General features: G+C 64.3%; 46 protein-coding genes (2 of these 46 cut by a window edge). 14 read left to right on the top strand and 32 right to left on the bottom strand.

The features are described from left to right. Positions 1 to 838, bottom strand: partial view of a VRR-NUC domain-containing protein gene (locus BM019_RS21200; RefSeq protein WP_092419974.1) — the 5' portion only. The gene continues 815 nt to the left of window position 1, outside the view; only the first 838 of its 1,653 coding nucleotides appear in the window; the start codon lies at positions 836 to 838; its stop codon lies beyond the left edge, outside the window. 216 nt (positions 839 to 1,054) lie between these two features. On the opposite strand from BM019_RS21200, the gene BM019_RS21205 reads away from it, so the two are divergent. Next, positions 1,055 to 1,279 carry a YgdI/YgdR family lipoprotein gene (locus BM019_RS21205; RefSeq protein ID WP_007922767.1) on the top strand — a complete coding sequence of 75 codons (225 nt, stop codon included), beginning with the start codon at positions 1,055 to 1,057 and terminating at the stop codon, positions 1,277 to 1,279. Between the two features lie 20 nt (positions 1,280 to 1,299). On the opposite strand, the gene BM019_RS21210 is transcribed toward BM019_RS21205, so the two are convergent. From BM019_RS21210 to BM019_RS21265, 12 genes are all read right to left on the bottom strand, one after another. Then, positions 1,300 to 1,692, bottom strand: a complete 393-nt coding sequence (locus BM019_RS21210) for a hypothetical protein (RefSeq protein WP_085530737.1) — start codon at positions 1,690 to 1,692, stop codon at positions 1,300 to 1,302. A gap of 312 nt (positions 1,693 to 2,004) precedes the next feature. Next, complete coding sequence (locus BM019_RS21215) at positions 2,005 to 3,858, bottom strand: polyurethane esterase (protein WP_092419977.1); 1,854 nt, start codon at positions 3,856 to 3,858, stop codon at positions 2,005 to 2,007. A gap of 107 nt (positions 3,859 to 3,965) precedes the next feature. Beyond that, positions 3,966 to 5,666: a polyurethane esterase gene (locus BM019_RS21220; protein WP_092419980.1), complete on the bottom strand. Its 1,701-nt coding sequence runs from the start codon at positions 5,664 to 5,666 to the stop codon at positions 3,966 to 3,968. A gap of 37 nt (positions 5,667 to 5,703) precedes the next feature. Then, positions 5,704 to 8,787, bottom strand: coding sequence for an autotransporter serine protease (locus tag BM019_RS21225; protein WP_092419983.1), 3,084 nt, complete (start codon positions 8,785 to 8,787; stop codon positions 5,704 to 5,706). Positions 8,788 to 8,981: 194 nt separating this feature from the next. Then, positions 8,982 to 11,969 (bottom strand): autotransporter serine peptidase EprS, encoded by a 2,988-nt coding sequence (locus BM019_RS21230; RefSeq protein WP_092419986.1) that lies wholly within the window; start codon positions 11,967 to 11,969, stop codon positions 8,982 to 8,984. A gap of 73 nt (positions 11,970 to 12,042) precedes the next feature. Continuing rightward, a complete protein-coding gene (locus tag BM019_RS21235; protein ID WP_009044070.1) occupies positions 12,043 to 13,398 on the bottom strand; it encodes a TolC family outer membrane protein in 1,356 nt (451 codons plus the stop codon). Positions 13,399 to 13,400: 2 nt separating this feature from the next. After that, on the bottom strand, positions 13,401 to 14,735 hold the full coding sequence (locus BM019_RS21240) for an HlyD family type I secretion periplasmic adaptor subunit (RefSeq protein ID WP_037004756.1): 1,335 nt from the start codon (positions 14,733 to 14,735) through the stop codon (positions 13,401 to 13,403). Beyond that, entirely contained in the window at positions 14,732 to 16,549 is a 1,818-nt protein-coding gene (locus tag BM019_RS21245) for a type I secretion system permease/ATPase (RefSeq protein WP_092419991.1), read from the bottom strand. The genes BM019_RS21240 and BM019_RS21245 overlap by 4 nt, the downstream gene beginning before the upstream one ends. A gap of 240 nt (positions 16,550 to 16,789) precedes the next feature. Continuing rightward, positions 16,790 to 17,173 carry an AprI/Inh family metalloprotease inhibitor gene (locus BM019_RS21250; protein ID WP_009044073.1) on the bottom strand — a complete coding sequence of 128 codons (384 nt, stop codon included), beginning with the start codon at positions 17,171 to 17,173 and terminating at the stop codon, positions 16,790 to 16,792. Between the two features lie 104 nt (positions 17,174 to 17,277). After that, entirely contained in the window at positions 17,278 to 18,726 is a 1,449-nt protein-coding gene (locus BM019_RS21255) for a serralysin family metalloprotease (protein ID WP_092419994.1), read from the bottom strand. Positions 18,727 to 19,025: 299 nt separating this feature from the next. Further along, positions 19,026 to 20,126, bottom strand: coding sequence for a DmpA family aminopeptidase (locus BM019_RS21260; RefSeq protein ID WP_092419997.1), 1,101 nt, complete (start codon positions 20,124 to 20,126; stop codon positions 19,026 to 19,028). Positions 20,127 to 20,135: 9 nt separating this feature from the next. After that, positions 20,136 to 21,500, bottom strand: coding sequence for an APC family permease (locus tag BM019_RS21265; RefSeq protein ID WP_092420001.1), 1,365 nt, complete (start codon positions 21,498 to 21,500; stop codon positions 20,136 to 20,138). Positions 21,501 to 21,730: 230 nt separating this feature from the next. Here BM019_RS21265 and BM019_RS21270 point away from each other — a divergent pair, with 230 nt between their 5' ends. Beyond that, positions 21,731 to 22,534, top strand: coding sequence for a helix-turn-helix transcriptional regulator (locus BM019_RS21270; protein WP_009044077.1), 804 nt, complete (start codon positions 21,731 to 21,733; stop codon positions 22,532 to 22,534). Between the two features lie 7 nt (positions 22,535 to 22,541). On the opposite strand, the gene feaR is transcribed toward BM019_RS21270, so the two are convergent. The 4 genes from feaR to BM019_RS21290 form a co-directional block, all read right to left on the bottom strand. Further along, positions 22,542 to 23,480 (bottom strand): transcriptional regulator FeaR, encoded by a 939-nt coding sequence (gene feaR, locus BM019_RS21275; RefSeq protein ID WP_085530726.1) that lies wholly within the window; start codon positions 23,478 to 23,480, stop codon positions 22,542 to 22,544. A 149-nt stretch (positions 23,481 to 23,629) separates the two neighbouring features. Then, complete coding sequence (locus BM019_RS21280) at positions 23,630 to 24,223, bottom strand: DUF3156 family protein (RefSeq protein ID WP_239691093.1); 594 nt, start codon at positions 24,221 to 24,223, stop codon at positions 23,630 to 23,632. Beyond that, positions 24,189 to 25,718 (bottom strand): APC family permease, encoded by a 1,530-nt coding sequence (locus BM019_RS21285; protein WP_092420007.1) that lies wholly within the window; start codon positions 25,716 to 25,718, stop codon positions 24,189 to 24,191. Before BM019_RS21285 ends, BM019_RS21280 begins: the two co-directional genes overlap by 35 nt. Positions 25,719 to 25,931: 213 nt before the next feature. Continuing rightward, complete coding sequence (locus BM019_RS21290; protein WP_092420010.1) at positions 25,932 to 27,419, bottom strand: aldehyde dehydrogenase family protein; 1,488 nt, start codon at positions 27,417 to 27,419, stop codon at positions 25,932 to 25,934. A gap of 609 nt (positions 27,420 to 28,028) precedes the next feature. On the opposite strand from BM019_RS21290, the gene BM019_RS21295 reads away from it, so the two are divergent. The 6 genes from BM019_RS21295 (at position 28,029) to BM019_RS21320 (ending at position 35,059) form a co-directional block, all read left to right on the top strand. Further along, a complete protein-coding gene (locus BM019_RS21295; protein ID WP_092420013.1) occupies positions 28,029 to 29,360 on the top strand; it encodes an aspartate aminotransferase family protein in 1,332 nt (443 codons plus the stop codon). A gap of 269 nt (positions 29,361 to 29,629) precedes the next feature. Then, positions 29,630 to 30,307 carry a helix-turn-helix transcriptional regulator gene (locus tag BM019_RS21300; RefSeq protein ID WP_092420016.1) on the top strand — a complete coding sequence of 226 codons (678 nt, stop codon included), beginning with the start codon at positions 29,630 to 29,632 and terminating at the stop codon, positions 30,305 to 30,307. A 90-nt stretch (positions 30,308 to 30,397) separates the two neighbouring features. Continuing rightward, positions 30,398 to 31,213: a molybdenum cofactor biosynthesis F family protein gene (locus tag BM019_RS21305; protein ID WP_092420019.1), complete on the top strand. Its 816-nt coding sequence runs from the start codon at positions 30,398 to 30,400 to the stop codon at positions 31,211 to 31,213. 256 nt (positions 31,214 to 31,469) lie between these two features. Beyond that, entirely contained in the window at positions 31,470 to 32,852 is a 1,383-nt protein-coding gene (locus BM019_RS21310) for an aspartate aminotransferase family protein (RefSeq protein WP_092420022.1), read from the top strand. Then, positions 32,849 to 33,613, top strand: a complete 765-nt coding sequence (locus tag BM019_RS21315) for an SDR family oxidoreductase (protein ID WP_085530719.1) — start codon at positions 32,849 to 32,851, stop codon at positions 33,611 to 33,613. Before BM019_RS21310 ends, BM019_RS21315 begins: the two co-directional genes overlap by 4 nt. A gap of 243 nt (positions 33,614 to 33,856) precedes the next feature. Next, positions 33,857 to 35,059: an MFS transporter gene (locus tag BM019_RS21320; protein WP_092420025.1), complete on the top strand. Its 1,203-nt coding sequence runs from the start codon at positions 33,857 to 33,859 to the stop codon at positions 35,057 to 35,059. Between the two features lie 188 nt (positions 35,060 to 35,247). Here the strand turns inward: BM019_RS21320 and BM019_RS21325 are convergent, their stop codons facing one another. The 11 genes from BM019_RS21325 to BM019_RS30580 form a co-directional block, all read right to left on the bottom strand. After that, entirely contained in the window at positions 35,248 to 35,799 is a 552-nt protein-coding gene (locus tag BM019_RS21325) for a flavin reductase family protein (protein WP_092420028.1), read from the bottom strand. A gap of 24 nt (positions 35,800 to 35,823) precedes the next feature. Beyond that, a complete protein-coding gene (locus BM019_RS21330) occupies positions 35,824 to 37,059 on the bottom strand; it encodes a cation:proton antiporter (protein ID WP_092420031.1) in 1,236 nt (411 codons plus the stop codon). Then, positions 37,056 to 37,214: a flavin reductase family protein gene (locus BM019_RS21335; RefSeq protein WP_085530715.1), complete on the bottom strand. Its 159-nt coding sequence runs from the start codon at positions 37,212 to 37,214 to the stop codon at positions 37,056 to 37,058. The genes BM019_RS21330 and BM019_RS21335 overlap by 4 nt, the downstream gene beginning before the upstream one ends. Then, complete coding sequence (locus BM019_RS21340; RefSeq protein ID WP_092420034.1) at positions 37,214 to 38,305, bottom strand: Rieske 2Fe-2S domain-containing protein; 1,092 nt, start codon at positions 38,303 to 38,305, stop codon at positions 37,214 to 37,216. The genes BM019_RS21335 and BM019_RS21340 overlap by 1 nt, the downstream gene beginning before the upstream one ends. A 24-nt stretch (positions 38,306 to 38,329) precedes the next feature. Beyond that, positions 38,330 to 40,033 carry an NAD(P)/FAD-dependent oxidoreductase gene (locus BM019_RS21345; protein ID WP_092420038.1) on the bottom strand — a complete coding sequence of 568 codons (1,704 nt, stop codon included), beginning with the start codon at positions 40,031 to 40,033 and terminating at the stop codon, positions 38,330 to 38,332. Positions 40,034 to 40,075: 42 nt separating this feature from the next. Beyond that, the gene (locus BM019_RS21350; protein ID WP_092420041.1) at positions 40,076 to 41,161 is read right to left on the bottom strand and encodes a monodechloroaminopyrrolnitrin synthase PrnB family protein; all 1,086 of its coding nucleotides are present in this window, start codon (positions 41,159 to 41,161) and stop codon (positions 40,076 to 40,078) included. Beyond that, positions 41,161 to 42,777 (bottom strand): tryptophan halogenase family protein, encoded by a 1,617-nt coding sequence (locus tag BM019_RS21355; protein WP_085530711.1) that lies wholly within the window; start codon positions 42,775 to 42,777, stop codon positions 41,161 to 41,163. The genes BM019_RS21350 and BM019_RS21355 overlap by 1 nt, the downstream gene beginning before the upstream one ends. A gap of 134 nt (positions 42,778 to 42,911) precedes the next feature. Continuing rightward, entirely contained in the window at positions 42,912 to 43,061 is a 150-nt protein-coding gene (locus BM019_RS30850) for a hypothetical protein (RefSeq protein ID WP_175510702.1), read from the bottom strand. Positions 43,062 to 43,103: 42 nt separating this feature from the next. Then, positions 43,104 to 44,510 carry an NAD(P)/FAD-dependent oxidoreductase gene (locus tag BM019_RS21360; RefSeq protein WP_085530710.1) on the bottom strand — a complete coding sequence of 469 codons (1,407 nt, stop codon included), beginning with the start codon at positions 44,508 to 44,510 and terminating at the stop codon, positions 43,104 to 43,106. Positions 44,511 to 44,561: 51 nt separating this feature from the next. Beyond that, positions 44,562 to 45,377 carry a helix-turn-helix domain-containing protein gene (locus BM019_RS21365; protein WP_092420045.1) on the bottom strand — a complete coding sequence of 272 codons (816 nt, stop codon included), beginning with the start codon at positions 45,375 to 45,377 and terminating at the stop codon, positions 44,562 to 44,564. A gap of 62 nt (positions 45,378 to 45,439) precedes the next feature. Beyond that, positions 45,440 to 45,652: a hypothetical protein gene (locus tag BM019_RS30580; protein ID WP_124298106.1), complete on the bottom strand. Its 213-nt coding sequence runs from the start codon at positions 45,650 to 45,652 to the stop codon at positions 45,440 to 45,442. 12 nt (positions 45,653 to 45,664) lie between these two features. Between BM019_RS30580 and BM019_RS21370 the strand changes: the two genes are divergently transcribed. Next, a complete protein-coding gene (locus BM019_RS21370) occupies positions 45,665 to 45,934 on the top strand; it encodes a DUF1652 domain-containing protein (RefSeq protein ID WP_007924808.1) in 270 nt (89 codons plus the stop codon). A gap of 66 nt (positions 45,935 to 46,000) precedes the next feature. Here the strand turns inward: BM019_RS21370 and BM019_RS21375 are convergent, their stop codons facing one another. Continuing rightward, positions 46,001 to 48,460, bottom strand: coding sequence for a UvrD-helicase domain-containing protein (locus BM019_RS21375; protein WP_092420048.1), 2,460 nt, complete (start codon positions 48,458 to 48,460; stop codon positions 46,001 to 46,003). A 277-nt stretch (positions 48,461 to 48,737) separates the two neighbouring features. On the opposite strand from BM019_RS21375, the gene BM019_RS21380 reads away from it, so the two are divergent. Then, positions 48,738 to 49,433: a pirin family protein gene (locus BM019_RS21380; RefSeq protein WP_092420050.1), complete on the top strand. Its 696-nt coding sequence runs from the start codon at positions 48,738 to 48,740 to the stop codon at positions 49,431 to 49,433. 73 nt (positions 49,434 to 49,506) lie between these two features. Here BM019_RS21380 and pgm read toward each other — a convergent pair whose 3' ends face one another. Next, positions 49,507 to 51,150: a phosphoglucomutase (alpha-D-glucose-1,6-bisphosphate-dependent) gene (gene pgm, locus BM019_RS21385; protein WP_092420053.1), complete on the bottom strand. Its 1,644-nt coding sequence runs from the start codon at positions 51,148 to 51,150 to the stop codon at positions 49,507 to 49,509. 230 nt (positions 51,151 to 51,380) lie between these two features. Next, entirely contained in the window at positions 51,381 to 52,403 is a 1,023-nt protein-coding gene (locus tag BM019_RS21390) for a zinc-dependent alcohol dehydrogenase family protein (RefSeq protein WP_092420056.1), read from the bottom strand. Between the two features lie 269 nt (positions 52,404 to 52,672). Here BM019_RS21390 and BM019_RS21395 point away from each other — a divergent pair, with 269 nt between their 5' ends. After that, positions 52,673 to 53,587, top strand: a complete 915-nt coding sequence (locus BM019_RS21395; RefSeq protein ID WP_009044100.1) for a LysR family transcriptional regulator — start codon at positions 52,673 to 52,675, stop codon at positions 53,585 to 53,587. Between the two features lie 377 nt (positions 53,588 to 53,964). Here BM019_RS21395 and BM019_RS21400 read toward each other — a convergent pair whose 3' ends face one another. Then, positions 53,965 to 54,900 carry an AraC-like ligand-binding domain-containing protein gene (locus BM019_RS21400; RefSeq protein ID WP_092420059.1) on the bottom strand — a complete coding sequence of 312 codons (936 nt, stop codon included), beginning with the start codon at positions 54,898 to 54,900 and terminating at the stop codon, positions 53,965 to 53,967. A 575-nt stretch (positions 54,901 to 55,475) separates the two neighbouring features. Between BM019_RS21400 and BM019_RS21405 the strand changes: the two genes are divergently transcribed. The 3 genes from BM019_RS21405 to BM019_RS21415 form a co-directional block, all read left to right on the top strand. Continuing rightward, positions 55,476 to 56,531: an aliphatic aldoxime dehydratase gene (locus BM019_RS21405; protein ID WP_092420062.1), complete on the top strand. Its 1,056-nt coding sequence runs from the start codon at positions 55,476 to 55,478 to the stop codon at positions 56,529 to 56,531. A gap of 87 nt (positions 56,532 to 56,618) precedes the next feature. After that, positions 56,619 to 57,485, top strand: a complete 867-nt coding sequence (locus tag BM019_RS21410) for a transporter (protein WP_092420065.1) — start codon at positions 56,619 to 56,621, stop codon at positions 57,483 to 57,485. Positions 57,486 to 57,645: 160 nt separating this feature from the next. Further along, positions 57,646 to 57,671 carry the beginning of a group I truncated hemoglobin gene (locus tag BM019_RS21415; protein ID WP_009044111.1) on the top strand. Its footprint extends 499 nt past the window's final position, so only the first 26 of its 525 coding nucleotides appear in the window; its start codon is at positions 57,646 to 57,648; its stop codon lies off the right edge, out of view.

The raw sequence follows: 57,671 nt of genomic DNA on the forward strand, positions 1-57,671 counted from the left end.
CCCCGGGATCGGCACAGGCCTGGTAGATGGCGGCCGCCAGCGGCCATTCGGCTAGCCGCTCGCAGTGCTGCCCCAGCAGGAACAGCAGCTTGGCCCGGCGCCGCTGCAACCAGGGATTGTCGCTGGCGAACGCCTGGATGCTCGCCAGCACCTCCTCCAGCGCCGCGCCGCTTTCAAAATGCTGCCGACAGTCCTCCAGGTACAGGAAACCCTCGACGTCGGCGCGGCTGCGCAGCGCCCGGGCGTCGTCGCGAAACTCGACCTTTTCGTAGGTGAAGATGCCCAGGTCGGCCAGCACGAACTCCGACCAGTCCTGGTGCAGGTTGCCGAAGAACATCAGGCGCAGGCGGTCGCACAGCGCCATGACCGTCAGGCTGCATACCCCGTCTTCCAGCCCGGGGCACCACTGGCCCAGGCTCCGCGGCTCGTCGAACAACGGCGCCAAGTCGGCCAGCCAGTCGGACTTGCGAGCCTTCGGCTGTTCGATTTGCGCGCGAAAAACCTGGAGGATCTCCGCCTTCTGCAACAGGTTGAACAGTTCTTCCAGGGTCAGCGGCGCCTGCTCGTCGACCCAGCCCAGGCGCACCAGCGGCGCGACGGCCGCGCGAGTATCGCCGATTTCTTCATAGACCAGCCGGGACGTGCGAAAATGGCAGCCTTTGCGCATGATCATGCGCACCAGCAGGGCCTGGGATGGCTGGGCCAGCGCCGAGAAGTCGTCGATGAAGCTACGCTCTTCGGGTGACAGCACATCGGCGTAGCGCAGCTTGAGCCACGCCAGCACCTGCTGAAAGTTGTGCAGGTAATAAAGAGGGTTTTCCAGAGGGTTGGAAGTCACAGGACAAGCGCGCCGCAAAGAGGTTGATACTGGTTATGCATACAGATAACAGCTGCCGACCTGCCCTGGCAAACACTATTGGATAAGTGGCGTTACAGGTTTTTTTACGGGGCCGCAGAACTTTCTTGCGGTTAATCACACCAAGGGCGGATAGCCATATAGTCGCGAGCCGCCAATCATGGTGGACTCACGGGATTCATGAAGAGAGGTTTGTCTATGAACGTCAAATACCTGGGCCTGCCGTTGGCCGTTGCAGCCTTCCTGGCACTGGGCGGCTGTGCCTCGCCAACCGTGGTGACGCTGCAGAACGGCACGCAATACCTGACCAAGGACATGCCTAACGCCAAGACCGCCGACGGGTTCTACGAATTCGAAGACATCGCCGGCAAGAAAATCCGCATCAAGGCGGCCGATGTCGCCACCGTCCGCCAAGAGGACTGACCGATCGAACCCGGTCGCCCTCAGGGCGACCAGGGTGCCGAATTCTGCCCCGGCACGCTGTTATCGCAGGAAATGTAGTGCTGTTCCCCGCGCTTCTGCAGTTCGCCACGCACCCGCTGACACCGCTCGAACTCCCGGGCCGCCGCATTATCGATGCTGATATTGCCGGTGGTTTCAGGCTTTTTACCCTCCCCCAAGGTCACGCTCGCCCAAGGCCGCTCCGCGTCGATATGAAAGCGGCTGCCCGGTTCGGGCTGCACTGCTTTTTCGGTGGCCTGCGCGGCGGCCGGTAGCTGGTCCGGGGTCACGCCGTAGCGCTTGAGGATCGACTGCTGAGGCAAGTCCTCGGCCATTGCGCTGCCCGCCATCAGGACCAGCGCCAAACCGATGCCATACCTCTGGTTATCACTCACCTTGTGTTTCTCCTGCTGTTCACTGTTGCCATTGAATGAGCCTCGGCAGCGACTGCCTGCCTTGATAACGCGCAAGCCCCCGCGGACTTTAATGGCCCGGAGCGCGCACGCGGCATCCACCCGCCTGGCGACAGGCCGATGTTTTATCGAGCGCTGTGTCACAGGGGGCAGGTATTGGAGTCACTTCCAGGCTGGCGGGTCACCCTTTGGGCAAATACCCTTGGTTCTGGCGAAAGAAGTGCGGTCGAGGGACACACAAAGGCAAACCCGTGACCGCGCGAGGCAAAAATCGCCACCCCGCGCGGTCAGGCTTCAGGCGATGGTAATGCTCGCGCCGTTGAGGCTGTCCAGGCTCACACCAACCAGGGTCACCGAGTCGCCGCCGAAGGTCAGCAGGGTATCGTTGCCCACGGTGCTGGCGTGGGCGCGGAAGTCGTCGTTGGCGACCACGCCTGCAACGCCGAGGAACACCAGTTTGTCGCTGCTCTGGTAACCCAGCACCCGGTCCTGGCCGAAGTTGCCGCTGAACAGCAAGGTATTGCTGCCCCCGCCCGCCTGCAGCAGGTCGTTGCCCGCGCCACCGACCAGCACATCGTTACCCTGGCCGCCGATCAGGTGGTCATCGCCGTCCAGGCCGAACAGCCAGTCGCCGCCGGCGTGGGCGGTCAGGGTATTGGCCGCAGCGTCGCCCTTCACCGAAGCGGCGTACTGGGTCAGGTTGCTCCCCGCCAGCAGGCCCTTGTCGGTGACGCTGTGGGTCACATCGTCCTTGAACAGGCCCCAGAGGAACCCCGGTTCCTTGCTGGTGATCGCGCCGATATCGCGGGTGATGCTGATGCCGCCATTGGCATCGCGCACATACAGGGTGCCGGCGCCGTCGTTGGCGAAGCTGAAGTTCTTCACCGACTGCTGCAGGTCCAGGGTGTTGTGGCCCTGCCCGCCCAGCAGGATGTTGTAGCCGCCGGCGTCGCGGAAGGTGTCGTTGCCGGCGCGGCCTTCCAGGTAGTCGTTACCCTGGCCGCCCTGGATCAGGTCGTTGCTGTCGGTGCCGATGATAAAGGTGCTGCCCTTGTGGGTTTCGGCATTGCGGTTGAGGTCCTGGACCCAGGTGGTGGCTCGCGCCGGGTCCGACAGGTTGGCGACGATGATGGTCGAGTCCTTGCTCGTCAGGTCGTAGAACTTCGACTCGAGGATCCGTGTCATGCCGTCGCCGTAGCCGGTGGGCAGGTGCGACAGCCAGGTCGGGACATTCAGGATGGAGAACGGCAGCAGGTTCCAGGCCGCCGAGGCGTAATGGTCGTTGAAACTGACGATGTTGTTGGTCGCCGACTCCTGCGCCGTGTCATGCACGCCGAGGGATGCCAGGTTGAACGAAGAGCCGTCGAGGGCACGGAACACCGGGTCGTTTTCGTAGCCGATATTCAGCACCTTGTCCCCCGCGCTCTGGGTCGGCGAGGCGTAGGCGACGTAGCTGGCATCCTGGTAGAACCCCGACCAGTGATCGCCGCTCAGGTCCGCCAGGCTGTTGACCGCCAGGCCGCCGAGGCTGTGGCCGCTGACCAGGATGTCCTTGCCCGTCAGGCCGTTGGCCTGGGCGAAGGCCGCGACATCGGCGAGCAGCTTGCCGAAGGCTTCGCCGGCGTAGTTCTTGGCATAGTCCTTGGGACCGAACGCCGCCATCAGGTCGTTGATCACATCGCCGATGGAGTCGCCGATCACCGATTCACGGGGCCCGCTGGTGCCGCGAAAGGCAATGCCGATGGAAGTCAGGTGGCCCTGGTCGTCGTACTTGCCGAGGACTTCGGCCTGGGCCGTGGTGTAGCCGGCCTTTTCCCCGTAGTAGGTGCCCCTGAAGTCGGTCTTGCCGTCGTAGCCCAGCTGGGCAGCGCCGATCGGCGTCCAGCCGGCCTTTTGCACCGCCTCCAGCGCGGCTTTCTCCGAGTCGGGGTTCCACGGCACGCCCGGAATCACCCCTTGCGAGTCGCTGCTGCCGATCAGCCCCATGACCAGGGTCGCCGGCAGGCCGAGGCCGAAACCGTACTGCTGATAGCCGGCGGAAAAACCGTTGTCGAGGTTGTGGTAGGAATACAGCGTGATCGCCAGCGCATCGGAAAACAGCGCCTTTGAATCTTCTGTGCCGAGGTTTTTGTAGTCATACACACCCATGGTATTGCCTCTCTTTGTTGTTGAACTTTATTCGAGATAGCTCACGCGGACGGGACGCCCTCAACAGGCGCCCCGCCCTTAGTGCAATGCCTCCTTGCGTTTTTTATCTAGGCGAAGACGATCCCCCCTGCGGAAAGGCTGTCCGGCGCGACCCCGACCAGCGTGACGGCGTAGTCGCCGACGCTGAGCAAGGTGTCCTGGCCGCTCTGTGACAGGTGCTGCGTGTAGTCGTAGCCCTGCCCCGCGCCCGCCACGCCCATGAACACCAGCTTGTCGCTGCCCTGGTAGCCATGGATCGCGTCGAAGCCGAAGGCGCCGCTGAACAGGAAGGTGTTGGCCCCGCCGCCGCTGGAGTACATGACGTCGTTGCCGGCGCCGCCGACAAAGGTCACGTCGCTCTTGTCGCTGCGCAGCACATCGTCGCCGCCGTGACCGAACAGCCAGTCGCCGTCGACGCTGGCCACCAGCGCATTGCCGTAGGCGTCGCCATTGAGCGAGTGGTTGTAGTGGGTCAGCTGGTTGCCGGCCAGCAGGCCCTGGTCGGTCACGCTGTGGGTCACTTCCTTGCTGAACAGGCCCCAGGCGAAACCCGGCTCCTTGCTCACCAGCGCGCCGATATCGCGGGTCATGCTGATGCCGCCGTAGGCATCGCGCACGTACAGGGTGCCGTCACCATCGTTGACCACGCTGAACTTGCCCAGCGACTGCTGCAGGTCGAAGACGTTATGCCCCTTGCCGCCCAGCAGGATGTTGTAGCCACCGTCGTCGCGGAAGGTGTCGTTGCCGTCGCGGCCCTCGATGAAGTCGTTGCCGCGCCCGCCCTTGAGCAGGTCGCTGCCGTCGGTGCCGAAGATAAAGGTGCTGCCCTTGTGCGGTTCGGCGTTGCGGTTGAGGTCCTCGACCCAGGTCTTGCCCCGACTGGCCTCGGACAAAGTGGAAACGATCAGGGTCGAGTCCTTGCTGGTCAGGTCGTAGAACGCCGAATCCACCACCCGGTTCAAGCCATCGGCGTAACCCGCGGAACCGTGGGCCTTCCACGACAGCGGGTTGAGGATGCTCTGCGGCAGCAGGTTCTCCAGGGTCGACGCGTAGTGCTCGTTGAAGTTGACGATGTTGTTGGTCGCCGACGCCTGGACCTTGTCGTGGCTGCCCAGGGACGAAGCGTTGAAGGTGGTGCCGTCGAGCACCCTGAACACCGGATCGTTTTCGTAGCCGATGTTCAGCACCTTGTCCCCCGGGCCCTGGGTCGGCGAGGCGAACGCCACATAGCGGGCGTCGGCGTAGAAACCGCCCCAGTGCTCGCCGCTCAGCTCGGCCAGGCTGTTGACCCCCAGGCCGCCCAGGCTGTGGCCGCTGACCAGTACATCCTGGCCGCTCAGGCCCTGGGCCTTGGCGAACTCGGCGACACTGGCGAACAGCTTGTCGAAGGCATTCTTGCTGTAGTTCGCCGCGTAACCCACCGGCCCGAGCGCCGCCAGCAGGTTGTTCTTGATGTCGCCCAGGGTATCGCCCAAACCCAGGCCGCCAGTGCCGCGAAAGGCGATGCCGATCGACAGCAGCTTGCCGGCCTCGTCATAACGCCCCAGCACTTCCACTTCGGCGCTGGTGAAGCCTGGCTGCTCGCCGAAGAAGGTGCCCTGGGGCCCGACCTTGCCCTGATACCCCAGCCGCTCGGCACCAATCGCCGTCCAGCCCGACGCCAGCGGCTGCCCGGTGGGCGTGTAGGCGTAGAGCGTCAACGCCAGGGCATCGCTGTACAGCGCCTTGCCCGCCTCGCCCTTGAAATTCCGGTAATCGAATACACCCATGTTGTGTCTCACTCTTATGGTCATTGGCCCGCAGGCCTCAGAACTGCCAGTCCAGGGTCAGGCCGACCCCGTGACTCTTGTCCCGAGAACCCAGCAGGCCGTTGTAGTCCAGGTTTACCCGGGTATCGCGCCCCAGCAACAGGCCGGCGCGCGCCCCGACCACAGCGGCGTTACGGTCCAGCGCAACGCTCTGTATGTTGAACGAACCACCATTGGCAAAAGCCAGGTGCTGGTCCGAATTGGTGTCGCTCAGGTTGTGCTGCCAGCCGAGGGTGCCGGCCAGTTCCAGCTGTCGGGCATCGGACAGGGCGAAGCGTTTGCTGGCCCGCAGGCCGAGGGTCGAGAGCACCGCGTCGCGGTTGTCATCGCCACTACGCAGGGCGGTGGCCCCGCCTTTTTCGCGGAAGCTGTCGCTGCCCACATGCACGTAGGCCAGGTTGACGAAGGGCTCCAGCGCCACACCCGGCAGCGCCACTTGCCATGCTGCTTCAGTGAACAACTGGGCGGTCTGGGCGTCGCGCTTGACCTTCTGCCGGTCGGAGAACTCGCCGTATTGCAGGTCGCGCTTCACATCGATGCGATGCCAGCTGTAGGAACCGCCGACGCTCAGGCGCACGGCATCCAGCTGATGGCCCAGGTAGGCACCCAGGTGATAGCTGTCCACCGAGGCCGAGGAATGGGTGCCGTCGCCCATGCTCAGGGAACTGTCGCTGTAGCCGGTGAACAGGCCGAGACGGGTGTCTTCGGCGATCAAGCCATCGACCCCGGCGAGCAGGCCGCCGATCGAAGTGGTGTAGTTGGCATGGTCATAACCGCCATCGGCCTTGCCCCAGGCCCCCAGCACCTTGAACCATACGTTGTTGTCGCTGGCCGCGGGCGCCGTCGAATCGAGCAGGCCGTCCTGACGCAGACGGTCGCCCACCGCATCGCGCAGCTGGCGGCTGTCGTTGATCAGCAGCGTGCCGATGGCCGGATGGATCTCCCCGGTCAGTTGCTGGAAGGCCTGTTGCGCGCTGGCGGCGTTCTCCGACAGCAGCAGGCTTTCGTACACCGGATTGCCCGCCCCCAGTCGCTCGGCGGCGGCCGCCACGGAACGCTGGTTCGGGGTCAGGCCGACGTCGCTGAAGGACGTGGCGTTACGCGCGACCTGCAACTGCACGCCGGTGGCCGAGTAATCGAGGCTGCCACCTATGAACAGGTAGTTCGGCGCCACCGAACCGAAACGGCCTTCGATGCCACCGGCCGCCTGCAGGATGTTGTATTGCCGGCCGAGCAGGCTTTGCGCCTCGCGGGCACTGAGCAGAGTCGGGCTGTTCTCCAGGGCCAGGGTCACGTTGGCCCCTTCGACGGTGGCCTTGCCGCCAGCGACTATCTGGTCGCTGCTGGTCGGCGACAGCTCCACCGCGTAGGTCGAACCCGGTTGCAGGGTCACGTCGCCCGCCACCTGCAAGGTGCCGATCGAGTTGCCCGGCGCCACGGTACCGCCGCGGTTGGCGGTCAGCGCGGCGATGCGCCCGTTGCCGCCGAGAATGCCGCTGTCATTGACCGTCACCGCCGAGGCCAGCGAACCGTTGATGGCCAGGCGTCCCTGATTGACCAGGGTCGGGCCGCTGTAGCTGTTGTTGCCGGTCAGCACCAGGGTGCCGATGCCCTGCTTGGTCAGGCCACCGTGTCCGGAAATGTCGTTGCGCCAGACATCCAGCCCGCAAGACAGGCCAGTGCACAGGCGCTCGGTGGGTTTGCCGGCATCCACCACGGCGCCGATGCCGGGCAGGTCGACCACGAACTGGCCGGAGCCGTAGGCGCCTTCGACACGGAACTCCTGGGGAATGTCCGCCTCGGTGACGAACATGCCCGGACCGTCAATGCCCTTTTGCAGGTTGATCATGCCCCAGCCGTACAGCGCGTCGATGCCCGGATCGCCCATGTCGGTGGCGGTGGTCCTGAGCACCGTGGCGATCTGCGAAGCGCTCATGTAGGGAAAGCGCTCCATCAGCACCGCCGCCGCGCCCGCCACATGGGGCGCGGCCATCGAGGTGCCGCTCTTGTTGGCGTAGCCGATGGTCATGTCGTCGAGGTTGGTGCCGCCGATCACCGCACTGTAGACCCGTGTACCCGGCGCCGAGACGCAGAAGCTCGCGGTGTAGCCGCAGCGCGAGGAAAAGGTACTGAGGGTGTAGGGATTGGGGCTGGCGGTATCCGGGTTCACCTGCAAGGCCGCTACCGTCATCCAGTTCGGCGCGATTTCCGGCACGAAATAGGCCAGGCCGGCGATGGCGTCCGGGTTGTTCAGGTTGTAGTCGTTACCGGCGGCGAAGATGGTCAGCACGCCGCTGCGAGCGGCGTCGATCGCCCCGCTGTAGGCGCCACCCTGGCGGGTGCCCAGCAGCGGCTGGATCTGGTCGAACTGCAACTGCGCGTCCTGCACGGTGAAATGCGGAAAGGCCGGGTCGCGACCGCCCTGGTCGAAGCGGTCGGTGATGCCGATGCCCCAGCTGTTGTTGATGATCCGCGCGCCGCTGTTCACCAGGGCATCCCAGCCGGCCCGGTAGACTGCGCCGTCGTTGCCGAGAATGATCCCGTCCTCGGGGCCCGGGTCGCCGTTTTCGGCGCTGATGATCTGCGCGTCGAAGGCCACGCCATGCATCGGCCCGCCGTCGCGGCTGCCGGCGGCGATCCCGCCGACGTGGGTGCCGTGGGAGCCGAGCTTGCCGTCGGAGCCCACCGAGGGCGTGCCGTCATAACGGAAGGCATCGCCGGCTTTGACCGGAATGTAAGGGTCGGTGTATTCGCGGATGCCGCTGGTGACCAGGGTGATCACCTTGTTGCTGCCGCTGAATTCCGGGTGCTGGGCATACACCGGCTGGTCGAAGATCCCCAGCTTGACGCCCTTGCCGGTATAGCCGGCGGCATACGCCTGCTCGGCATGGATCGCCCCCAGGCCCCATTCGGCGTTGAACTCGGCACTGCGCCAACTGCCGGGATCGCCCGGCTGGCCGCTTTCGACATAAGGCGCGGCCTGGGCGTTACCCGCCACGGCCAGGCCACAGATCAAAGCGCCGCAGGAGGCGCGCACCAGGCTGTTGGCCGCCGGAGCAGCCCCCGTAAATCTGTATTTCATCGGTACCTTCCTTAGTTGCCTTACTAGAAATAGTTGCCTTACTAGAAAAAGTTGCCTTGCTAGAAACACCGCGCCAGACCCGGCGCGGCTGGTTTTACCGAACAGCCGGCCCGTCAACGGCGAGCCGTGCTGTGCCGATAGCGGCTGTCGTGCCGACGCGACCTCGCGTCAGCACGGCGGTCTCGGGAGCCGGGTCAGAACTGCCAGTTCAGGCTCAGCCCTGCCCCGTGGTTCTTCTCGCGGCTGGCCAGTTGGCCGTTGTAATCCAGGCTCAGGCGCAGGTCGCGGCTCAGCGCCAGGCTGGCATGGGCGCCGACCAGCGCGGCATTGCGCGGCAGCGAGGTGCTTTCAACGCTGAACGGCGTGCCGCCGGACGCAAAGGCCAGGTGTTCCTCGGCCCGGGTGTTGCTCAGGTTGTGCTGCCAGCCCAGGGAGCCGGAAAGGTCCAGGCGGGTTTGCCCGGACAGCTCGAGGCTTTTCAGGGCGCGCAGGCCGAGGGTGCTGAGTGCGGCTTCACGGCTGTCGCTGCCGCCTTTCAACGCCGCGGCGTCGCCCTTCTCGCTGAAGCTGTCGCGGTGCAGGTGCACGTAGGCCAGGTTGGCGAACGGCTCCAGGGCCAGCGCCGGCAGGTCGAGGCGATAAGCCGCCTCGCCGAAGACCTGGCTGGTGCGGGCATCGACCTTGGCTTTCTGCTTGCCGCTGACTTCGCCGAACTGCAGGTCGCGCTTGACGTCGGCGCGATGCCAGCTGTGCGCCGCGCCCGCGCTCAGGCGCCAGGCGCCCAGCTCGTGGCCGAGGTAGGTGCCCAGGTGATAGCTGTCCACTGAGGCCTTGGAATGAGTGCCGCCGCCCATGCTCAGGGAGCTGTCGCTGTAGCCGGCGAAGGCGCCCAGGCGCGTGCTGTCGCTGAGCGCGCCATCGGCCCCCAGCAGCAACCCGCCGATGGACGTGTTGTAGCCCTCGGTGTCGTGGCTGCCGTCGTTCTTGCCCCAGGCGCCCAGCACCTTGAGCCAGAGGTTGCCCTCGCTCTGCACCACCGCGCCCGGGACCTGCAGACGCTCGCCGACCGCATCGCGCAGCTGACGGCTGTCGTTGAGCAGCATCGAGCCCAACGCCGGGTAGATTTCCCCGGACAGCTGCTGGAACGCCTGTTGCGCCACGCCGGCGCTCGGCGAGCGCAGCAGGCTTTCATACACCGGGTTACCGGCCCCCAGTTGCTCGGCGGCGGCGGCCACCGAGCGCTGGTTCGGGGTCAGGCCGACACTGGCGAACGAGGTGGCGTTACGCCCGATGCTCAGCTGTACGCCGCTGGCCGAATAATCGAGGCTGCCGCCGAGGAACAGGTAGTTCGGCTCCACCGAGCCGAAGCGGCCGTCGATGCCGTTCGCCGCCTGGAGGATCTGGTACTGGCTGCCGATCAGGCTTTGCGTCTGTTGCAGGCTGAGCAGCTGCGGGCTGTTTTCCAGGGCCAGGGTGACCCCGGCGCCGTTGAGGGTGGCCTTGCCGCCAGCGACGATGCGGTCGCTGCTGGTGGGCGACAGCTCCACGGCATAGGTCGAGCCCGGCTGGAAGGTCACGTCCCCCGCCACCTGCAAGGTGCCGATGGAGTTGCCCGGCGCCACGGTGGCGCCGCTGTTGGCCAGCAGCGCGCCGATCCGTCCGGAACCGCCGAGGGTGCCGCCGTCATTGACCGTGACACTGGAGGCCAGTGAGCCATTGACTGTCAGCAAGCCGCCATTGACCGTGGTCGCACCGCGATAGCTGTTGTTGCCGCTGAGCACCAGCCAGCCGGCGCCGGACTTGATCAGGCTGCCCTCGTACACCCGCTGCGCGGCGGCCGCGTCGCGGGCCATGCCGATGGCGTAGTCGGTCTTGTCCTGCTGGCTGGCGCCGGCGCCCAGGCCGTTTTCCCAGCCCTTGTCCTTCAGGGTCTGTTGCCAGGCCGCGTGCTCGGCGGCGTCTTCGCCCTGGCGCTGCAGCAGCGCCTTGTCCGAGATGTCGTTACTCCAGACATCGCCCTGCCCGGCCCCCAGGTTGGCATTGAACGCCCCCAGCAACTGCCCGGGGCCGTGCATGGCCCGCTCCAGGTTGGGCACGCCCCAGCCGACCAGGCTGGTGGGCGCCTCGGTGATCGAACCGTCCAGCTGGGTGGCGGTGGTCAGCAGCACCTCCAGGGCCTGCTGGTTATTCAGGTAGGGATAACGCTCCATCACCAGGGCCAGCGCGCCCGTGGCGTGGGGCGCGGCCATCGAGGTGCCGGACTTGGTGGCGTAACCGCCGCCGGGCACGGTGCTGGAGATCAGCCGCCCGGGCGCGGCCACGCACCAGTACTTGGCGATGCCGCACTGGTTGTAGCGCTGCTGGTTGTTCGCATCCAGGCCGGACACCGCCAGCCAGTGGCCTTCCAGCTCCGGCTGGAAGTACGGCAGCGCCGCGCGCACGCTGGCGTTGGCGTAACCGCTGTTGCCGGCGCTGAACACGTTGACCACACCCTGGCGCGAGACCTCGGCGGCCGCGTCCAGCCAGGTGCCCTGGCCATAGTGCTGGGCATAGGCGACGTGCAAATCGCCCAGGGTCTGGTAGCTGACACCCGGCGGCTGGCTGCCCCAACTGTTGTTGATGGCGCGCACCCCGGCATCCGCCAGGGCGCCGTACACCGCCTTGAAATACTGCGGGTCCGGGGTCGGGCCGAACAGGAAACTGTCGTTCTTGTTGGTGTTGCCCACGTAGACCTGGGCATTGAAGGCCACGCCGTGCATGCCAACGCCGTCGCGGGCCGCGCCCATGGTGCCGGTGACATGGGTGCCATGGCTGTCGTTGTTGCCGTTGAGCACCCCGGAGACGCTGAACGGCGTGCCGTCGACGTAGCTGCCGCTGGCGGTGACCCCGTGGAAGCGCTCCGGCGAGGCTTCGCCATGGCTGGCGTCGAAGCCCGAGTCGAGGGCGCCGATCTTCACCCCGCTGCCGGTGATGCCGGCGGCATAGGCGGAACTGGCGCGCATGCGTTCCAGGCCCCAGTCCTGGGTGTACTCGGCCGATTGCCAGCTGGCCGGCACCCCCAACTGGCCGGTTTCCTGGTACTGCGCCTGGACCAAGCCGGGCAGTGCCACCGCCGACAGCGTGGAACAGGCGAGCAACGAGCGGCGACTCAGCGCCTTGAGCTGATAAAAACGTCTATCCATGTGATGACTTCTCGTTTTTTGTTTTTGTCGAAAATGTCAGGTCGGGCCGCCCGCGGCCGCCTTGTTTGTCAGTTCATGAGCCGGGCCTGAAGGCTTCGTCGACCCGGGCCAGGTCGTCTTCACGCAGGGTGCCTGCGTAGTAGTGCAACTTGGTCCAGGCCATCAGATAGTCGTAACGGGCCTGCGCCAGGTCGCGGCGCGTGGTGTACAGCTGTTGCTCGGCGTTCAGCGCGTCGAGGTTGACCCGTTCGCCGCCGAGGATGCTCTGCTTGGTCGAGACCACCAGGGCCTCGGCCGAGGTCAGCGCTTTCTGATAAGCGCGCAGCTTGCTGACCCCGGACAGACAGGCGCTGAACTGGCGCCGCAGCTCGATCAGGGTGGTGCGGGTCTGCGAATCCAGTTCGTACTCGGCCTGCTCCATCGTGCGGCTGGCCTGGCGGGTGGCCGCCGAGACACCGCCACCGGCGTACAGCGGCATGCTGATTTCGATGCCGATGGTGTTGGTGTCGTAGCGCTGGTTGTAGGTGTTGCCGCTTTCCGACTCGACCCGGCGCGAGGTGGCATAGGCGCTGAGCCGCGGCAGATGGCCGGCGCGGTTGCGCTCTATCTCGTAACGCGCCACTTCCACGGCCTGGCGCTGGGAGGCCAGGTTCGGGTTGTTGCTGATCGCCAGTTCATGCCAGGCGTCGTAGTTGGCCGGCGACAGGGTGAAGGACTCGAAGCGCTCGCGCAGCGGGTCGAGTTCGCGGATGTCCACGGTCGGCACGCCGATCAGCGCGCCCAGTTCGCGCAGCGCCGCGTCCTGCTCGTCGCGGGCCTCGATCTCCTCGGCGGTGGCCAATTCATAGCGCGACTCCGCTTCGAGGATGTCGGTGCGGGTGCCCTCACCCTGGCGAAACATGTGCTCGTTCTGCTGGAACTGCTGCTCGAAGGCCTTCTTCTTGGCCTGGGCGATCTCGATCTGGTCCTGGGCAAACAGCGCCTGGGTGTAGTAGGTCAGCACCCGTACCAGCAGCTCCTGGCTCTTGCCACGAAAGTTCTCGTCGGCGAACAGCGCCTGGGCCACACCCTTGCGGTAGGAGGCATAGGCCTCGTAGTCGATCAGTGGCTGTTGCAGGGTGAAGGTGGAGCCGTAGCTGTCGTAGTTGCGGTTATCGTGGCTGGTGCCGCCGCGGCCGTCGGGCACGGTGGCCTGGGAGTCGTTGCGGCCCTTGTTGTAGCTGTAGTTGAGTTTCGGCAACAGCCCGGCGCGGCCGATGATGCGGTTCTCCAGGCCGGCATCGCGCTCCTTGATCGCACCGAGGAATACCGGGTCGTTGCGCAGGGCCTGTTCGTAGACCTGGAACGGCCCCATGGCCTGGGCGTGGGTGCATACCAGTAAAGCAACTGTGGCTCCGAAGATGGAAAACTGACTCATGCGACGGAACATCCTTATTCCTCGGTCAATGCGGAACCCGCCCGGTCGAGCAGGGGTTTGAACAGATAGTTGAGCAGCGAGCGCTCGCCGGTGCGGACGAACATCTCCGCCGGCATGCCCGGCTTGATCACCAGGCCATTGAGTTTTTCCATGGCCTGGTCGCTGACGCTGCTGCGCAGCACGTAGTACGGCACGCCGGTCTTTTCATCGACCATCTGGTCGGCGGAGATCAGGCTGACCTCGCCGGACACCCGCGGCGTGCGGCTTTGATTGAAGGCGGTGAACAGGATGTCCACCGGCAGGTGGCTGCCGACCTTGTCGATCAGGTTCACCGGCAGGTGCCCTTCCACTTCCAGGCGAGTGCCCTGGGGCACGATCTCCAACAGGTTTTCCCCGGGGCGCACCACGGCGCCTTCGGTGTGCACCCCGAGGTTGACCGCGATGCCGTCGGCCGGGGCGAGGATTTCGCTGTGCTGCAGGTCGAAACCGGCCGAGGTCAGTTGCTGTTCCAGGGTCAGGCTTTTCAGCTGGGCTTCGGCCAACTGGCTGCGCACTTCCTTCTGATATTCCTCGCTGTGCTGCTGCAACTTGAGCCGCGACTCGAGAATGCCCTGCTCCACCCGCCCGCTTTCGCCGGTGTTCTGCGCCAGTTCCTGCTGCACCTGGGACAGCTGGCGCTGGTATTCCATCAGGCGATTGCGCGGGATGTAGCCGTTATCCGCCAGGGGTTGCAGGTTGGCCAGCTGCTGGCGCAGGGACTCGGCCTGGTTGTTGAGGTCGGTACGCGCGCGGCGCATCCCGGCCAGTTGCGCGGTGGCGCCTTCGATATTGGCGCGGATCCCGGCCTGCTCGCGGGCGAAGGCTTCGCGGCGGCTGCTGAACAGTTGCCGCTGGCCTTCCAGCACCAGGGCCAGGCGTGGATCGGGATCGGCGCTCAGGGCCTCGGGGAAATTCACCTGCTTGAGGTTGTCGCGCTCGCTCTGCCAGCGCGCCAGGCTGGCCCAGGCCATGCGGTACTGCGCCTGCAGCGACTGCACATCGGCTTCGACCTGGGTCTGGTCCAGGCGGAACAGCGGCTGGCCCTGCTTCACCGCCTCGCCTTCGCGCACCAGGATCCGGCTGACCACCCCGCCGCTCATGGATTGCACGGCCTTGCGCTTGCCCGAGACCACCACCGTGCCTTGCACCGGGATGCCCTGGTCCAGCGGCGCCAGGGCCGCCCAGAGAAAAAAGCTGCCGGCGCCGGCCAGCGCCAGCACCCAGCCCATGCGCGCGAAAAACCGCGCATCGCGCTCGGGACGCTCCGGCGCGTAACCTTGTTCGATCATCATTTCGCTGTCCTTGCTCATGCGCCTGGGTTCCGTGTCGGGGCCTGATACTGGCGGCTCATGCTCAAGCCGACCGGGGCCGTCGGGGCCGAGGTTTTTTCCCGCTGCTGCTGTTCCTGGTTTTGGGCCTGGTTTTGGTTTTGCGCCTGGGCCTGGGCACCACTGGACAGCGCCTTGAGCACTTCCTGGCTCGGGCCGAAGGCCTGCAGGCGCCCTTCGTTGAGCACCAGCAGCTTGTCGGCCTGGGCCAGCGCCGAGGAACGATGGGTGACCAGGATCACGCTGGTGCCCTGGACCTTCATTTGCGCGATGGCCGACGCCAGGGCGCTTTCGCCCACGGTGTCGAGGTTGGAGTTCGGCTCGTCGAGCACCACCAGCCGCGGCTGGCCATACAGTGCCCGGGCCAGGGCCACGCGCTGCTTCTGGCCGCCGGACAGGCCGCTGCCGTCATCGCCCAGCAGGGTGTCGTAGCCCTGGGGCAGGCGCAGGATCAGTTCGTGCACGCCAGCCTGTTGCGCAGCCTGTACCACCTGCTGCGGGTCGGCCTCCTGAAAGCGCGCGATGTTCTCGGCGATGCTCCCGGAAAACAGCTCGATGTCCTGGGGCAGATAACCGATGTGAGGCCCCAGTTCGTTGCGGTTCCAGCGATGGATATCGGCGCCGTCCAGGCGCACGGTGCCGGCCAGGGTCGGCCATACGCCCACCAGCACCCGGGCCAGGGTGGATTTGCCGGAGCCGGAAGCGCCGAGCACCCCCAGCACCTCCCCCGCGCCGAGGTTGAAACTGACTTGCTGCAAGGTCGCCATGCGCTTGCCCGGCGGGCCGGCGCTGACCTGCTCGAAGCTCACCTGGCCCTTGGGCGCCGGCAGCGACATCGCCGTGTCGCTCGGCGGGAAGGCCTGCAGCAGCGAGTCCAGGCGCTGGTAGGCCAGCTTGGCGGAACTCCACTGCTTCCACACGGCGATCAACTGGTCGATCGGGCTCAGCACCCGGCCCATCAGGATCGAGCCGGCGATCATCATCCCGGCGGTCATGTCGCCCTTGATCACCAGCAAGGCGCCCAGGCCCAGCACCAGCGATTGCAGGCACAGGCGCAGGGTCTTGCTCAGCGAGCTGATGACCGCGCCGGTGTCGCTGGCCTGGTTCTGCAGGCCGAGAAAGCGCGAATGCACCTCGAACCAGCGCTTGCGCAGCGCGCCGAGCATGCCCATGGCCTGGATGGTCTCGGCGTTGTGCAGATGGCTGGTGGCCAGTTGCGTGGACTTCTGCGAATAACCGCTGGCCTCGCCCAGAGGCTTCTTGGTCATGGCCTCATTGAGGTACGCCAGGGCGATCAGCAAGACCGCGCCCGCGGTGGCGAACACCCCCAGCCAGGTATTGAACAGGAAGATCACGAACAGGTAGATGGGGAACCAGGGCGCGTCGAAGAACGCGAACAGCGCAGGACCGGTGACGAACTGGCGGATATGGGTCAGGTCGCCCAGGGACTGCCCGGCGTGGCCTTCGCCGCGAAACAGGTTGCGCTCGAACGCCGCCTGGTAGACCCGCAGGTTGAAACGCCGCTCCAGCTGGCTGCCGATGCGGATGACGATGAAGCTGCGCACCACCTCCAGCAGGCCGATGAACGCGAAGAACCCGACCACCATCAGCGACAGCATCGCCAGGGTGGTTTCGTTCTGCGAGGAAAGTACCCGGTCGTAGACCTGGAGCATGTAGATCGAGGGGACCAGCATCAGCACGTTGATCAGGGCGGTGAAACACCCGACGCTGATCAGAATGCCTTTGTAATCGCCCAGTGCCTTGAACAGCGGTGCAGTGGTCTTCGCCATCTTCATTGGTCTTTCCTGAGCTGTAATATCCCGTGCCAGGGGCGCAGGACAAATAAACCGCCCGTACTTGAGTCGGGACATTATTGGATTTATTGCGGCGGACAGGCGAAAGAACTCTACCGTCAGACGAAACGGAGTTCTAGTTATTTAGTTGTCTTTAATCGAACGAAGGACATCGCGTATATGGCGCTGCCTTATACGCTTATCCATACAGATACATTTAAAGATGCATACAGCCGCGATAACTCAGGGTGCGCGCTGCAATATAATCGTGATGCCTGATTTCAAAGTGCCTTGATATAAGCCTTCTTTCTGGCGACTTAGAAAGATGATCTTCGAACCCTCTTTGCCCGTCACGGCAATACCGTCCGGCTCGGGAAACCAGCCAATGGCCGCATCGCCCAGCCAGGCGGAAAAACACTCGGCGCCGGCGCCCAGCGTGCCGTTCTGCTCGAGGTCCAGGACACAGTGGTTGGCAGGTTGCGCCGGCTGCGACAGTTGCCAGTGCCCGGCCAGTTCCGCGGGGTCCGCCAATCTCAGGCTGCTTGCCATGCTTGTCTCTCCATAAAACATCATCAGCGTCGCGATCAGGTACGCGCCGGCCTTAGCGATCAAGGCAGTTCGAATCATAGGGGGTTGCTCCGGGCCACAGCCTCAGGCAGTTCGCCTGTCAATGCAAGGTCAGAGGGCGACGCCTGGGCGCCACCCTCCTTCTTTTACCTTACCGCAATGACTCAGGCGACGATGTCGGTGTAGGCCGCCTGGCCGACGGTGCTGACCAGGAAGTCCGCCACGCCGTGCCCGGAGAAGTCCACCGACAAGGTGCTGTTGCCAGCCGAGGTGCTGAGGATCGCGTCGCCGGCGTTACCGGTGAATGCGTTCACGAAGTGCAGCCCAGCGCCCTTGGTGATGCCGGTCAGATCGATCTTGTCCAGGCCGCTGACAAAATCCAGGATCTGGTCGGCCGCGCCCGGAGCGGAGTCCGAGCTCGCGCCGAAGACGAAGGTATCGGCACCCGCGCCACCCCAGAGCTTGTCCGCACCGCCGGCACCGTAGAGGATGTCGTTGCCGGCACCGCCCTTGAGCTCGTTGGCCACCTTGTTGCCGATCAGCAGGTCGCTGCCCGAACCGCCGATGGCGTTCTCGATGATCGCGCCCTTGGCGATGGACACGTTGCCCACCATGCCGCCAACGTCGGAGAACGAGGCATCATTGAGGTTGATCTTCTGGTTTTGGGTAAAACCGGAGAAGTCCAGGGTGTCCTTGCCGCCCGCGTCCCATACCGAGAACACCAGCTTGTCCGCCGACGAGGTCGCGCTGAGGAAATCGCGACCGGTATTGGAGTTGAAGCCGTAGGTGGTGTCGCCGGTACGGGTGGAGGTATTGGCCCCGTAGAGCTTCTGGATCGCCGCGATATCGTCCATCAGCGGGCCGGACGAATAGGCTTCGACGCCAGCCTTGCTGAAGTTCTGGTCGGTGTTGCTTTCGCTCCAGTAGCTCATGATGCTGTAGCCGCGCGTATCCTCTCCATAGGTCGCGTCGTTGTAGGTCGGGTTGCCGTTCCCGGCGTTGTAGTCGCCAGGGTGGGCCAGGCCCAGGGTGTGGCCGATCTCGTGGGTCAGCGTCTGCCGGCCGTAGTTGTTCAGATCGGGGGTCTTGTTCTGGGTGTAGCTGCTGTTGATCAGGTACCAGGACGTACCGTCGTAGCCAGCACCGGTGCCCGGCAGGTAGGCAAAGGCCGCCGCGCCGTCCTGGCCGCCGCTGTAGTTGCCGAAGGTCATGTGACCGTCACCACCGGAAGCCTTTTCGGTGAAGGTGACATTGGCCACGTCGGCCCAGGATTGCATGGACAGCGCGGCCTGGGCTTTCTGCTGGGCGCTGAACTGGCTGAACCCGGAGATGCCATGCTTGTACATGGTGCTCGAGGAGGCCGAGGTGAGGAAGGTATAGGTCAGTTCGATCTTGCCGCTGCCGTTGAGATCCTGGTACGCGGCACCGTCGCGCAGCAGCTGGGTGGCTGCCTGATCGACCGAGTAGGAGGGTTTGCCATTGACCGTCAGATTGCCACCCCGGTCATACTGATGGCTGAAGCTATTGATCTGGTTGTAAGCCGAACTTGCCGCGGCCAAGGGCACGAGTTCTTGTTCGGCGGTCACAATAGCTTTCGCTTTAACTTTCGACATAAACACACTTCCTTGTAATCAATGGAACAGTTTTTGTCCGATAGCGACAATCCCTGGCGAGATCGTCCTATCACTCGCCCTATCCGGGCGTAAGCAACCTGACACAATTTGAAATCAGGCGTCCACTACTTTTTGACGCCTGATTTTCGCTGTTCCAGCAAACTCCCGAAAACAATGACTGGTGAGTCGAAATATTCTTTAAGCTTCAATACCCGTTGATAATTGTCCGACAATCTCGAATTTAAATATTAAATAACAGTACAGATAGTTTTGCCGACTACGTCGCAGTTTTTAGTTCATTAAAGTTTGTTCCATCCAGTTAGTTTCATGGCTTGCAGCAAGGTTTCCCCGGTCAACGCCGGAACGCTCGCGCCACTGTCCGCGGTCATCGGCTCGCCCGCCAGCAAGGCGTTGACGATGGCCTCCTCCACCGCTTCGGCGGCGGCGCTGAACAGGGCCGAGATGTAGTCGTTGTTGAGCATCGCCAGGGGTGTGCTGAAGGGCACGCCCTGGCGCCCATAGGCGCAAGGCGGCAAGTCGCGGTTGCCGGTGGCGAAGGCCAGGAAGATATCGCCGCTGGAGTCCTCGGTGCCGCCGCCGGTTCGGGCGATACCGATGGACGCGCGCTGCGCCAGACGCTGGCACTGGTGCGGCAACAAAGGCGCGTCAGTGGCCAGGATCACCACGATCGAGCCCATGCCCGGCGTACCGCGCCGGGCGAAGGGCGACGGGATGCCGCTCAGTTGCCGCCCCACCGGGTAGCCATCGACCCGCAGCTCCTCGCGCTTGCCATGGTTGGCCTGCACCAGCGCGCCGACCGTGTAGCCGCCCTGCTCCCCCGGCACCTGGCGCGAAGCCGTGCCGATCCCGCCCTTGAACTCATGGCAGATCATGCCGGTGCCGCCGCCCACCGCGCCCTCGCGCACCGGCCCGGACTCGGCATTGGCCAGCGCCTCGCGCACCTGCTGCGGGCCGACATGCTGGCCCCAGATATCGTTGAGCAGGCCGTCATAGGTCTCCATCACCACCGGCATGCACCAGTATTCCGCGGGGTCCGCCAGGCTTGCGTGCTCCTCGGCGATCAGTGCGTCGCGTACCACGCCGACGCTGTGGGTGTTGGTGATGGCCAGCGGCGTGGTCAGCAGGCCCGCTTCGCGGATCCACTCCAGGCCGGTGGCATCGCCGTTGCCGTTGAGCACATGGCAGCCGGCGAAACAGGGTTGCAGCCGGGCAAACCCCTCGCGGGGCTGGATCAGGGTCACCCCGGTACGCACCTGCTTGCCGTCGACCGTGGTCCTGAGGGTGCTATGGCCCACCCGTACCCCCGGAACGTCGGTGATGGCATTGAAGGGGCCGGGAGTACCCAGGCCCAGGCTGATCCCCAATTGACGTGCGCGCATGACTTCTCCTCAGAGTTTCTGGAACGCCGGGCTGAACCGGCCGTTGGTGCCATACAGGATCACCGACAGCGCCAGCAGGCCGACGATCACCATGATGTCCCTGAGCGAAGCGTCCAGGAACAGGTTGAACAACAGATACCCGGCGCCGATCACCGCCAGCAGCGCTGGCAACGGCCACAGCGGCATGCGGTACGGGTGGGCGCGGTCGCGCAGCAGCACCCGGCTCATCAGCGCGCTGAGGGCGACGATCAGGTACACCAGCATGATCAGCAGCACGCTGAACGAGGTCAGGTCGGCCAGGTTCGAGCTGAAACTGAGCACCGCCGAGGGAATGGCCAGGAACAGCGTGGCCAGCCACGGCGAGTCCCAGCGCGGATGAATCCGCGTGAACAGGCGATTGATGCCTGGCGTCCACAAAGCATCGCGACCGCTGGAGAACACCACCCGGCCGATCTGGATCACGATGGCGACGATGGCGTTGAACACCGAGAGGAAGATCCCGGCGCTGACCACCCGCGACAGGGTTTCGTTGCCGTGGCTGGTGAGCAGGTAGCCGATGGGGTCGGGACTTTCGAGCATGGCGCTGAGGGACGGCGCGCCGATCAATAGCGCGGTCAACGGCACCAGTTCGATGATCACCACCAGCACCAGCGACCAGAGCACCGCCTTGTGCACGCCCTGCCCCTTGCATTTCATGTCTTCGGCCAGCAGCACCGCCGGGCCGTAACCGTTGTAGGAAAACAGGCCGATGCCCACCGCGCCGATCACCAGGGCCCAGGGCGCCATGTGCAATACGCCATTTTCGACGATCTGCGGTTGCAGCAGGATGCTCGCCGGCTGCGAAGCATTGCCAAAACCCAGGAACACGATCACCAGCAATGCGGCAATCTCCAGCAGCAGGCAGGTGCCGGTGATCCAGGCGTTCAGCTTGATGTTGAGGATGCCCAGCGCATAGCTGCAGATAACGATCACCAGGGCCACGGTCTGCGAATCGAAGCGCGTGCCCAGGGCATTGTTCAGGTACGTCGCCGCGCCGGTGGCCAGCACCGGCGGGATGAACAGCAACATCACCAGCACCGTGAGAAAGGTCGCGTAGCCGGCCATGCCGCCGAACACCCGCTTGGCGTACACATACTCGCCACCGGCACTGTTGTGGGCGCGGCCCAGTTCGGCGTAGCAGAAGGCGAACATCAGCGCCAGCAGCCCCGCCATGACAAAGGCCAGGAACACCCCGCTGCCGGCCTGGTGAATGGCGAACGGCGCGATGACGAAGACCGAACTGGCCGGGGTCACGCCCGACACGGTAATGGCCACCACATCGAACACGCTCAGCGTGGGTTTCAGGGCGCCTTGCAGCGCGCAGGGAGAGCTCATGTCGTTATCCTCGTGGTTATTTTTGGCTTGAGGCAGAAACGAAGAACGTCAGGTGGATGCGCTCTGGGGCGCACTTGATGGAGGCCACTTTAGGCAGCCGGGGGTACAGGGCCAATTCCCCTATTGGAGTACTCCCCTTGACGTCGCCGGGCAAATCGCCGAAACCTTGCTGCCACCTGGCGAGCAAGCAACCCGCCAGACCACAGCGGCATCGACGCGGAGCCACCTATTTGATCACTCTGTTCAGGGAAATCGGCATGCATGCCGGACTCGGCCGCACCCTCTCGCAGATCGGCGGCGAGCGCTTCTGGAAACAGCTGGTGCTGTTGCTGCACCAGGCCTTGCCGTTCGATAACGCCCTGGCGATCTTCTACCCGCGCAACGGCCTGCCCATCGCCCTCGAGGAATACGACGCCGAGCCCTCGGACAAGCCGGCGTCGATGCTCACCTACCTCAATGGCCTGTACCTGCTCGACCCGTTTTTCCAGGCCTGCCGCGAGGGTTATCCCAACGGCCTGTACCGCCTGGAGGAAGTGGCGCCGGACCATTTCCGCCAGACCGAGTATTTCTCCAGCTACTTCCACGACAACGTGCTGGAGGACGAACTGCAGTTCATCCTGCAGATCCCGGAGGCCGGCACCCTGTCCCTGTCGCTGGGCATGCAGCGACCGTTCAGCGCCGAGGAGATCGGCCAGCTCACCACCTTCTCGGCCTGGGTCCTGCCGTTGATGCAGCAGCATTGGCAGCAAAGCCACCAACGCCCGCAGCCACCCGCCGGGGAGGAAATGGCCAGCCAGATCCGCGATGCCCTGAGCCATTTCGGCTGCGGCGTGCTGTCGGATCGGGAAGTGGAGATCGCCCGGCTGATCCTCCGCGGCTTTTCCTCCAAGGCCATGGCCGAGCGGCTGAAGATCTCGCCGGACACCATCAAGGTGCACCGGCGCCATCTCTACGCCAAGCTGGATATTTCCTCACAGCCGGAGCTGTTCTCGCTGTTTATCCAGTCCCTGGGGCACGACCTGGAAAACCCTTGAGGGCTGCTCAGGCGTTCAGCGAACGGGCGCGGTAATCCCGCGGCGACTGCTCGAAATGCTTCTTGAAGGTGCGGCTGAAGTGCGCCGAGTCGGTGAACCCCCACTTGAAGGCAATGTCGGTGATCGACGCGTGGCGCAGGCGCGGGTTGCCCAGGTCCGCCGCGCTGCGCTCGAGGCGCGCGCGCTGGATGAAACGGCAGACGCTGTCGCCCTGCTCTTCGAACAGCCGGTACAGCTGGCGCACCGAGATATTCATCTGGCTGGCCAGTGACACCGGGGTCAGGTTGGGCTCAGTGAGGGACTGGTTGATCAACTGCCGGGCCTGGCTGCGCAGGCAACCGCCGTGCTGGCTGTCGTAGCCGTCGAGATGGGCGCTGGGCGTCTGGCGCAGGGTCGGGCCGAGCAAGGCGATCAGCGCTTCCTGCAACGCCTGGCCTTCCTGCGGGTCGGCGCAACCTGGCAACGGCTCGCCGCAGATCTGCTCCACCAGCAGGCGCATCAAGCGGCCACTGGCGCATTGCTGCGAGAGCTTGCCGAACTTGCGCTGCTGCGCCGGCAGATGGCGATACACCTCGTCCCGGGACAAATGCAGCGAGGCATGTTCGATCAGCCCGTGAGGAACGATTTCGCAGGCCCCGGCGGAGTCCAGCAAGGCCATTTCCCCCGGCGCCAGTTCGATGCGCTCGCCGCCCTGGCTGATCTGAGCATGGCCGCTGCGCTGCATGATCAGGAAGCAGTGCCGGTCGTCTTCATGATCGACGCTGGTGCTTTTGCGCGAGATCAGTCCGGCATTGGTGCGGATCTGCGCCACCTCGAGGCCGGCGTAGTCGCGCAAGCCGACTTCACCGATGAACAACGCCGGGTTCAACGCCTGGCGGGCGTCGAAGCGACCGCAAACCCCCTGTAATGCGCCGATCCAGGCATCGAAACTTTGCGAAGCAAGCACTGTGCACCTCCAGAAGCCGGCTGAGACCGCCTTTAGTTGTTATGGCGATATCATTAACATGTTATCTATTTGCCGGGCAAGGAAGCGCGGCGCAATGGATAGTCCGTTATAGCCTAAGCACGGGTTGTGCCAGACGCGGTGGGAACAGTTCAGTGATCGCGCAACAGTGAATGCAGGCGCTTGAGCGTCGCCAGCAAGGCGCCGCGTTGCTCGGCGCTCAGGCGGATATAACGGCGGAAGCCGGGCAGCCGGTTGACCACCTCGCTGGCACCGAAATGCTCCAGGCGCACCCACCAGCCCTGCTCGTCGCGCTGCAATTGCAGGCGCTTGAAGTCCAGCGGCAGCAACGCCGCCAGCAGCTGCGGGTCGCTGTGCAACTGCTGCAACAGCCCCGTCCACTCATCCTGCGCGCCCTGCTTCAGGCCGGCGGCGACGCCCTGGCGGCGGATCGCGCCAGTATGGCGAATGTCGATCCGCGCCTGCGGCCCCGGCGAACCGGGAACACGCAGGCGAAACTCGCAGACCACCAGGTGCATCAGGAACTGCGCCTGTGGCAGCTCCTCGACCTCGAAGTCCAAGCCCTCCTCGGCCCAGGTGAAGCGCGCCAGCCCGGGCGCCTGCAGCGCCCAGTCGAGCCCCAGCAGGTCGCGGCGCAACTGGTTCAGGGTCACCCCCGGGCGATAGCCCGAGGGTGGCCGCCGCCAGAACTCAGAGAGGTTTTGCCGCCAGCTTGTACTGCTCATCGGGCTTGGCTCCAGGCAGGGTCTGCGCTTGGGTTTCAGTGGAGGATTGCAGGTTGAAAGCGTTTTCCAGCACCTCCTCCACCGGCACCGGACGGAACGGGTTGACCTTCTGCACGAAGACCGTCCAGACCAGCGCATAGATCGCCGTCAGGCCGAGCATGCTGCCAAAGGGCACGTAGATGTCCCGCGGGTTCATGCCCGGCGGCGTGATGAACCACATGCCCAGGAGGATGCCGATGGACGAGACGATCTGCGGCAGCGGGAACCAGGGCGACTTGTAGGCCCGTGGCAGGTCCGGGCGGCGGATGCGCAGCACCACCACCGCCAGGGTCACCAGCAGGTAGGCGGTGCTCCAGGCACAGACCGCGGCCAGCACCAGGTGCATGATGTTGTCGGTGCTGCCGCCCAGCCACCAGGCGTGCAGGCACGGAATCAGCACCGCTACGGCGATGCACAGCAGCGGCGTCTTGAAGCGCGGGTGCAGGTAGGTGAAGGCCTTGGGCAGCGCGCCGTCCAGCGCCATGCCGTAGAGAATGCGTGGCAATCCGGCCATCAGCGTGTTGATGGTCGCCGCCCCGGCGAACAGCAGGCCGATGCCCAGCCAGATCCGCCCGTAGGGCCCCATCACCTGCTCGGCGAACTGCGGGATGGCCATGGGCGTGTCCAGCAGATGCACGCTGCCGTCTTCGCTCAGCGCGATGTTCGCCACCTGGCGCTTCATCGCCGCGCCATAGATGAACATGCAGGTGGCTACCCCCACCAGGCCCAGGGCCATGGCCCGGGGAATGGTTTTCGCCGCCTTGCGCACCTCCGGCGTCAGCGGCGTGACGAACTCGCACCCGACGAACATGAACATGGCCATACCCACCAGCGAGAGGATGGTGGTCAGGTCGGTGCCGACCATCGACTCGCCGAACCAGCCGCTCAGCTCCACCGCCGGCGCCTTGAACACCCCGACCACGCCGAAGATGATCAGGGTGGTCCACATGCCGAAGGTCAGGATCACCTCGGCGCGGCTGAACGCGGTGATGCCCACGGCGTTCAGCAGGCCGAAGAAAATCACCAGCCCGACACCCACCAGCCAGGCGCTGCCACTCTGTTCCAGCAGGGTGTTGAGGGATTCGAAGTTCACCAGGGCCATGACGCCGCTGAGGATGGTTTCCGCCGTGCCGGCGAACACATGCACGATCAGGTAGGCGGAGATGGTCCCGGTGATCGCGAAGAAGCGTCCCAGGCCGCAGGCCAGGTAGTCGTACACCGAGCCGGTGGTGGGGATCATGCAGGCCGCTTCGGCGAAGGTCGTCGATTGCGCGAGCATCATCAGCATGGCGATCAGCATGGCCGCGGCGAACGCCCCGCCGCCGATGCCGAAGCCGGTGGTGGCGGTGAGGATCACCGGGCTGGCCATGATCAGGCCGACGGCGCTGGCCAGGGCCGTGGGAAAGCCGACCACGCCCTGGTTCAGGTGGCGGGTGAGTCTGTCGTTGAAAGACATGGTGCTGGACCTCGAAAGCATGGGTGATGTTGTTGTTCTAGGCATTTCAAGGGCACGCCGGGCGTGCGTGTTACGGGCTGTCTGCGCAGCCTGGCCGGTTGTGTCCGACTGTAGCCGCTGCCGCAGGCTGCGATCGGCCGGAACGGCCGTGGCGTACTTAAGGTCGCTGAAGGTCCTGCGGACCTTATCGCAGCCTGCGGCAGCGGCTACAGGTCAATAGGCGATGCACACCGACTTGTTCTCGGTATACGCCTCTATCGCCGCATGGCCCATCTCGCGGCCGATGCCCGATTGCTTGTAGCCGCCAAACGGCATCGACGGGTCGAGCATATTGTGGGTGTTGACCCAGACCGTGCCAGCCTTGATCCGCGGGATCAGGTCCATGACCTTCGCCAGGTCGTTGGACCAGATGCTCGCGCCCAGCCCGTACTGATTGTCGTTGGCCAGCGCCACCACCTCGTCGATCTCGTCGAAAGGCGTGGCCACCACCACCGGGCCGAAGATTTCCTCGCGCACCACCTGCATGCCCGCGTGCACGTCGGCCAATACCGTCGGGCGCACATAGAAACCCTGCTCGCCATAGGCGACCCCGCCGCACAGCACCCGGGCGCCGTCGGCCACGCCCTGGCCGATCATGTCCAGCACGCGCTTCTGCTGCTTGGCGGAAATCAGCGGGTTGATCTGCGCCTGTTCGTCGAGCCCGGGGCCGATGCTCAGGGAGCCGGCGATGGCCGACAAACGCTCCAGCACCTGGTCGAAGATCGCCCGCTGGATATACAGGCGCGAACCGGCGGTGCAGACCTGGCCCTGGTTGAAGAAGATCGCCCCGGCGGCACCGGAGGCCGCGGCCTGGGGGTCGCAGTCATCGAGCACGATCACCGGCGACTTGCCGCCCAGCTCCAGGGAAAACCGGGTCATGTTGTCCACCGCCGCATGGCCGATGACCTTGCCGATCTGGGTCGAGCCGGTGAAGGCCAGCTTGTCGATGCCTTTGTGCGCGGCCAGCGCCGCGCCGGCCTGGGCGCCGCTGCCGGTGACCACGTTGACCACCCCCGGGGCGATCCCGGCGTCCAGGCACAACTGGCCCAGGCGCAAGGCGGTCAGCGGGGTTTCGTCGGCCGGCTTGAGCACCACGGTGCAGCCGCAGGCCAGGGCCGGGACGATTTTCCAGATGGCCATCAGCAAGGGGAAATTCCACGGCACGATGGCGCCGACCACGCCCACCGGCTCCGGCACCGTATAGGCGCGGTAGCGGGCGCCAGGAACGGCGGCGATGGACAGGTCCAGGCTCTTGCCTTCGATCTTGGTCGCCCAGCCCGCCATGTAGCGGGTGAACTCGGCGGCGGCGCCGACTTCCAGGGCCCGGGCCAGGTGGATCGACTGGCCGTTGTTGAGGGTTTCCAGCTGTGCCAGCTCCTCGCCGTGGGCTTCCAAGAGGTCCGCAAGCTTCAGCAGCAGGCGCTCGCGATCCGCCGGGCGTTGCGCCGCCCAGGGGCCCTCGAAGGCCCGTCGCGCGGCGGCCACCGCCAGGTCGATATCGGCGTCGGCACCGGCGGCGACGCGGGTCAGCTCTTCGCCGGTGGCCGGGTTGAACACCGGCATCTGCGCGCCGGACAAGGCCGGCTGGCTGCGCCCGTCGATCAACAGGCCGTGCTGGCTGTCGATAAAGGCGGCGACACGTGGGTCGATGGCAATACTCATGGGCAATCCTCGCTAGTTGGCCTCATGGATCGAACTCTGAGACCAATGCCGGCCACCGTCTTGATCCTGGCTGCCGCGAAACTTGCCACTGGCTGCCAGGGAACACCGCGGCGCTACGCCTCTGTAGCCGCTGGCGAAGCCTGCGCTCGGCTGCGAAGCAGACGCAAAACCGGCCAACACGCAATGCCTGAGAAACCGCGGTGCCTGGAGGACGACCACTTCGTGGCCGATCGCAGCCTGCGGCAGCGGCTACAAAAACACCGCGTGCCCGGTAGCCACTGGCGAAGCCTGCGCTCGGCTGCAAAGCAGACGCAAAACCGGCCAACGCACAATGCCTGAGAAACCGCGGTGCCTGGAGGACGACCACTTCGTGGCCGATCGCAGCCTGCGGCAGCGGCTACAAAAACACCGCGTGTCCGGTAGCCTGCGATCAGCGGCGCAGCCGTCGCCAAGTCTGCGAACGCATTTTTCCGGGCAGATCCGCAATGCGCGGGACGCCGGGTCCATGGCAGTGGCGGTCAAATGCCTGGCACACAGAGGCAAGCAGGCATCCGGCAAAGGGCGCACTACTATGTCCCACGCTGTCCGTGCGTTTTCAGGAGATTCAACGTGAGCGAACCAAGCCGCTTCTGGCATCCCATGCTGCACCCCAATGAAATGCAACAACGCGAGCCGATCCGCATTATCCGTGGCGATGGCTGCTACGTGTACGACGACCAGGGCCACCAACTGGTGGATGGCGTCGCCGGGTTGTGGAACGTCAACGTCGGCCACAACCGCAAGGAAGTGAAGGCGGCGATCACCGCCCAGCTGGACGAACTGGAATACTTCCAGCTGTTCGACGGCGTCAGCCATCCGCGCGCCGAAGAGCTGTCGCGGGTGGTGATGAACCTGCTGGAGCCCGAGGGCATGCGCCGCGTGGCCTTCAGCTCCGGCGGCTCGGACGCCATCGAAACCGCGCTGAAACTGGCCCGCCAGTACTGGAAACTCGAAGGCCAGGCCGACCGCACCAAGTTCATCTCGCTGCGCCAGGGCTACCACGGCACCCACTTCGGTGGCGCTTCGGTCAACGGCAACACGGTATTCCGGCGCAACTACGAGCCCCTGCTGCCCGGCTGCTTCCACGTCGATACCCCGTGGCTGTACCGCAACCCTTACAGCCAGGACCCGGAAGAACTCGGCAAGATCTGCGCCGACCTGCTCGAGCGGGAAATCCAGTTCCAGAGCCCCGACACGGTGGCGGCCTTTATCGCCGAGCCGATCCAGGGCGCTGGCGGCGTGATAGTGCCGCCGGCCAATTACTGGCCGCTGATCCGCGAGGTCTGTGACAAGTACGGCGTGCTGCTGATCGCCGACGAAGTGGTGACCGGCTTCGGCCGCAGCGGCTCGATGTTCGGCAGCCGCCTGTGGGGCGTGAAGCCCGACATCATGTGCCTGGCCAAGGGCATCACCTCCGGCTACATCCCGTTGGGCGCCACGGTGGTCAACGAGCGGATCGAGTCGGCGTTCAGCAAAAACGGCAACTTCACCGGCGCGATCATGCACGGCTACACCTACTCCGGGCACCCGGTGGCCTGCGCGGCGGCCCTGGCCAGCCTCGACATCGTGGTCAAGGAAGACCTGCCAGCCAACGCCGCGAAGATGGGCGACTACATGCTGAACAAGCTGCTGCCGTTCGCCGAGCGCTTCGACAGCGTCGGCGAAGTGCGCGGCAAGGGCCTGATGGTCGCCCTCGACCTGGTGGCCGACAAAACCACCCGCGAGCCGATCGACCCCATGGGCGGCTATGCCAACCAGGTGGCGCAGATCGCCCGCGACAACGGGGTGATGGTGCGTCCGGTGGGGACCAAGATCATCCTGTCGCCGCCGCTGGTGATCCAGCCGCCGCAGATCGACGCCATAGTCGCTGCCCTGGAGCTGGGCTTCACCCAGGCCCGTTGAGCCTGACGCCGCAGCCTTGAAGCCTGGACCGGCGCTGGAGCCGATATCAGCGCGGCCTGCGTGATCGCAGGAAGCCCCTGCGGGGCTTTTCGCAGCCTGCGGCAGCGGCTACAAGGAACGCAGTGTCCGTGTAGCCGCTGCCGAGCCCGCGAGGCTGCGATCGGCAACGCAGTGCTCGCAAAACCTGGGTTCGCGATCTGTCTGAAGTACCGTGGCATCAGAGGGTTACGGCCCTCTTTACCGGCCGTTCATGAAGAGGGAGTCGTCCCATGCATACGCCAACCGCCCTGCCGGATGCCCAACAGCTTGGCCAGCGCTGCATCAGCGCCTTTACCCGGGTGGTGCCGGCGACCCTGTGCGCCTTCTACCGCATCGACGCGCAACTGCAAGCCGAGCATTTCTCGCTGTACCACATGAGCCCGCAGATGCATGAGGCCTACCTGCAACGCTACCGGCACTACGACCCGCTGCGGCCGCGCAACTGCGTGGCGGCGGGCCGCCCGGTATTGTCGCTGCACATGGGCATGGCCCAGCAGGGGCGGCACGAAACCGAGGTCTACCAGGGGTTCCTGCAACGCCATGGGGTGCTGGATGTGGTGGAAATCCTCGCGCGCAATGCCGGTGGCAGCCCGATCGCCGGCCTGTCCCTGCTACGCGATGCCAGCCTGGGGCCGTTCCGGCCAGACGAACTGAGCACCCTGCAGGCGCTGCAAGGCCTGTTGGAAATCGCCGCCCAGGCGCCCTATTCGCGCCACAACGAACGCCTGCAGGCCCTTACGCCCCGGGAACGGCAGATCGCCTTACTGCTGCGCGACGGCGCCTGCAACAAGACCATCGCCCAACAGCTGGCGCTGGGCCTGCCGACGGTCAAGACCCACCTGATCAACCTGTTCCGCAAGGTCGGGGTGAACAACCGCACCGAGCTGGTGAGCGCGCTGTTCCTGTAAAAAGTCGCGCGCCTCAACCATTCGGTTGATGGGCAACAACGGCTTGCGCGATGAACATGAGATTCTCCTTCATCGACAAGGTCCGCCCTCATGAACCTGCAACCCGAATGGATTACCGTTGGCGCCCTGGCCGAAGGCTTTGCCGCCGATAACCATATCCTGCCCAGCCTGGATGACCTCAACGGCCGCAGCCTGACCCTGTACTTCGCTAACGGCTGGCGCATCGAACACCTTTTCGGCTCACGCTCGCTGCACTGGCAGGACACTGAAAACCAAGCCAGCGGCGAGACCACTTATCGAGCCACTTCAATACGTTCCGGCATTTACCTGGTGGACTTTCTCAAGTCAGAGAACCACCAGGTCCACTCGGTAAGCCTGATCCTCGACCTGGGCCGGAACATCTTCACCGCGGTGATCGGGCAGATGCCGAGCCAGGCCGAGACCCGGATCGATCTGTTCAGCCGCGCCCTATCCGGCCGCGAGCTGACCAGCGTCCAGGCCCAGTTCATCCACGGCAGCATCGACACGCCACTGACCGCCAGCAGCCCGCAACACGCGCTGACCGAAGAGCTGGTCGGCCTGCGCAACCAGTACATCTACAGCGCCACTGAGGCCTACGAGCACGTCTACCTGAACCGCAATTTCTACAGCTGGCAGTGCCTCAAGGGCGTCGAGCAGGGCCTGGCGGACACCGACCGCTGCCATTACTACAAGCTCGCCGAACAGCTGTACCTGTTCGTCTGGCGCGAAAAGATCGTGCCGACCCTGGGCCTGGTACTGATCGACCTGCAAGCGGGCAGGACCGACGGCAAGATCTTCGGCTACCAGGGCAGCGACTTCGCCGCGCCCAGCAACTTCCCGGTGGGCGCCCTCGCCCATGTGCTGAACCGCACCGCTTACATCTGATGCTACCTGTCGCGATCCGCACAGCGCGCTCGACCTGACACACCGCGCGCTCGGGTTTCGCGGCAACTGCGTTGCCGATCGCAGCCTAGCGTTGCTCGGCAGCGGCTACCCAGACACTGGTTCCTGTAGCCGCTGGCGCAGCCTGCGATCGGCTGCGTAGCAGACGCTGCCTTTACGGCTCTTCGGGCCGATCGCAGCCTTCGCCAGCGGCTACAAAAACCTGTCAGCGACAACCCTTTACCCCAGGACTTCGACCATGACCCTCGGCCTCAACCTCGATCGCGTCGCCAGCTGTTACCAATCCGAGCTGCAACTGTTCACCGAACGCCATCCGCGTTCCGCCGGCTTCTACCGGGAAAACCTCAAGCACTGGCTGTACGGCGCGCCGCTGCACTGGATGCAGCAATGGCCGGGGCTATACCCGATCCTGGTGGCCGACGCCCAGGGCGCGACGCTGACCGACTGCGACGGCAACCGCTACGTCGACTTCGCCCTGGGCGACACCGGCGCCATGTTCGGCCATGGCCAGCCCGCCGTGGCCGAGGCCATCGCGCATCAGGCCCGGCACGGCTCGACCCTGATGCTGCCGACCACCGACAGCCTGTGGGTCGGCCAGGAACTGGTACGGCGCTTCGGCCTGCCGTTCTGGCAAGTCACCACCTCGGCCACCGACGCCAACCGCTTTGTGCTGCGCCTGTGCCGGATGATCACCGGCCGGGAGAAAGTGCTGGTGTTCAACTGCAACTACCACGGCAGCGTCGACGAGTCCCAGGTCGAGTTCGACGCCAGCGGCCAGATGATTCCCCGCGAAGGCGTGCACGCCAACGGCCTGCGCCACGACGCCACCACCCGGCTGGTGGAGTTCAACGACCTGCCGGCGCTGGAGGCGGCACTGGCCCACGGCGACGTGGCCGCGGTGCTGACCGAACCCTTCATGACCAATGTCGGCATGGTCCCGCCCGCCCCCGGCTTCCACGAGGGCTTGCGCGAGCTGACCCGGCGTTTCGATGTGCCGCTGATCATCGACGAAACCCACACCATCTCCTGCGGCCCGGCCGGCTACAGCGGCGAGCATGGCCTGCAACCGGACTTCTTCGTGCTCGGCAAGTGCATCGCCGGCGGCATACCCACCGCGGTGTGGGGCGCCAGCCAGGCCATGGCCGAGCGTATCTGGCAGGTGCTGCCGCATTTCCAGCCCGGCCAGGCGATCAACCACTTCGGCTTCGGCGGCACCCTGGCCGGCAACGCCCTGCAGATGGCCGCCATGCGCGCCACCTTCAGCGAGGTCATGAGCGCGGCCAACTACGCGCACATGATTGCCCTGGCCGAACGCCTGCGGACCGGGGTCCAGGCGCTGATCGCCAAGCACCGCCTGCCCTGGCACGTGACGCGGATCGGTGCCCGGGTCGAATACCTGTTCATGGACCACGCGCCGCGCAACGGCGGCGAAGCCCACCATGCCCGTCATGGCCTGATCGAGGCCTACCTGCATCTCTACCTGCTCAATCGCGGGGTGTTGCTGACCCCGTTCCACAACATGGCGCTGATCTGCCCGTCGGCTACCAGCGACGACGTCGACCTGCACAACCGCCTGCTGGACGAATGCCTGGGCACCGTCACTCAAGGAGAACATCCATGATCCTCGACCTCAGCGGCCGTATCGCCCTGGTCACCGGCTCCGGCCAGGGCATTGGCCGCGCCATCGCGCAAGTCTTCGCCGCCCAGGGCGCCAAGGTGCTGCTCGCCACTCGCAGCGAAGCCTCGGGCGCCGAAACCCTGCGCCTGATCCGTGAAGCCGGCGGCAGCGCCGAGCTGCTGGTCGTGGACCTGAGCACCCGGGCCGCGGCCAACCAGGCGGTGGCCACCACGCTCAGGGCCTTTGGCGGGCTGGACCTGCTGATCCACAACGCCGCGGTGTTCCCGATGGAAAACCTGCGCGACCTGAGGGATGAAATCCTCGAGTCGACCCTGGCGGTGAACCTCAAGAGCTGTTTCTGGCTGACCCAGGCGGCGCTGCCGGCGTTGTGCCGGGCCGAGCATCCGCGCATCGTCATCACCTCCTCGGTGACCGGGCCGCGCACGGCGATTCCCGGCCTGTCCCACTACGCCGCGTCCAAGGCCGGGGTCAACGGCTTCATTCGCGCGGCGGCCCTGGAACTGGCCGAACACCGGGTCACCGTCAACGGCGTCGAACCCGGGCTGATCGCCACCCAGGCCATGGCCAACCTCGGCGACTCCCCGGCCCTGGCCGCCAGCATCCCGCTCAAGCGCCTGGGCAGCCCGCAGGACATCGCCCACGCCATGCTGTTCCTGGCGTCCGAGCAGGCCGGCTATATCACCGGGCAGACCCTGATCGTCGATGGCGGCGCCCTGCTGCCGGAGAATACGCAGCTCATCTGACGGCAGGCGCCCGCTCTCACCCACGGCGCCCGACCGGGCGCCGCCACGCCGACCCCGGCAGCACCATTCGCCCGGCCCCTTCGCCCAGCGAGATCAACGGCTCAATGGTGCTATGGGTAGAACGCTGCATCCCGTTTTTACCGATTGACTTGAAGTTAACTTTAACTTTTAGAGTCGGCTCCGACCCATTGGCGCGCCTCACCCCGGCGATCCTCGCCCGCCCGCCTGCTTTCGGAGAAACCCATGACCTCAACCAAGCCCGACACCCTCAGCTACGCCGTCGCCGCTACCGGGTATTGGCCCGCCGTGTTCAACGTGCTGTTTGCCGGCATTGCCGCAGCGCTGCATATCGGCAAGGCCACCATCGCCCTGCCGCAGCTGCAGCAGGAATTCGGCCGGTCCCTGGAGTCCCTGAGCTGGATCATGTCGGCCTTCCCCTTTATCGGGGTGTTCGGCGGCATCGCCGCCGGCATCCTTGTGCAGCGCTGGGGCGATCGCTATCTGCTGGCCCTCGGCCTTTTGATCATGTGCGCCGCCAGCGCGCTGGGTTCCAGCCTGCACGACTTCCATGGGCTGCTGGCCACGCGCTTTGTCGAAGGCCTGGGCTTCGTCATTGTGGTGGTCGCGGCGCCGGCGGTGCTCAATCGCCTGGTCCCGGCGCACAAACGCCACCTGGTGTTTGGCATCTGGAGCACCTTCATGGCGTTCGGTATCGGCACCTCGATGCTTATCGGGCCATGGCTCGGTGGCTGGCAGCAGAGCTGGATCGCCGGCGCGGCCTTGACCCTGCTGGCGGCGCTGCTGTTGCCGTTGACCACGCCCAGGGACCCGCTGGCGCTGCGCCGCCAGACGCAATCCGCTTTGCGCCACTCGCTGAGCAGCGTGCTGCGCGCCCGCCAGCCGCTGCTGATGGCGCTGATTTTCACCGCCTACAACCTGCAGTTCTTCGCGGTGATGGCCTTCCTGCCGGTGTTCCTCATGCAGCGGGTCGGGCTGTCGATCGCCAGCGCCGGGGTGATCAGCGCCGCGGTGGTGGCGGTCAATATCGTCGGCAACATCAGTGCCGGCCTGCTGCTGTCACGGGGCGTCCGCCCACAAGCCCTGCTCGCCGGCACCAGTATCGTCATGGGGCTTTCCGGGATGGGGATCTTTCTTTCGGTCACGCCGACCGGCCTGGTAATCCCTTTGTGTTTCTTCTTTTGCGCGGTGGCCGGCATGCTGCCCGCCACCCTTCTCGCCAGCACCTCGCTGACCTCGCCGGAACCCGCGCTGATCCCGCTGTGCCTGGGCCTGGTGATGCAAGGCAACTATCTGGGCCAGGTGCTCGCGCCCATCGCCCTGAGCGCCGCCGTCGCCTATGCCGGCTGGTCCGCCCCGGCGGCGCTGGTGCTGGCTGCAGCACTGCTGGGGGTGCTGCTGGCGATGCGCCTGAAGATAAAGCAATAAAAACGCCGCTCCGCGACGGCGGTCGCCAGATCGGGGAGCGGTGGCAATGCTTCAGCTGCCGGTGCGGATCCGGTCGATATTCAGCAGCACGGCTTCCAGGGCGAACAGCTTGCCCATCATGTCCGGGCTCGGGTAGACCTTGGTGTCGTTCTTGATCCAAAAGATCACACAAACCGGGCTATTCGCGCTTAAGTGCACTTTCTGTTCCATTGCTCCCCCAAACCCCGGTACTGGCCTGCATGGAAGACCAGCGGTTCTGCGCCGCTGTATCGGTATTGTTCGATCTCGCCAATGAAGATCAGGTGGTCACCGCCCTCGTACTGGGTGACGTTGCGGCACACCAGCACTGCCACCACATCGTCCAGCACCGGGGCTCCCGCCTTGCCATAGGAATGAGCTACCCCGGCGAACTTGTCAGCTGCTGCCCGTGCGAACTGCTCCGACAAGTGGTGCTGGTGCGCGCCCAGCACGTTGATGGCGAAGTGGCTCGCCGAGCAAAAATCCTTCAGGCTCGGTGCCGTGCGTGCCAGGCTCCAGAGCACCAGCGCCGGCGACAGCGACAGTGAGGAGAACGAGTTGGCGGTCACACCGACGTTGCGGCCGCCAGCGGTGCGCGTGGTGATCACGGTCACACCGGTAGCGAACTGCCCCAGCAAGTTGCGCAGTTCGCGGACATCGCGGGCACCGCGGCCCTCGGCATCGAGCAAATCGTGAGCCTTGGTTTCGGTGGCGGTATTCATGGTGATCTCTCCCCTCAAGCTGGCTCAGGCAGCCTGTTGGCTCATTGCGCGCGATTGCACGCGCAGCGTGACTCGAACCAGCGGTGCGGTCAGCGCCGTCGTCACCAGCGCGAACACCACGAGGATCGTGTAGACCCTTGGCGGAAGGATCTGCATCTGCAGACCGATTGACAGGACGATCAGCTCCATCAAACCGCGCGTATTCATCAACGAGCTCACCAGCATCGCATCGTGTGGCGCAAGCCCGGTGGCACGCGCGCCCAGATAGCTGCCGCCGAACTTGCCGATGAATCCGCCCGCGAGGAATACACCGAACCACATCCATGATGCCGCGTCGTCGATCGTGCCGACCGACGCATGCAGCCCTGCATACGCGAAAAACACCGGCATCAGCACAAGCTTGACGAAACCTTCGACGTTGTCGCGCCACTCCTTCGCGACGCCGGGCACGCGCCGCACGAACAGCGCCGCCGCAAGTGCGCCAAATGCGCTATGGAATCCGATCAGCGAAGTCGCGAGTGCCGACGCTATTACGAAGCAGAACAACACGGCCAAGCGGTCGCGCGCCGCATGCGCAGTCGATGCGAGCCGCGCAAGCGTCGGTCGAACCACGAAGCGCACCAGGAGCGCGCACAGCACCAGATACGCGAGCAGGCTGAGGAGCATGCGCGCAAATGCCCAGCCAGGCCCGCTCGATAGCGAGGCAATCGTTGCAAGCAGCATCCATCCGAGCGCATCCGTCAGCATCGCGGCAGACATTGCGTTCCGTGCGCCCACCATGGCGCTGAGCGCCAGGTCGTCGATGATGCGCGCCATCACCGGCACCGCCGATACCGCAAGTGCGACACCGCAGAAGAGTACATAGGGCAGCGCCGGCGCGTCGCTGGCGAGCGTGTCTTTCGAGACGATGGCGACGATCATGCCGATCGCGGCCGGTGCGACGAGCCCGCCCGCTGCGATCGCGACGGGCATGCGCCAGCGCTTGCCGCGCAGCGTCTCGCCCAACTCCATATGCAGACCGACCTGAAACATCAGCAGTATCAGGCCGACTTCGCTGACTTGCGCCATCGCTGACAGCGCACGTGGGCCGAACAACAGGTCGTAGAAACTCGGTGCGATCGCGCCGAACAGCGAAGGCCCCAACAGCAGACCGGCCGCGATCTCGCCGACGACCGCGCACTGGCCGAGCCGTTCGGCAATGCGGCCGCAGACGTTGCAGAGCGCGATCACCACCACGAGTTGCAACAGCCAGATAGTCATGAATACCTCGGCAAGAGCGACACCGACACGCAGCGGGTGGCCGCGAGCCCAAGCGGGCCCGCCGCGCCGTACGCCGTGATGACCGTGACGCCGCTCGCCAGCTTCGCGAGCGCCTGGCGCAGCGACGCGGCCGAGACCGGCTCGGCTTCACGCATCACCGCTCACTCGCGACGCGGTCGACCCAGCCTCGATAGAACGCACGGTACTTGAGCACGAGCTTGTCGTACTTGCTGTACGCGCCGCCGCCGTCCGGCTTCATCCCGTTCCAGATTTTGACGTCGTACCCCGCCGCCTGCCTGGTCTGCAGCCCGAACAGCACGAAGTCAGTCGCGCGACGCAGGATGCCGCCCACCTTCTTGATCGAGATGAGCATGTGCATGACGTTCTTGCCGTCGCTCACCGGCGTCACACACTGGAGCAGCTTGTATTTGACGTTTCCGTCCAGGGCGACGGTCATGACGCACCCGCCGGGGTAGCCATCGAAGTGCAGGTTCATCTGCGACATGTTCAGGCCGAGCGCGCGCGACAGCATGCCGAGGGGGCCGAAGTACCGGTCCACGGTGAAGTCGATCCCGGCACCGAACCACGCGCCCGCCAGGGCCAGCGACTCAACCTCCGGCCACCGGCGCCAATCGTCGAAGAGCTTGAGCTCGAAGGCCGAGACCGGGAGCGCGTGCACGGGGGTCGCGTGCTGCGCGTCGTAGAAGTTCTCGACGATCCGCAAGACCGCCGTCGTCGTCTCGAACGCGAAGTGCAGGTGCATAAAGTCGCCGTTGTCGACGTCGGCCGCGGCGATTTCGGGCAGCGGGTGCAGCGGCTGCGGGGAGCCGTACCAGACCCACACGTAGCCGTATCGCTCGACGGTGACCAACGTCGGCTGGCGCGCCCCGCGCGGCACGGGCTCCAGCCGGGGCACCGCCTGGTTGTGGCCGGGGATGTGAACGCACTGGCCCTGCTCGTCGTACCGCCAGTGGTGAAACGGGCACTGGATGCACCCGTCCTTGACCCGCCCGTCAGCCAGGTTCGCGCCCAGGTGCGAACAGTGGCGGTCCATCACCACGGCCCGCCCCGTCGCTCCGCGCCACGCCACGCACGGACGGCCGAAGAGCGTCAACTCCGTGGGCTTGTCCTTGAGGTCGTCCGAGCGCATCGCGACGTACCAGCTCGCGGCCAGGCGCGTGGTCGCGTCGTACGCCCCCGAGGGACGCTTCTTGATGCTCGCTTGATCCAATTGAATGTCGTTCATCGTTTTTCTGTCGTCGTCGGCCGACTACTTCTTCAGCGCCAAGCCGATGCGGGTCGTGACGTACGCCTTGAGCAGCGCGAACATCGGGTTGTAGTCGAAGTACTTTTTCACCTCTGCCGGCGCGCGGGTTTGCGTCCAGTACATCAGCTTCATCGCCGGCAGCAGGCTGTACTTCGAGTTGTTGAGCTGCGGCCTGTCCCCGGTGATGCAATACCCGAAGCCGAACATCGGCTTGGCGAAGTCTCGTTCGTCGATGAGGGCGTGAATCCGCGCCGCGGCTTCCTCGGCCGGCTTGCGCCCGGCGCTCACGGCCTCGACCTCGGCTTTGGCGTCGTTGAACAACTGGTAGTACTCCTCCATGTCCGCGCACAGGTACCCGAGGTACGGGGGATCGTTGTCGAGGTGATCGAGGTCGCCCTCGTCGCGCGACGCGCGGAACCTCGCGTGGGCTTGCACGAGCCGGAACTGCCCGAGGATTGTGCCGACCGCCCACAGCCTGTGGAACGCGTCCCATAGGCGGAAGTCCGAGAACGCCGTGTAGCAGCAGCTGACGAAGTCGTCGTTGTGGTCCAGAAGCTTTTGCTGCAGGCGCTCGATGTACTCGAAGCGCTCGGAGGAGAAGTCGTCGTCGCGCAGCGCCTTGATGAGGCGCGCCGCGAGCGCGTGGATGGTCACCGCGGTGTTCTCGAGCCCCCGGGAGAAGAGCGGGTCGATGAACCCGTTCGCGTGCAGCATCAGGCAGTAGCGGTCGCCGACGCAGGCGTTCGACGAGAACTGCAGGCGGTCGGTCTTGACCCAGTCGCGCACCGGCACGGCGTCCCGGAACTGCGCCCCAATGCTCGGGAACCGCGCGAGGAACTCGTCGAATTCCTGCTGCGCGGAAATGTCCGTTTTCGGGTAGACACGCGGGTCGAGCTGCAGGCCGACGCTCACCAGATTGTTGGTCGACCGCGGGTGGTTGTTGAACGGAATCACCCAGAGCCAGCCGCCCGTGAACATGTGGTGCAAGGTCCCTTCGTGCCAGCGCCAGCGCTGCCCCTTGACCTTGAAGATGTCGTCGAACGGCTTGACCCCGAGCATGTGCGTGTAGAGGCTTCGCGAGTGCGTCTTGAAGCGACACGGTTCTTCGCGGAGCCCGAACTTGGTCGCGAGCGGCGCGCGGGGCCCTCCGCAGTCGATCATGTACCGGCCGGTGAACCGATCGCCCTGGACGGTGGTCACCGCGACGCCGTCCTTGTCCGCGTGATATTCGGTCACGCTCGTCTTCTGGCGGACCGTGCAGCCGTATTTGATGGCCGCCTGCAACAGATAGGCGTCGACGTCCTGCCGGTAATAATGGCTCTCCGGCCCCCACGGCAGCTCGGGAATCACGCACTGCGTGAACTCCTTCGGGTTGTGCTCCTGGCCGGGCTTGTGGAACACGAAGCCGAAGTTGCGCTTGATGCCCGTGCTCGACGCGACGTAGCGTTGCGTCGAGTAGAACGACGTGATGTGGTCGAGCTCCGGAATGCCGTAGCGATCGGCGATGATGCGGTTCATGAGAGACGTCTCGGGGATCGACGATTCGCCGATCGTGAACCGCGGGTGCGACGACTCCTCGATGATCAGCACGCGAAACTGTTGTTTGGCCAGGATGGCCCCCATCTGGGTGCCGGACATGCCCGAGCCGAGGATGATTACGTCGAAGTGGTTGCTATCGTGTCCGTTCGCGGGGCTCTTCTGAGTCATGGGGGCAAACTCTCCTTGTGAGATAACACCTGGTCGCGCGCATCAGGATTCGTCGAGCGCGGCGCGGATGCGAGACCGCGCGGCATACGTGAGCGTGAGTAGTTCACCGAGCATGCTGGGCGCGTACCCCCCGCTGCCGATTGTGGGGCCGCTTTGCCCGACTTCGTACGCCCGCTCCGCCAATTTGAGGTGAGGCGCCCGGAAGCGCAGCAGGACCTTGAAGACCCGCTCGAGGGCTGTCAGCCCAGCCCGGACGTGCTCGTCCCGCGCACCGACCGCTCGCGCCTCGTCGAGCGCGCGGTCGATGAGCGCCGGCTCTCCGGAGAACCGAGCGTAGACCGCCCTGTACGCGGGAAGCACGTAGGGCAGATACGTCTCTTTGAATTCTCGATAAGCTTGGTCGTCCGATTGCGAGCCCCACAGCACGTGCTCCAGCACGAAGAGGGGCATTTCCACGGCACCGGGGCCGAGGTAGCTCTGGCCCCCGACTCGGATCGGTTCGTAGAAGGGGCGCAGCTCATCGTAGAAGACCTGCGGCGAGATGAAGCGGTACGCGTAGACGATCGATTCGACCATTTTCTGCAGATAGGCTTCCAGCTCGTCGCACCCTTGCGCGAACGCTGGCGACCGCAGGGGCACGTCGGACAGCTCGACGGTCATTGCGATGGCCGCCTCGAGGGCCGCCATCGAGATGCGCACGCTCTCGAGCAGGTGCACTTCGTCGGGCAGCCCGGTGTAGCTGCGCTGCGCGTCGGCTGTCGCGGGGTTCCAGACCGTCACATGCAAGAGTGTCTCGCGCGGCGGCAGGCCGGTCGCGCGCGCCAGGTCGAGCAGCACCGGCTCAAGGCCGGGCACCACGTCCGCGGGCTCGTGTCCGTGCCGCTTGAGCGACCCCAGGAAGAACCCGATGTCCCGCATCGCGGCAGCGGCTTCGACGAAGCCCCAGCCGGAGGGCACGCCGCGCGCCGGGAGGAACTCGCGCAGCAGGCCGATGATGCCCGGCACGTCCTTGTTACGGTTCAGGCCCGGCAGCTGCAGAACGAGCGAGCGCGCCTGCAGTGGATCGCAGGCCGCCACGGCAGCGTGCGTGGCCGCGAATGCGCCTACCCGGTCCAAGGTGCGTTCCACTACAGGGTTTCCTGCGTCGCGAGCGTCGGTCCGCGCTGGCTGTGAGACAGCCCAGCGTCGCCGTCACGCAGCGACCGCAGGTAGTCGTAGTTTGTCGGCAGGCTCGTGCGCAGACGCTCGGTCTCGCGCCGGATGCTGGCGAACATCGCCTCGGCCTTCTCGATCGACTCCGGTCGGTGCTGCAAGAGCGGCAGCGACCGGTCGGGCAGCATGCCCAAGCCGGCAAAGATGCAGTAGTAGTTGCCGTTCAACCAGAAGTTCTTGAATTCGTAGTCGAAGGTCTCGTAGTACGTGGAATCGTCGAACGACGTGGTGGTCAGCGGCAGCCCCGCCTTGTAGCGCTGAACCTTCTCTTTGATGGCGTCCGAGAGCCGCAGGTCGTGCCGGTTCGCGAGCCAGAACGGCGTGTCTTCGCGCGACGCGGTGAAATAGTGCGCTTGGACGAAATCTCGGCAGTCGTCGAACATATAGACGATCTCAGCGTTGAATGCGTCGCTCAACCGCGGGTCGAACGAGGTGTCGGGGAAGTGCTTCACGAGCTGGTAAAGCGCCGCGTAGATGAAGTAGATTCCCGTCGATTCCAGGGGCTCCAGAAAGCACGACGACAGCCCGATCGAGACGCAGTTGTTGACCCACGCCCGCTTGTTGCGCCCGACCCGGAACTTGATCTGGTTGAGCGGCTGATTGTCCGAGAGGCCCCAGAGGTTGAGGAAGTCGGCGGTGGCCTGGTCGCGCGAGGTGAACTTGCTCGAGAAGACATAGCCGCTGCCAAACCGGCCCAGCATCGGAATCTTCCAGGTCCACCCCGAGTTCATGGCGATCGCGGAGGTGTACGGCTCGACCCCCTCGCGCGCGTCGTCGTTGGGCACGGCGCTGGCGACCGCGCTGTCGCACAACAGGTAGTCGGACATGTCGATGAAGGGCTCCTTCAGGGCCTGATTGATCAGGAGCCCCCGCATGCCGGAGCAGTCGATGAACAGGTCCGCCTCCAGCGTCCGTCCCTCCTTGGTGAACAGGCTGGAGATGTAGCCGCGCTCGTTCAGGTGAACGTCCACGACCTCGTCGACCACGCGCTTCACCCCGCGTTCGACGGCCCAGCGCTTCAAGAAGTCGGCCACCAGGTGCGCGTCGAAGTGCCACGCGTGGGACATCTGGCGGGTGCCGTCGGGCAGGCACGGTGCCAGCTTGCCGTCGAGCGCCCCGGCCTGCGGGTAGCACGCGTACTCCATTGGCTGCTGGAAGCCCTGTTCGCGCTTGCGCAACCAGTAGTGGGTAAGCGGCACGCCGTCGCAGTTCGGCACGTTGCCGAACAAATGGTAGAAATGATCGTCGCGCGAGGAGCCGGGAGACTTCCTCCAGTTCACGAACTTGATCGCGGCCTTGAACGCGCCGTTCACTTGGGGCATCCACTCCCGCTCCGGTATCCCGAGGAAGTCGAAGAACACCTTCTGCAAACTTGGGATGGTCGCCTCGCCCACGCCGATCCGAGGGATCGCTTCAGACTCGATGAGCGTAATGTTCGCCTGCTGTTGGAGCGCCCGGACGAGGTACGAGGCGGCCATCCAGCCCGCAGTGCCGCCGCCCACGATGACGATATTCTTGATCGGCTTGTTCATAACACTCCTTGTTTCAAGGCGGACTGCCTGTAACGGCCGCCAGCCTCCGTGCATCCGTGCAAGAAGCACATCAATGTGCTTGTGAGATTTAGACTCTAGCCTGCCGGAAAAGCGACGCAAATTCTGTTTCCGAATTAACAAACTAAAACGCAAAGGCATTCGGTATAACGAAAAGTCAGTTTGTCGACCTGGGTGATGTTCGCAACATTGGCGGCGATCACCGCCACCGGAGTCGATTGCTCCAGGGTGACGTGGGCGGTGTTCTTGAATTGAGTGATGCTCATGGCGCTACCTGTCGATGGAAAAAACCGCTGTCAAAAACCTGATTAGTGCATCAGGCCTTCCATGAAGCCCGCCACCCGGCTGGCCAGCCGCCGGCGCCAGGGCGGCGTGGCCGGGTTGGCCAGGGCCTGGTCTTCATGGACGAAGCTGCGAATGATCGCGTTGTAGCCCAGCCAGCGGCACGGCTCCGGCTCCCAGGCACGCAAGGCGTCGAGGCCGCCCTCGGGGATCACCCAGGGCTGGCGGGTCAGCTCACTGTCGCGTTCGAGGATCAGCGCGGCCAGGGTCCGCCCGCCAAGGTTGCTGGCGCCCACGCCTTCGCCGCCGTAGCCGCCGGACAAGGCGATGCCGCGCTGGCGGTCGCAGAGCATGTGCGGCCGGAAGTGCCGGGACATGCCCAGGTTGCCGCCCCAGGAATGGGTGATCCGCACGTTTTTCAGCTGCGGGAAAAGCTCGCTGAACAGGTAGCGCCGCAGCTCGACTTCACTGCGGGTCAGGTCGAAGTCGTGGCGCAACTTGCCGGCGAACTGATAACCGCCACGGGCGCCGAACACCAGGCGGTTATCCGCGGTGCGCTGGCCGTAGGTCACCTGGCGACTGCTTTCGCTGAACGCCTGGCCCTGGTTCAGGCCGATCTCGTCCCAGGTCGCGGCCGACAAAGGCTCGGTGGCCACCAGCAGGCTTTGCACCGGCAACTGGTAACGGCCCAGGGGCGGCAAGGTCACCGAATAGCCCTCCACCGCCGGCACTATCCAGCGGCAACGCACGCTGGCCCTGGCGGTTTGCAGGCTGCCGGCCTGCCAGTGGCTGACCGGGCTGTTTTCGTAGATGCGCACGCCCAGGCGCTCCACGGCCCGGGCCAGGCCGCGCACCAGCTTGGCCGGCTGGATGGTCGCGCAGTGGGGCGCGTAGATGCCGCCGTAGGCCTTGGCCACGCGGATCTGCCGGGCCAGTTGCTCGGGGCTCAGCCAGCGGTAGTCGCGCTCGTCGAGGCCCTGGCGATAGAGCTTGTCCAGGTAGCGGCGCTGGGTGATTTCCTGCTCGGGGTAACGCGCCGCGCAATACAGCACCCCGCCCTTGCGGTAATCGCAGTCGATGCCTTCGCGTTCAAGGACGATGGCCACTTCATCGGGAATGCCGTGCAGCAGGTCGAAGGAGGCGCGGCGCTGTTCGGGGCTCAACCCGGCCAGCAACCGGTCCTCGCCCAAAAGGTTGCCCATCAGCCAGCCGCCGTTGCGCCCGGAGGCGCCGAAGCCGGCGGTCTGCGCCTCGACGATGGCGATGTTCAGGGTCGGCGCCAGGCGCTTGAGGTAATAGGCGGTCCACAGCCCGGTATAACCGGCGCCGATGATCGCCACGTCGACATCCAGGTCCTGCTCCAGCGATGGCCGGGCCAGCAGCGGCTCGTCGAGCTGATCCATCCACAAACTGATATTGCGCCACGCTGGCATACACGCACTCCGCCACCCGAACTTCGATGGCGCCGATCCTAGTGCCTGGGCTCAGGGGTTGTCTTGCGCGCGTGCACGCAAAGAAATTTGCCTGGCGTAGGCCTTGGGCGACAGGCCGGTGTGCTGGCGGAAACAGCTGTAGAACGCCGACAGCGAGTTGAAGCCAGCGGCGAACGCCAACTCGTCGATGCGCACCGGCGGCGTCGCCTGGTCCAGGGCCGCCAGCAGATGCTGCAGGCGCGCCTGGTTCACATAGCGATAGAAACTCTGCCCCAGCACCTGATTGAGCAGGTAGGAGATCTGGTTGCGGCTGTAGCCGCACTCCTTCGCCACCCGCTGCAGGTCCAGTTCCGGGTCGAGGTACGGCTGCTGGCGCTCGAAGTACTGCTGCAGGTCCTCGGCCATGAAACTCAGCTGGCGCGGCGACAGGCCCAGGCGGCTGACCGCCGGCCGCGCGCTGCGTTGGGCCTTGCCCGGCGCGGTCTCGCGCACCAGCGAAGCGTATTCGTTGACCCGCCAGATCAGGCCGTCACGCACGGTGATCGCCTCGCTCGCGCGAAACGACACCAGGCCCTGCCCGCCACGCAGGGTCACCTGGTATTGAATGAACGCGGTGTTGCCGTCCAGGCGGATGCGGTCGCTGTGCTCCAGGGCCTCGTCCGGCGCGCGCGGCATGCTGTTGCGCACGTATTCGCGCAGCTCGTCCAGGCCCAGGGTGCGGTTCTGGAAAAAGTCGTTGTACTGGACTTGCGGGTGATACAGCGCCATGACGCCATCGAGGTCGCGGTGCTTCCAGCACAGGTGATAGCGCAGCACCGTCTCGCCGGTGGCCTGGGTTTGCGCCGGGCCATCATCAAGGGAAGACATAGGGGCAGAGATAACGGCTCAGGGGATGGAAAGGCGCAGCTTGCCGAAGTTCGTCCAGCGCTTCAATGGCCAATGCATGGCCCCTGGATACTGGCGTTTTGCCTAAACCGCAGGCGGAAATGACCTGCATCAAAAAAGTGCAAGACAATCGCCAAACGGCCTGAAAAAAACCGTTGAATGTCATATCCCGGTGCTATTTTTAAAAGCTCCACAGGTTGGTCCAGTGACGGTCCTTCCATACCTACCGCGAGCACAAGGAAGCGCTCAATGATCAAGGTGGGCAATCCATGAATAGAGTCTCCGCCAGCAAAGTCACCTTTCCCAACGCCTGCCAGCTGATGCGCTGGCATTTTCACCCCATGGGCTTCGAGGCCAGCATGGATGCACCCGGCAGCATGATCGCCCGGCTCTTCGATCGTGCCAGCGGCGAGACCATGATCGCCATTGCCGGCATCCCCTGCGCCACCGTGATGAATGCCACCGATGTCGAGCGAATAATCGAGGCGGTGGAAGACGAGCTGGAGGCCTTCATGCCGCCACTCGCCTTGAAAGCCTAGGGTCGCTCTGCTCCTGGCCCCAGGCCGCTCCAGACTGTTTTCAAGCCCGCCATCGCGCGGGCTTTTTCAGGCCCGCAGGTCGGCGAAGAACGGCTTGCCCTGGGGAATCCGGTCCGACGCCTTGGGTGCATTGACCGCCTGGGTGTCTGGACGGTCCACATACCAGTAGCAATGTTTCACCGCCCGGGTGATGCCGACATAGGCCAGGCGCAAGGTCTCGTCCTTCTGCGCATTGTCGTAGGGCTCGCTGTCGCCATCCTTGCCCAGCCCGGCCATGCGATAGACCTGGTTCTTGTAGGGCGAACTGGTCAGGTGCTGGCAATCGCCCAGCAGGAACACCGCATCCGCCTGCAAGCCCTTGGAGCTGTGATAGGTCAGTTGCTTGAGGCGTCGGTCCTCGGCCGGCAATCTAGAATCAACATTAACTATTGGTAAAATATGCTCTTCAATCAATGATTTATCGCTACTTTTTCGAAACAGCATCAAGATCGAATCGCCATTGCGATAGTGCTCCGCCAGCCGTGCCGCAAGCCCCTGGTCATCGCGGTCCAGCACATTCACCGGCAACACTTCCTTGGGTTCGCCGCTGGCCTTGGCCTTCTTCCCGGCAATCGCCGGCGCGGCGCGGACGATATGTTCCGCCGCGTCGATGATGTGCTGGTGGCTGCGATAGTTCTCGCTGAGCATCACCCGGGTGGTGGCCGGCGACGGGAATTCCTTGTTGAACTCCATGAAGAATTTCGGCGAACTGCCGCGCCAGCCGTAGATCGACTGCCAGTCGTCCCCCACGCAGAGCAACGACGAGCGCTGAGCCCCGCGGCCGACATGCATCGCCGGCCCGCGACTGCGGATCTCGCGCAGGCTGGCGCGAATCCACGAGACGATCTGCGGCGAGACGTCCTGGAATTCGTCGATCATCAGGTGCGACATCGGCCGCAGCCGCTCATCGCTGAGCAGCTTGAAGTTCTCCGGGGTGTTCTCGCCGAACAGCGCGAACATGCGGTTGTAGCTCATGATCGGCGGTGACTGGTCGAGCAGATGATCATCCAGCGCCCGCCAGAACAGGCTCAGGGCCTCGAAGAAAAAGCGGTCCGGGTCGTCCCGGGCAAACACCATCTGGCCCACGGCCACCGAGACGTCCAGCCCAAGGTTCTCGATAAACCCGGCCGCGGCGACAAAACAGTCCAGCAACGGCGCCGACGCCAGCTCGCCCTTGACCTTGTAGTCGAAGCCCGGCCCGGCGCTGGCATCCCCGGCCAGGGACGACAGGACGCGCTTTGCCGAATCGTAACTATCTAGCCAAATCATTGGCTTACGACAGAAAGCTTGAAACAGGGTGCGCTTTACCGCCCACTCCGCGCGCACCGAAAGCTTCGATCCGGGGCGACTCAACTGCGGGTTTTCCCGAGGATCGAACCCCAGCACCACCCAGGCATCCAGCTCGGCGACGTAGCCATGGCAATGGAACTGCGAGCCGTTGATCTCGACCGTCTGCCGGTTCGGCTCGATGCCCTTGATCGGCCAGGCGCCGGCACGAAACCACAAGTCTTCCAGGGTGTCGCACAGCTCTTCGTCGCGCTTGGCCGCCAGTTCGGTCACGGCCATGCGTTTTTGCACGTCCGGGTGATCGCGCTCCAGCTCCTTGAGTTGCAGGGCATGGCGCAGCAACGGCTTGATCGCCTCGCGAAAACGCCCGTCACGCCGGTGCAGGGCGTGGTAACAGGCATTCAGGTGCTTGCGCTGGGCGTCGTTGATCCGCAGGTCGAAGGGATTGCTGTCGACCTCCAGATCCCCCGCCGCCGGGCGATCGCTGAGGTTCTCGAAGGCCTGCAGGCGCTCGAAACCCGGCAGGCTGCGGACCATCGGCAGGATGCGCGAGTGGAAGGTACGCACCAGTTCCCGCGCCTCCTTGAGGCCCAGGGGCCGGCCCCAGAGCGCGAACACTTCCAGCAGCTTGTTGATGAAGTCCTTGCGCGACTCGCGGGTGAAGGTCACCACGGTCATCGAGTCGAGCTCGAAGCCCAGGTAATGGTTGAGCAGCAGGATGCGCAGGACCAGGGAGGTCGACTTGCCCGCGCCAGCGCCGGCAATCACCGAGGTGGACGGGGTTTCGCTGAAGATCATCTTCCATTGCGCGCTGCTGGGTTGGGCATGGGCCGGCAGCAGGCGGCCAACATCGGCCTTGATGCGCTTCTTCAGTTCGGCGCTCAGCGGCAGGCGCCAGTCGTCGAACAGATAATCGTCTACCCCGGGCGCCGGATGCTCGGTGGAGCGGCTGTCGCGAATCAGCAGGACCTGACGGCCCTGCTCCAGTCCCTCGGCCTTGCCCTCCTGGTAACCGTATTCCACCCCGGCGGTATGCCCGCTGCGAAAGCCGTCCGCCTGGCCATGCAACCAGGACGCGCGATGCTGGGCGCGCAAGCGACTGAGGCCATGACCGAAGAACCTGGCCGCCAAGCGCTTGAGCAGCGGCATTTCGGCCAGGGGCAAGAGTTCGGGAGGAAGATCGGGGGTGTGTTGCGGCACGCTGACTCCAGGGTGTGAGGCTGTGTGGGACGGTATGGTCGCTTCATTCGTCGATGACTTCTAGTGAAATGCTTACAAGTCATCCACTTAAGCCCCGAACTGAATGTTTGGAGGCAGAAGAAAGACTCCAAAATATATCTATTTATTAGATCTGATAACGGCAGTTTTTGCGCTTTTTATCGATGCTTTGCTGATGGATGATGAGCGCCATCAATCACCGGTCTCGTTCTGCGGCTCCACCAAGGCGCCCCATGACGAACCCTGACAGGAGACGATCATGCTTGAACTCAGACCCTTCAAATCCCTGGGCGGCGCCCATCATGGCTGGTTGGATGCCCACCACCACTTTTCGTTCGCCGAGTACTACGACCCCAAACGCATGAACTGGGGCAACCTGCGCGTGTGGAACGACGACGTGATCGCCCCCGGCAGCGGTTTTCCGCAGCACCCGCACCGCGACATGGAAATCATCACCTACGTCCGTGAAGGTGCTATCACCCACCAGGACAACCTGGGCAACAAGGGCCGCACCGAGGCTGGCGACGTGCAGGTGATGAGCGCCGGTACCGGGATTGCCCACAGCGAATACAACCTGGAAGCCGGCGAAACCAGGATCTTCCAGATCTGGATCATCCCCAACGAGGCCGGATCCGCGCCGTCCTGGGGTGCCAAGCCGTTCCCCAAAGGCGAGCGCGAAGGCTTCGTGACCCTGGCCAGCGGCAAGCAAGGCGATGACCAGAGCCTGCGGATTCGTGCCGATGCGCGCCTGGTAGCCGCCAACCTGAAGGCCGGCGAGTCCGCCGAATACCCGCTGGACCAGGGCCGTCGGGCCTACCTGGTGCCGGCGACCGGGGTGATTGAAGTCAATGGCTTGCGCGCCGAAGCTCGAGACGGTGTCGCGGTGGAGGATGAACGCCTGCTGCGGGTCACCGCCCTCGAGGACAGCGAAATCGTCCTGGTGGACCTGGCTTGAGGCGTTAACGGCAAACAAAAAAAGGGGCGACCGTCTGGTCGCCCCTTTTTTTCTGCCGCGAAATACCGCTGGATCAGCCGCTGATCGCGCCGTCCACCAGGGTCTGCGCTTCCTGCACCAATTGCTTCAGGTGATCGTCGCCGATAAAGCTCTCGGCGTAGATCTTGTAGATGTCTTCGGTGCCCGATGGACGCGCGGCGAACCAGCCGTTCTCGGTCATGACCTTGAGGCCGCCGATCGCCTGGTCGTTGCCCGGCGCATGGCTGAGGATCTTCTGGATGCTTTCGCCGGCCAGCTGGGTCGAGGTCACCTGCTGCGGCGACAGCTTGCCGAGCAGCGCCTTCTGCTGCGGGTTGGCCTTGGCATCGACGCGCACCGAGAACGGCTCGCCCAACTCGTCGCACAAGGCACGGTAGGCCTGGCTCGGGTCGCGGCCGGTGCGGGCGGTCATTTCCGCGGCCAGCAAGGCCGGGATCAGGCCGTCCTTGTCGGTGCTCCAGACGCCGCCGTCCTTGCGCAGGAACGATGCACCGGCGCTCTCTTCACCGCCAAAGCCGAGGGAGCCGTCGAACAGGCCGTCGGCGAACCACTTGAAGCCCACCGGAACTTCGTACAGGCGACGGCCCAGGCGCGCCGCCACGCGGTCGATCAGGCCGCTGCTGACCACGGTCTTGCCCACGGCCGCGTCGGCGCGCCAGTGCGGGCGGTTCTGGAACAGGTAGTCGATGGCCACCGCCAGGTAATTGTTCGGCGCCAGCAGGCCGCCAGTCGGGGTCACGATACCGTGGCGGTCGTGGTCCGGGTCGCAGCCGAAGGCCACGTCGAAACGATTCTTCAGGCCGATCAGGCCTTGCATCGCATAGCTGGACGACGGGTCCATGCGGATCTGGCCATCCCAGTCGACGGACATGAAACGGAAGGTGGCATCGACTTCCTTGTTGACCACTTCCAGGTCCAGGCGATAGTGCTCGGCAATCGCCGACCAGTAGCGCACCCCTGCTCCGCCCAGCGGATCGACGCCCAGGCGCAGCTTGGCGTTGCGGATGGCGTCCAGGTCGATGACGTTGATCAGGTCGGCGACATAGCTGTTGACGTAGTCGTGACGATGGGTGGTGTCGGCCTTCAGCGCCTGCTCATAGCTGATGCGCTTCACACCGGCCAGCTTGTTGGCCAGCAGTTCGTTGGCCTTGGCTTCGATCCACTTGGTGATGTGGGTGTCGGCCGGGCCGCCGTTGGTAGGGTTGTACTTGTAGCCACCGCTTTGTGGCGGGTTGTGCGACGGAGTGATCACGATGCCGTCGGCCAGGCCGCTGGTGCGGCCGCGGTTGTAGCAGAGAATCGCATGGGACACCGCCGGCGTCGGGGTGTACTCGTCGCCAGCGGCGATCATCACGGTCACGCCGTTGGCGGCCAGCACTTCCAGGGCGCTGGCACCGGCCGGGGTGGACAAGGCGTGGGTATCGATGCCGACGAACAGCGGGCCATCGATGCCCTGGGCCTGGCGATACAGGCAGATCGCCTGGCTGATGGCGAGGACATGCCATTCATTGAAACTCAGGTCGAACGAGCTGCCACGATGCCCCGAGGTGCCGAAGGCGACCCGCTGGGTAGAGATGGCGGCATCGGGCTGGCCGGTGTAGTAGGCCGTTACCAGTCGCGGAAGATCGACCAGCAATTCTGTCGGTGCCGGTTTGCCCGCAAAAGGACTGAGTGTCATGCAAAACCTCGGGAAATGGATGGTTCGGTGAGTGCTGCGCAGTTTACTGGCAGTTTGACCGCAACGCGACGGGATCTATCCGTGGAGGCCAGCACAATAAGCAGGCGCAACATAGGCCATTGTCGGCTGCTGCACAGAAGACACTCAGGATCGAGACAGGAATATAAAGAAGGGAGTGACCGCGAGGACAGAAACGCCAGAGTGCGCGATGGCGAACCCTGGCGTCAGGATCAGGCCGGTTCGACCTGCAGTGCGACCCGTTCGCGGCAAGGACACTCGTCCATGTAGCGGTGGGCTTCGACGAACTCGTTGAACGGGAAGATCCGGGTCTTCAGCGGCAGCAGCACACGATCAGCCGTCAGCTGGTTGATGTCGCGCAAGGCGCGCTGCAAGGCCACCTGGTCCTGGATGATGCCCAGCTCGGGCTTGCCGGTGAAGTTGCCGATGCAGTGCACGAAGAACTGGATGTTCTTCTGGAACGCCGCGCAGGCCGGGAACGGTGTCTGGTTGCCGCCTTGCAGGCCGTACAGCACCAGGCTGCCGCGCGGCGCCAGGACGTCGCCGAGCATCGACATCTGCGGACCACCCAGGCCATCGAACACCACGTCGACACCACGGTTGTCGGTGTATTTGTTGATCTGCATGAGCAGGTCCTGCTCTTCGGTGACGATGACTTTCTCGGCCCCCAGGGACAGCAGGTACTCACGCTCATCAGCGGTCTTGGTCGCGGCAATCACCCGCACTCCGAGCGCCTTGCCCAACTGGACAAAGGACGGACCGGCGCAGTGGCTGGCATCGGTGACCAGGGCGAACTGCCCGGGCTTGACCCGCGCCAGGTCGACATAGGCAAAGTAGGCCACCAGCAGCGGCGTGTAATGCACCGCGGCTTCCACCGGGCTGAGCACATCGGGATAGCGGGTCAACGCCGAGCGTGGCAGGACAATCAGCTCGCCATAGACTGGATAATCGTTCGGGCTTTCGGCCGGGAAGCTGGCAACCTTGTCGCCAATGGCCAGGTCGTCGACACCTTCGCCGACCGCAGTCACCACGCCGGCCATCTCATGGCCAAGGCCGGAAGGCAGGCGGGCATGGGAAGACGCCAGGTTCTGGCGCCAAAGGACGTCGTACCAACTGATGCCGATCGCTTCGACACGCACCTGCACTTCGCCTGGCGCAGGCAGAGCGGCCGCATGCTCTTCGCACTTGAGCACCTCGGCCGGACCAAACTTGTGAAAACGGATCGTGCGGGACATCGCAAACCTCGTCAAAGTAACCTCTAATGCCCTGAACTCTATCTGGGCTTTCTGGCCAAGACCATCAGTGGCTATTAATAGTCGACATGCCTGTCATTGATTCCGCAGCACCTGCAACAACGGGAAACAGCGTGCCAGAGCGAAGGGTTCCTTACAGGAAAAAACAATTAGCCGGTGCAGAGTAGCAGCCTTTCCCCGTAAGATTCATGCCGGCCATTGTTCTCATATGGCCGCTCTCGTCAAGTTTGCTGACTCTGCCAGGACTCAAGATGAATCGTAATGACCTGCGTCGTGTCGACCTGAACCTGTTGATCGTGTTCGAAACATTAATGCATGAACGCAGCGTGACCCGGGCGGCGGAGAAACTCTTCCTCGGCCAGCCGGCCATCAGTGCGGCGCTGTCGCGCCTGCGCAGCCTGTTCGACGATCCGCTGTTCGTGCGCACCGGGCGCAGCATGGAGCCGTCGGCCCGGGCGGTGGAGATTTTCGCCCTGCTCTCGCCCGCCCTCGACTCGATCTCCACCGCGGTCAGCCGCGCCGCCGAATTCGACCCGGCGACCAGCACCGCGGTGTTCCGCATCGGCCTGTCCGACGACGTCGAGTTCGCCCTGCTGCCGATGCTGCTCAAGCGCCTGCGCGCCGAGGCGCCGGGGATCGTGCTGGTGGTGCGCCGCGCCAACTACCTGCTGATGCCGGCCCTGCTGGCCTCCGGCGAGATTTCCATCGGCGTCAGCTACACCCAGGACCTGCCCGCCAACGCCAAGCGCAAGGTGCTGCGCCGCAGCCTGCCCAAGCTGCTGCGGGCCGACAGCATGCCCGGCGCCCTGAGCCTCGACGACTTCTGCGCCCGCCCCCACGCCCTGGTGTCGTTCGCCGGCGACCTCAGCGGTTTTATCGATGAAGAGCTGGAAAAACTCGGGCGCAAGCGTCACGTGGTGCTCGCGGTCCCGCAGTTCAACGGCCTGAGCACCCTGCTCACCGGCACCGACATCGTCGCCACCGTGCCGGACTACACCGCCGAAGCCCTGACCGCCGCCGGCGGCGTGCGCGCCGAAGACCCACCCCTGCCGGTGCGCACCTTCGAACTGCACATGGCCTGGCGCGGCTCCCAGGACAACGACCCGGGCGAACGCTGGCTGCGCTCGCGGATTCAGATGTTCTTCGGCGACCCCGAGAGTCTTTGATACGGCATTGCGTGCGCCCAATGTTCCTGTCAGCAGTCTCAGGCATCGGCCCGTTCTAGCTTGTTTGAGGTGGGGAGCCAGGGACGGCTCGTCGCTCAGGACGATACAAACGAAAAGCCGCGATTGGCCGCACTGCTCACTCGTACAGCCGATACGAGCGGGGGCAAATACGGGGGCAAGTTTCAATTTTTTTTGCCAGAAACCATTGTCCTGGAGCCACTGTTCCAGTCGGTTTGTCATGCAGCTGCGCGTGCAATGACATTGAAAGCAACTATCACCGCTGGCACCACGCTACGGCAAAGCCAGCCGCTGCACACTCCTCTCGGATGATCACCTTCAAATGGCTTTCGCTTCAGAAGCGATAAAGCCCGTCCATTTCACTCTCGTCGCAGAAGAGTATGGGGAGCAATGCCAAAGGCCTTGCGAAAGGCGTGGCTGAAATGAGAGAAGTCGGAGAAACCGAAATCCAGCGCCGCCTGGGAAATACTGCGGACTTGACCGCGCTCAATCGCGTCGCGGCTCGCGAGCAAGCGTGCCTTCCAAATTTCCGCGACCGGCGATTTCTGATGACGAGCGAAAGCGCGCGTCACAGTGCGCGTGGAGACATGGTGAGCTTGAGCAATGCGTTCGAGCGACAGGTCCACATCGGTCAAATATTGGTGGATGTAATTCATGATCCGGCCATACAGGTCCAGCTCGTCATGAGTCTGCTTTAAATCCTGGAGTTCCAGGCTGACCACCAGAAGGTCGAGCAAGGTGCTGGAGTAACGACTGGATATTCCCGTGTTATGGAAGCCTGAGGGCATACTCGCGGCTTGGCGCAACATCTCGCGTAACGGAATCACCCCTGGGCGACGATCATCCAGAACCATCGCGGTGCAACCTGCTATGCCGGGTAACCGCTGACTGAGCAGTTGTCGCGGAATGCGGACAAGGTGATTGTCGGTACCGCCGAAGCTGAATCTGAACGGCTGGGATGCGTCATAAAGAAACAGATCGTCCGCGGTGAGCTTCGTCCGTCGGTCAGACTGTTCCAGTTCACCATAACCGCTCCTGGTAAAGCCCAACCACAAATCGTCATTAGGATCACTGCGCAGGTGCTGGGCGGACCGCTCCCAATAATGCAAGGGTGCGGACAACGTGCAGATGTCCAATGCGCCCATGCCATGCACCTCCAGCACCCCGTCGAAATCGCTCTGCGCCAGCAGTTTGCTGTCGGCGTCCAGGCAGTGATGACAAACCACATCTTTCCAGTAATCAAACCGGAGGGGTGCCGTAACGGCAAGGGTCGAATAGTGACATGTCTGGCTCATTGCATTCACCTTCCGGCAGCGATTCAACAAAAAAGCGGGGTAACGTTTTTTCGAGCCAAGCAATTAGCAGGCCACCCTCACGGCCTCATTCCAGCAGTTGGACGCACTACCAGATGGTCACCGGAACACTCGGCTGGCGCGTATGTCGCTAGATCCTCCAAAACACACTCCCCTTGCAACTTCCCAGGGCGCCCCGCCCCTTATTTCACAAGCCCCGCACCATTGCCGCGCACTGATATGCCGGCCATTTATACCTGTCCTTTTTAACCAAACGGTTGTCCATTCGAGCCAAGCGAATTCCATCTCCCCTCGATAATTTTCACTCCATGCCGTGTCCCTACAAACACGAATGACGAGGTGGGTCATGCAACTACGAGAACAGCAGCGGCTGTCCGATTCATCCTGGTTTTTACAGCGATGGGACATGGCACCCGAAGAGTTTGCCACTTACCTGGTGCAGCTCGGGACCCTGGTGCTGCAACGCCGATGGAGTGGTACCCACCGCAAAACAACAACATCCACTGGGATGTAGAACAGCGAACCGTCCGTTTGAGACGGAAATAAAGGAGCCCCCCATGGAATCTGCAATCGATAAACATCTCAAATGTCCCCGGACTTTGTCCCGTCGTGTTCACGACGATTACAAGCCGCCCTTCCCGATGTTTGTGGGGCGAGCTGACGAAAACGTGAAGCAAGTTGTGATGGCCTACCTCGGGGTGCAATTTCGCGACGAACAACGCGCCGCCGCCCTGCAGGCCATGCGCTACATTGACGCCAGCTTTGCCCTCGCCGATGGCCCTGGGAATCACGACCTGACCTACCACCTCGACAATCAGGGTTATGGAAACTTCATCGCCGTGGGCTACTGGCGTGATCCCGCCGCCTATCACCGCTGGCTACTTTCAGCACCTGTAGCCGACTGGTGGGGCGACGAGGCGCGCCTGAACGAGGGGCTGGGGTATTTCCGCGAGGTCATCGCACCACGTGCCGAGCAGTTCGAGACACTGTATGCATTCAAGGACGATTTGCCAGGTGTCGGCGCGGTCATGGACGGCATCAGCGGCGAGATTGAGGAGCACGGCTACTGGGGCTCGGCGCGCGACCGCTTTGCTATCTCACAGACCGACTGGATGCAGCCGACCAGCGAACTGCAAGTCATTTCAGGCGATCCCACCAAAGGCGGCAGGGTCGTGGTACGCGGCCACGACAACCTGACGCTGATCCGCTCTGGACAAGACTGGGTCGAAGCCGGTGAGGAAGAGCGCGCGCTCTATTTCAACGAGATGCTGCCGCCACTGCAAGACGGCATGAACTTCCTGCGTGACGAGGGGCAGGCGCTGGGCTGCTATAGCAACCGCTTCGTACGCAATATCGACCTTGATGGCAATCTCCTCGACATCGCCTATGACATCGGTCACTGGCGATCGCTCGACAAACTGGAGCGCTGGGCAGAATCCCATCCCACTCACTTACGTATTTTCACCACTTTCTTCCGAGTGATCGGAGGCCTTTCGAAGCTGCGGCTGTATCACGAGGTCTCGGTAGCGGACGGTAGCCAGCAACTGTTCGAGTACATCAACTGCCACCCGCAGACCGGGATGATGCGCGACGCGCCAGTGTCGCCCACCTGACTCCATCGCTGACTCCACTTTTAGCCCTGCGCGTTGCCTGACTGGCGATAGCGGGGCTCTTTTTGCCCGAAAAAAGGTTCTTCGATCATGAAACAGTTCCGCTACCTGTCGCTTGCAGCCCTCCTCCCCAGCCTTTCCTCTCACGCTCTCGAGGTGGATCCTGGCGATTACGAGCCGCTCCCCGTGGGAGCGACCATCGGCGTGCTCTACTACCAGCACTCCACGACGGACAATGCCTACTCCCAGGGCCACAAGACCAGTTCCGATTTCAACCTGACGTCCGATGTCGGCATCCTGCGTCTGCTACACATCTACCAGTTGAGCGAGCGGCTGACCATCGAGCCGCAATTCCTGTTGCCCTTCGGTCATGTATCAGGCGGTGGTGACGCTTCTGGTCTGGGCGACGCCAGCGGCATCGGCGACCTCATTCTTACAGCGCCGCTCAAATACCGTCTCAACGACGCCAACGACACCCTCGGTGCGACTGCTTACTTGTACGTGCCGACTGGCGACTATGACAAAGACGACGCGCTCAACCTTGGCGAGAACCGTTGGAAGCTCGATCTCCAGGCCGCTTACGTCAAGCACTTCACGGAGAAGTGGGCCATCGACCTCGTCGGTGACGCCATCTGGTACGGAGACAACAACGACTTCGGCGCCAGCTCCGCCCGCCGGGAGCAGGACGTTTCCTACGGCGCTCAGTTAATGGGGCGCTACATGCCCGACGAGACCACTGCGCTGGCTATCGGCTTCGGCCACAGTTGGGGCGGGGAAAACCAGATCGATGGCGTCAACCAGGACGACAGGATGGAAACCACCAACTTGCGTGTCACGGCCAGAAAGTTTTTCACCGCCAAGGACCAACTCCAGGTGCAACTTGGACGCGACCTTGCGGTGGAGAACGGCCCCAAAGAGGACTTTCGCATGAACCTGCGCTACGTCAGGGTCTTTTAGACCCGCCCGCCTCTACCACCCGTTGTCCTTATCAACCAAGCGCACGCCCAACGGCGAATTCAACTTGGATCCGTCGCAAGACCTCGCAGCCCGTATCAATTGTGCCAACGCGACCGTTGGCTAATGAGATGCCTCTAACCCGAAACGGAGTAACCCGACAATGACCGACCAGCAACCCACCCTGGA

It is taken from the genome of Pseudomonas sp. NFPP07 (assembly GCF_900115645.1).
Classification (GTDB): Bacteria; Pseudomonadota; Gammaproteobacteria; order Pseudomonadales; family Pseudomonadaceae; genus Aquipseudomonas; species Aquipseudomonas chlororaphis.

Coding starts and splice junctions, on each gene's coding strand:
- BM019_RS21205 (WP_007922767.1), top strand. CDS start 1,055: ATGAACGTCAAATACCTGGGCCTGCCGTTGGCCGTTGCAGCCTTCCTG.
- BM019_RS21215 (WP_092419977.1), bottom strand. CDS start 3,858: ATGGGTGTGTATGACTACAAAAACCTCGGCACAGAAGATTCAAAGGCG.
- BM019_RS21405 (WP_092420062.1), top strand. CDS start 55,476: ATGGAATCTGCAATCGATAAACATCTCAAATGTCCCCGGACTTTGTCC.
- BM019_RS21400 (WP_092420059.1), bottom strand. CDS start 54,900: ATGAGCCAGACATGTCACTATTCGACCCTTGCCGTTACGGCACCCCTC.
- BM019_RS21370 (WP_007924808.1), top strand. CDS start 45,665: ATGAATAGAGTCTCCGCCAGCAAAGTCACCTTTCCCAACGCCTGCCAG.
- BM019_RS21260 (WP_092419997.1), bottom strand. CDS start 20,126: ATGCGCGCACGTCAATTGGGGATCAGCCTGGGCCTGGGTACTCCCGGC.
- BM019_RS21320 (WP_092420025.1), top strand. CDS start 33,857: ATGACCTCAACCAAGCCCGACACCCTCAGCTACGCCGTCGCCGCTACC.
- BM019_RS21355 (WP_085530711.1), bottom strand. CDS start 42,777: ATGAACAAGCCGATCAAGAATATCGTCATCGTGGGCGGCGGCACTGCG.
- BM019_RS21265 (WP_092420001.1), bottom strand. CDS start 21,500: ATGAGCTCTCCCTGCGCGCTGCAAGGCGCCCTGAAACCCACGCTGAGC.
- BM019_RS21330 (WP_092420031.1), bottom strand. CDS start 37,059: ATGACTATCTGGCTGTTGCAACTCGTGGTGGTGATCGCGCTCTGCAAC.
- BM019_RS30850 (WP_175510702.1), bottom strand. CDS start 43,061: ATGAGCATCACTCAATTCAAGAACACCGCCCACGTCACCCTGGAGCAA.
- BM019_RS21395 (WP_009044100.1), top strand. CDS start 52,673: ATGAATCGTAATGACCTGCGTCGTGTCGACCTGAACCTGTTGATCGTG.
- BM019_RS21290 (WP_092420010.1), bottom strand. CDS start 27,419: ATGAGTATTGCCATCGACCCACGTGTCGCCGCCTTTATCGACAGCCAG.
- BM019_RS21410 (WP_092420065.1), top strand. CDS start 56,619: ATGAAACAGTTCCGCTACCTGTCGCTTGCAGCCCTCCTCCCCAGCCTT.
- BM019_RS21230 (WP_092419986.1), bottom strand. CDS start 11,969: ATGGATAGACGTTTTTATCAGCTCAAGGCGCTGAGTCGCCGCTCGTTG.
- pgm (WP_092420053.1), bottom strand. CDS start 51,150: ATGACACTCAGTCCTTTTGCGGGCAAACCGGCACCGACAGAATTGCTG.
- BM019_RS21245 (WP_092419991.1), bottom strand. CDS start 16,549: ATGAAGATGGCGAAGACCACTGCACCGCTGTTCAAGGCACTGGGCGAT.
- BM019_RS21315 (WP_085530719.1), top strand. CDS start 32,849: ATGATCCTCGACCTCAGCGGCCGTATCGCCCTGGTCACCGGCTCCGGC.
- BM019_RS21225 (WP_092419983.1), bottom strand. CDS start 8,787: ATGAAATACAGATTTACGGGGGCTGCTCCGGCGGCCAACAGCCTGGTG.
- BM019_RS21280 (WP_239691093.1), bottom strand. CDS start 24,223: ATGAGCAGTACAAGCTGGCGGCAAAACCTCTCTGAGTTCTGGCGGCGG.
- BM019_RS21220 (WP_092419980.1), bottom strand. CDS start 5,666: ATGGGTGTATTCGATTACCGGAATTTCAAGGGCGAGGCGGGCAAGGCG.
- BM019_RS21380 (WP_092420050.1), top strand. CDS start 48,738: ATGCTTGAACTCAGACCCTTCAAATCCCTGGGCGGCGCCCATCATGGC.
- BM019_RS21235 (WP_009044070.1), bottom strand. CDS start 13,398: ATGTTCCGTCGCATGAGTCAGTTTTCCATCTTCGGAGCCACAGTTGCT.
- BM019_RS21365 (WP_092420045.1), bottom strand. CDS start 45,377: ATGTCTTCCCTTGATGATGGCCCGGCGCAAACCCAGGCCACCGGCGAG.
- BM019_RS21390 (WP_092420056.1), bottom strand. CDS start 52,403: ATGTCCCGCACGATCCGTTTTCACAAGTTTGGTCCGGCCGAGGTGCTC.
- BM019_RS21345 (WP_092420038.1), bottom strand. CDS start 40,033: ATGACTCAGAAGAGCCCCGCGAACGGACACGATAGCAACCACTTCGAC.
- BM019_RS21305 (WP_092420019.1), top strand. CDS start 30,398: ATGAACCTGCAACCCGAATGGATTACCGTTGGCGCCCTGGCCGAAGGC.
- BM019_RS21250 (WP_009044073.1), bottom strand. CDS start 17,173: ATGATTCGAACTGCCTTGATCGCTAAGGCCGGCGCGTACCTGATCGCG.
- BM019_RS21240 (WP_037004756.1), bottom strand. CDS start 14,735: ATGAGCAAGGACAGCGAAATGATGATCGAACAAGGTTACGCGCCGGAG.
- BM019_RS21285 (WP_092420007.1), bottom strand. CDS start 25,718: ATGTCTTTCAACGACAGACTCACCCGCCACCTGAACCAGGGCGTGGTC.
- BM019_RS21300 (WP_092420016.1), top strand. CDS start 29,630: ATGCATACGCCAACCGCCCTGCCGGATGCCCAACAGCTTGGCCAGCGC.
- BM019_RS21325 (WP_092420028.1), bottom strand. CDS start 35,799: ATGAATACCGCCACCGAAACCAAGGCTCACGATTTGCTCGATGCCGAG.
- BM019_RS21255 (WP_092419994.1), bottom strand. CDS start 18,726: ATGTCGAAAGTTAAAGCGAAAGCTATTGTGACCGCCGAACAAGAACTC.
- BM019_RS21335 (WP_085530715.1), bottom strand. CDS start 37,214: ATGCGTGAAGCCGAGCCGGTCTCGGCCGCGTCGCTGCGCCAGGCGCTC.
- BM019_RS21360 (WP_085530710.1), bottom strand. CDS start 44,510: ATGCCAGCGTGGCGCAATATCAGTTTGTGGATGGATCAGCTCGACGAG.
- BM019_RS21340 (WP_092420034.1), bottom strand. CDS start 38,305: ATGAACGACATTCAATTGGATCAAGCGAGCATCAAGAAGCGTCCCTCG.
- BM019_RS21310 (WP_092420022.1), top strand. CDS start 31,470: ATGACCCTCGGCCTCAACCTCGATCGCGTCGCCAGCTGTTACCAATCC.